This is a genomic window from Pirellulales bacterium (assembly GCA_019636335.1).
Taxonomy (GTDB): domain Bacteria; phylum Planctomycetota; class Planctomycetia; order Pirellulales; family JAEUIK01; genus JAHBXR01.
This window is the reverse complement of record JAHBXR010000006.1, coordinates 1-57,671: the sequence shown is the minus strand read 5'-3', so window position 1 is coordinate 57,671 and position 57,671 is coordinate 1. Positions and strand designations below refer to the sequence as shown.

45 protein-coding genes are annotated in these 57,671 nt (G+C 57.9%); 14 read left to right on the top strand and 31 right to left on the bottom strand.

Features of this window, described 5'->3' with window-relative positions:
• Positions 1-147 precede the first annotated feature (147 nt).
• The 4 genes from KF708_07915 to KF708_07900 all read left to right on the top strand — a co-directional run bounded on the left by KF708_07915 (position 148) and on the right by KF708_07900 (position 6,198).
• Positions 148-567, top strand: a complete 420-nt coding sequence (locus KF708_07915) for a DUF2726 domain-containing protein (protein ID MBX3412598.1) — start codon at positions 148-150, stop codon at positions 565-567.
• A 76-nt stretch (positions 568-643) separates the two neighbouring features.
• Complete coding sequence (locus KF708_07910; protein MBX3412597.1) at positions 644-1,792, top strand: hypothetical protein; 1,149 nt, start codon at positions 644-646, stop codon at positions 1,790-1,792.
• 571 nt (positions 1,793-2,363) lie between these two features.
• Positions 2,364-4,013: a hypothetical protein gene (locus KF708_07905; GenBank protein MBX3412596.1), complete on the top strand. Its 1,650-nt coding sequence runs from the start codon at positions 2,364-2,366 to the stop codon at positions 4,011-4,013.
• A 1,504-nt stretch (positions 4,014-5,517) separates the two neighbouring features.
• Positions 5,518-6,198 (top strand): hypothetical protein, encoded by a 681-nt coding sequence (locus KF708_07900; protein MBX3412595.1) that lies wholly within the window; start codon positions 5,518-5,520, stop codon positions 6,196-6,198.
• An 11-nt stretch (positions 6,199-6,209) separates the two neighbouring features.
• On the opposite strand, the gene KF708_07895 is transcribed toward KF708_07900, so the two are convergent.
• From KF708_07895 to KF708_07825, 15 genes are all read right to left on the bottom strand, one after another.
• Entirely contained in the window at positions 6,210-9,956 is a 3,747-nt protein-coding gene (locus KF708_07895) for a DEAD/DEAH box helicase family protein (protein ID MBX3412594.1), read from the bottom strand.
• 29 nt (positions 9,957-9,985) lie between these two features.
• Complete coding sequence (locus KF708_07890; GenBank protein ID MBX3412593.1) at positions 9,986-10,705, bottom strand: hypothetical protein; 720 nt, start codon at positions 10,703-10,705, stop codon at positions 9,986-9,988.
• A gap of 5 nt (positions 10,706-10,710) precedes the next feature.
• Positions 10,711-13,659, bottom strand: coding sequence for a DUF1156 domain-containing protein (locus tag KF708_07885; protein MBX3412592.1), 2,949 nt, complete (start codon positions 13,657-13,659; stop codon positions 10,711-10,713).
• A gap of 34 nt (positions 13,660-13,693) precedes the next feature.
• Positions 13,694-14,851: a hypothetical protein gene (locus KF708_07880; GenBank protein ID MBX3412591.1), complete on the bottom strand. Its 1,158-nt coding sequence runs from the start codon at positions 14,849-14,851 to the stop codon at positions 13,694-13,696.
• Complete coding sequence (locus KF708_07875; GenBank protein ID MBX3412590.1) at positions 14,848-15,372, bottom strand: DUF4365 domain-containing protein; 525 nt, start codon at positions 15,370-15,372, stop codon at positions 14,848-14,850. Before KF708_07875 ends, KF708_07880 begins: the two co-directional genes overlap by 4 nt.
• A gap of 19 nt (positions 15,373-15,391) precedes the next feature.
• Positions 15,392-15,835, bottom strand: coding sequence for a hypothetical protein (locus KF708_07870; protein MBX3412589.1), 444 nt, complete (start codon positions 15,833-15,835; stop codon positions 15,392-15,394).
• Complete coding sequence (locus KF708_07865; GenBank protein MBX3412588.1) at positions 15,832-18,903, bottom strand: ATP-binding protein; 3,072 nt, start codon at positions 18,901-18,903, stop codon at positions 15,832-15,834. Before KF708_07865 ends, KF708_07870 begins: the two co-directional genes overlap by 4 nt.
• A gap of 15 nt (positions 18,904-18,918) precedes the next feature.
• Positions 18,919-19,131: a helix-turn-helix domain-containing protein gene (locus tag KF708_07860; protein MBX3412587.1), complete on the bottom strand. Its 213-nt coding sequence runs from the start codon at positions 19,129-19,131 to the stop codon at positions 18,919-18,921.
• Positions 19,132-19,218: 87 nt separating this feature from the next.
• Positions 19,219-20,187 carry a tyrosine-type recombinase/integrase gene (locus KF708_07855; GenBank protein ID MBX3412586.1) on the bottom strand — a complete coding sequence of 323 codons (969 nt, stop codon included), beginning with the start codon at positions 20,185-20,187 and terminating at the stop codon, positions 19,219-19,221.
• A 188-nt stretch (positions 20,188-20,375) separates the two neighbouring features.
• Positions 20,376-22,631 carry a DEAD/DEAH box helicase gene (locus KF708_07850; protein MBX3412585.1) on the bottom strand — a complete coding sequence of 752 codons (2,256 nt, stop codon included), beginning with the start codon at positions 22,629-22,631 and terminating at the stop codon, positions 20,376-20,378.
• Between the two features lie 544 nt (positions 22,632-23,175).
• Positions 23,176-23,403, bottom strand: coding sequence for a hypothetical protein (locus KF708_07845; protein MBX3412584.1), 228 nt, complete (start codon positions 23,401-23,403; stop codon positions 23,176-23,178).
• A gap of 11 nt (positions 23,404-23,414) precedes the next feature.
• Positions 23,415-23,702: a hypothetical protein gene (locus tag KF708_07840; protein MBX3412583.1), complete on the bottom strand. Its 288-nt coding sequence runs from the start codon at positions 23,700-23,702 to the stop codon at positions 23,415-23,417.
• 61 nt (positions 23,703-23,763) lie between these two features.
• A complete protein-coding gene (locus KF708_07835; protein ID MBX3412582.1) occupies positions 23,764-24,612 on the bottom strand; it encodes a hypothetical protein in 849 nt (282 codons plus the stop codon).
• A gap of 10 nt (positions 24,613-24,622) precedes the next feature.
• Complete coding sequence (locus KF708_07830; GenBank protein MBX3412581.1) at positions 24,623-24,961, bottom strand: DUF1419 domain-containing protein; 339 nt, start codon at positions 24,959-24,961, stop codon at positions 24,623-24,625.
• 392 nt (positions 24,962-25,353) lie between these two features.
• Entirely contained in the window at positions 25,354-25,620 is a 267-nt protein-coding gene (locus tag KF708_07825; GenBank protein MBX3412580.1) for a hypothetical protein, read from the bottom strand.
• A gap of 186 nt (positions 25,621-25,806) precedes the next feature.
• On the opposite strand from KF708_07825, the gene KF708_07820 reads away from it, so the two are divergent.
• Positions 25,807-26,334: a hypothetical protein gene (locus tag KF708_07820; GenBank protein ID MBX3412579.1), complete on the top strand. Its 528-nt coding sequence runs from the start codon at positions 25,807-25,809 to the stop codon at positions 26,332-26,334.
• On the opposite strand, the gene KF708_07815 is transcribed toward KF708_07820, so the two are convergent.
• The 5 genes from KF708_07815 to KF708_07795 form a co-directional block, all read right to left on the bottom strand.
• On the bottom strand, positions 26,331-26,585 hold the full coding sequence (locus KF708_07815) for a helix-turn-helix transcriptional regulator (GenBank protein ID MBX3412578.1): 255 nt from the start codon (positions 26,583-26,585) through the stop codon (positions 26,331-26,333). The two genes, KF708_07820 and KF708_07815, sit on opposite strands and share 4 nt — an antisense overlap.
• A gap of 459 nt (positions 26,586-27,044) precedes the next feature.
• Positions 27,045-27,782 carry a hypothetical protein gene (locus tag KF708_07810; protein ID MBX3412577.1) on the bottom strand — a complete coding sequence of 246 codons (738 nt, stop codon included), beginning with the start codon at positions 27,780-27,782 and terminating at the stop codon, positions 27,045-27,047.
• 29 nt (positions 27,783-27,811) lie between these two features.
• On the bottom strand, positions 27,812-30,112 hold the full coding sequence (locus KF708_07805; protein MBX3412576.1) for a DUF3466 family protein: 2,301 nt from the start codon (positions 30,110-30,112) through the stop codon (positions 27,812-27,814).
• Positions 30,113-30,421: 309 nt separating this feature from the next.
• The gene (locus tag KF708_07800; GenBank protein MBX3412575.1) at positions 30,422-32,998 is read right to left on the bottom strand and encodes a hypothetical protein; all 2,577 of its coding nucleotides are present in this window, start codon (positions 32,996-32,998) and stop codon (positions 30,422-30,424) included.
• Between the two features lie 7 nt (positions 32,999-33,005).
• Positions 33,006-33,644 (bottom strand): PEP-CTERM sorting domain-containing protein, encoded by a 639-nt coding sequence (locus KF708_07795; GenBank protein MBX3412574.1) that lies wholly within the window; start codon positions 33,642-33,644, stop codon positions 33,006-33,008.
• 244 nt (positions 33,645-33,888) lie between these two features.
• Here KF708_07795 and KF708_07790 point away from each other — a divergent pair, with 244 nt between their 5' ends.
• Positions 33,889-34,542: a sigma-70 family RNA polymerase sigma factor gene (locus KF708_07790; GenBank protein ID MBX3412573.1), complete on the top strand. Its 654-nt coding sequence runs from the start codon at positions 33,889-33,891 to the stop codon at positions 34,540-34,542.
• Positions 34,539-37,175, top strand: a complete 2,637-nt coding sequence (locus KF708_07785) for a serine/threonine protein kinase (protein MBX3412572.1) — start codon at positions 34,539-34,541, stop codon at positions 37,173-37,175. Before KF708_07790 ends, KF708_07785 begins: the two co-directional genes overlap by 4 nt.
• A gap of 980 nt (positions 37,176-38,155) precedes the next feature.
• On the opposite strand, the gene KF708_07780 is transcribed toward KF708_07785, so the two are convergent.
• From KF708_07780 to KF708_07765, 4 genes are all read right to left on the bottom strand, one after another.
• Positions 38,156-39,646, bottom strand: coding sequence for a recombinase family protein (locus KF708_07780; GenBank protein MBX3412571.1), 1,491 nt, complete (start codon positions 39,644-39,646; stop codon positions 38,156-38,158).
• Between the two features lie 789 nt (positions 39,647-40,435).
• Complete coding sequence (locus KF708_07775; GenBank protein ID MBX3412570.1) at positions 40,436-40,867, bottom strand: HEAT repeat domain-containing protein; 432 nt, start codon at positions 40,865-40,867, stop codon at positions 40,436-40,438.
• Between the two features lie 16 nt (positions 40,868-40,883).
• Positions 40,884-41,288 carry a hypothetical protein gene (locus KF708_07770; GenBank protein MBX3412569.1) on the bottom strand — a complete coding sequence of 135 codons (405 nt, stop codon included), beginning with the start codon at positions 41,286-41,288 and terminating at the stop codon, positions 40,884-40,886.
• Positions 41,233-41,814 carry a ParA family protein gene (locus tag KF708_07765; GenBank protein ID MBX3412568.1) on the bottom strand — a complete coding sequence of 194 codons (582 nt, stop codon included), beginning with the start codon at positions 41,812-41,814 and terminating at the stop codon, positions 41,233-41,235. Before KF708_07765 ends, KF708_07770 begins: the two co-directional genes overlap by 56 nt.
• On the opposite strand from KF708_07765, the gene KF708_07760 reads away from it, so the two are divergent.
• Positions 41,780-42,304: a site-specific integrase gene (locus tag KF708_07760; GenBank protein MBX3412567.1), complete on the top strand. Its 525-nt coding sequence runs from the start codon at positions 41,780-41,782 to the stop codon at positions 42,302-42,304. The two genes, KF708_07765 and KF708_07760, sit on opposite strands and share 35 nt — an antisense overlap.
• Positions 42,305-42,373: 69 nt before the next feature.
• On the opposite strand, the gene KF708_07755 is transcribed toward KF708_07760, so the two are convergent.
• Both KF708_07755 and KF708_07750 read right to left on the bottom strand, forming a co-directional pair.
• Positions 42,374-43,708: a toll/interleukin-1 receptor domain-containing protein gene (locus KF708_07755; protein ID MBX3412566.1), complete on the bottom strand. Its 1,335-nt coding sequence runs from the start codon at positions 43,706-43,708 to the stop codon at positions 42,374-42,376.
• Positions 43,709-43,901: 193 nt separating this feature from the next.
• Positions 43,902-44,402: a hypothetical protein gene (locus KF708_07750; protein ID MBX3412565.1), complete on the bottom strand. Its 501-nt coding sequence runs from the start codon at positions 44,400-44,402 to the stop codon at positions 43,902-43,904.
• A gap of 412 nt (positions 44,403-44,814) precedes the next feature.
• Here KF708_07750 and KF708_07745 point away from each other — a divergent pair, with 412 nt between their 5' ends.
• Positions 44,815-45,441, top strand: coding sequence for a hypothetical protein (locus tag KF708_07745; protein MBX3412564.1), 627 nt, complete (start codon positions 44,815-44,817; stop codon positions 45,439-45,441).
• An 8-nt stretch (positions 45,442-45,449) separates the two neighbouring features.
• Here the strand turns inward: KF708_07745 and KF708_07740 are convergent, their stop codons facing one another.
• Complete coding sequence (locus KF708_07740; protein MBX3412563.1) at positions 45,450-45,926, bottom strand: helix-turn-helix domain-containing protein; 477 nt, start codon at positions 45,924-45,926, stop codon at positions 45,450-45,452.
• A gap of 726 nt (positions 45,927-46,652) precedes the next feature.
• Here KF708_07740 and KF708_07735 point away from each other — a divergent pair.
• From KF708_07735 to KF708_07725, 3 genes are all read left to right on the top strand, one after another.
• Positions 46,653-46,850, top strand: coding sequence for a type I restriction endonuclease subunit M (locus KF708_07735; protein ID MBX3412562.1), 198 nt, complete (start codon positions 46,653-46,655; stop codon positions 46,848-46,850).
• Between the two features lie 1,021 nt (positions 46,851-47,871).
• Positions 47,872-48,480 carry a type IV toxin-antitoxin system AbiEi family antitoxin domain-containing protein gene (locus KF708_07730; protein MBX3412561.1) on the top strand — a complete coding sequence of 203 codons (609 nt, stop codon included), beginning with the start codon at positions 47,872-47,874 and terminating at the stop codon, positions 48,478-48,480.
• Positions 48,481-48,489: 9 nt separating this feature from the next.
• The gene (locus tag KF708_07725; GenBank protein ID MBX3412560.1) at positions 48,490-49,359 is read left to right on the top strand and encodes a nucleotidyl transferase AbiEii/AbiGii toxin family protein; all 870 of its coding nucleotides are present in this window, start codon (positions 48,490-48,492) and stop codon (positions 49,357-49,359) included.
• A 254-nt stretch (positions 49,360-49,613) separates the two neighbouring features.
• Here KF708_07725 and KF708_07720 read toward each other — a convergent pair whose 3' ends face one another.
• The 3 genes from KF708_07720 to KF708_07710 all read right to left on the bottom strand — a co-directional run bounded on the left by KF708_07720 (position 49,614) and on the right by KF708_07710 (position 52,122).
• Positions 49,614-50,144: a tryptophan-rich sensory protein gene (locus tag KF708_07720; protein ID MBX3412559.1), complete on the bottom strand. Its 531-nt coding sequence runs from the start codon at positions 50,142-50,144 to the stop codon at positions 49,614-49,616.
• Positions 50,145-50,253: 109 nt separating this feature from the next.
• Positions 50,254-51,201 (bottom strand): UV DNA damage repair endonuclease UvsE, encoded by a 948-nt coding sequence (uvsE, locus tag KF708_07715; GenBank protein ID MBX3412558.1) that lies wholly within the window; start codon positions 51,199-51,201, stop codon positions 50,254-50,256.
• A 27-nt stretch (positions 51,202-51,228) separates the two neighbouring features.
• Complete coding sequence (locus tag KF708_07710; protein ID MBX3412557.1) at positions 51,229-52,122, bottom strand: B12-binding domain-containing protein; 894 nt, start codon at positions 52,120-52,122, stop codon at positions 51,229-51,231.
• 816 nt (positions 52,123-52,938) lie between these two features.
• On the opposite strand from KF708_07710, the gene KF708_07705 reads away from it, so the two are divergent.
• Positions 52,939-53,964 (top strand): hypothetical protein, encoded by a 1,026-nt coding sequence (locus KF708_07705; protein ID MBX3412556.1) that lies wholly within the window; start codon positions 52,939-52,941, stop codon positions 53,962-53,964.
• A 537-nt stretch (positions 53,965-54,501) separates the two neighbouring features.
• On the opposite strand, the gene KF708_07700 is transcribed toward KF708_07705, so the two are convergent.
• A complete protein-coding gene (locus tag KF708_07700; GenBank protein MBX3412555.1) occupies positions 54,502-57,330 on the bottom strand; it encodes a DEAD/DEAH box helicase family protein in 2,829 nt (942 codons plus the stop codon).
• A gap of 30 nt (positions 57,331-57,360) precedes the next feature.
• Between KF708_07700 and KF708_07695 the strand changes: the two genes are divergently transcribed.
• Positions 57,361-57,671: hypothetical protein (locus tag KF708_07695; protein MBX3412554.1), on the top strand; the 311-nt coding region annotated here is incomplete at its 3' end.

Here is a 57,671-nt window from a genome sequence, read left to right as displayed (position 1 = left end):
GGGGAAGGGAGTTGGGGCCTCATCGTCCCTTCCCCCGAATGCGCGGCAGACGAAGCGCGTCACTTGCGTCTACGAATGGCCCATAACCAGTGCATGCGACGCATAGCGATCCAGAAGCGAAGTTCACGACGGGGCGCTAAGCGCGACTTGCCCTACTTCAAGCGGGGGCCGCTCTTGTCGCGCGGGGAGATGGCCTTCTATCGAGTGTTGCGGAAAGCAGTCGGGCGGCGCTTCCACATCGCGTTCAAGGTGCGGCTGGCAGATCTGGTTACCTGTTCAGAGCAGGCCTGGGCCGCAGGGTTCGGCCACATGATCGCCCGGCACCACATTGACTTCGTGCTCTGCGATTACCGCTCGATGGACGTGGTCGCGGCAATTGAGCTTGACGACCGGTCGCACCGTAAACCTTGCCGGCGGCGGCGGGATGCCTTTCTCGCCGAAACTCTTTTCGCTGCTAGCATTCCGCTGATTCGCATTTGTGCCGCTGCTTGGTATGATGCATCTCTGATCTGCGCTCTCGTCCGCGACGCCGTTGAAGAGATGAGAGTTGGTGCGCAGGGGAGATAATTCGTACGCCAAATGCTGCCTCTGTACCTTAGCGCTTCATCTATACGGAGCGAAGGTGCTTCTCCACGAGTTGACAATGCTCCGGATTGTTGGCCCCCAGAGCCCTGCACAAGTCGAAGAAGAGCTACGACTAATTGTCGCTGCGCCGGGAGAACATTTGCAGCTGCCAGTTCGTCCGCGCGAGTGGTGGTTAGGCGGAGAACTCGGACTAACGCAGTTAGCCGTTACCTGGTCACGACTGACTGAAGACAGTGTTCTCGTGACGCACATCGCACCAGAAGAGCAGCCTGCGGATCAGTTGCGCGCCATGGCGAGGCGGGTTTTCGGCTTTACTGCGCTACTCATGGCACACGAGATCGTCGATCGAAGCGAGGACGGTTCTCGGAGCCTGCGAAAAGACGCCTATGAACAATGTCGCCAAGTCGTCGAGATGATGTTTCGGCCAATTCGAGACTTCGCTCTAGGAGCGAAGGTGTTCTTAATCTGCGTGGACCATAGCACGCGATCGGCCATTCCATGGCTATACACGCCAGCCGGTGCCGTTGGTGATCGCATTGCATTCATTACGCTAACGCGCGAGCTAATTACTAAAACTACGACGCCCCCTGACTATTCGATTCCTGCCAGTGCAATCCCAAAGCTCGGCACGATTATTCATGAGCTGTTTAAGAACACTGACGAGTGGGCAAAAAGGGACTTAAATAACGTTCCGTGGCGTCGGTCAGTTCGCGGACTGTCAGTCGAACGTCATTCTTGGGCTCAAGAGCAGTTGGCTGCGATCGAAGCATATAACCCGGCATTGACATCATACTTCGCAGCACGTCGGCGGAGCTCATCGGATTCACGTTTGCGATTTGTCGAGCTCACCGTGTTCGATGCCGGCATTGGTTTGGCACGCCGCTGGCTAGGCACGAAGTGGTCTCGCGAGTTGACGGTTGAGGATGAGTATAGTGCCTGTATCGCTTGCTTGACTAAACACAACACATCGTCGCCGAAACAGGAGAAAGGACTTGGTTTGGCAGAAGTGATGAAATCGCTCAATGACCTAGATGGCTTCCTAAAAATCCGTACTGGAAGAATGTCGCTTTACCGCGATTTCCTGAACGCGCCGTTGCGATCGGACGACGATGTCGTGCTCGGCGACTTTGCAAGCGCGTCGACCGTCCTAACGGAGTTGTCGGATGTGTATGGAACCCATTACCAGATTCTGATTCCTCTACCGTAGTCCACAGGAAAGCATGTACGGGTACTTTACGTTTGAAGTGAGGCCCGAAACTGCACCGAGTCGGTGGTTGGTGATTTTCTGCGCAACTTCTGAACCGGAACTCGAAGCCATTGATGCAGTGATTCGAAGACATGGAGAAACGTCAGTATCTCCTGATCGAATAATCCTTATAGGCTTAGAGTCGGAGCGATCCCAGCTCGAAGCGATCGCACTGAGTACTCAATTGACGGACTTGCTTCCAGTGCATACACGCAATGTAGGTCCACCTGCAATTGCTGTCGCTACGATACCACGCACCGGGCTAGCAGACGACCACGTAATTGCCGGTATCCCATGGAGTCAGATCCGATTTGCTGGCCTAGTGTCGATTTTTAAGTCGCGAAACGCATTGCTCGTCGCCCCTGCTACACACCATTTTGCTAAGCCATCGACTCGTCATTGTGATCGATTTATTCGGGCGGCAAATGCACTGGCGGATGGTGCGGAAATCACATTCATTGCGAGTTGCTCTCTTCCATTTGTCCCGGATACGGTGCGGCATTTCTATTGTGACACCGGTGGAATAAGCGTTGTGGCTTTCGCCATTGATTCCCTCCGACGACGTTTTGACCACGATGCGAGCGCTGCCACGGTCAATTCATTTGAATCGTATGAGGGGCTAAAGAAGTTTGTTTTTCGCGAGAGCGAGCACTCTGTCGTGCTAGTGTCGGCATCTACCTCCGGAGGATTAGAGGAAGAGATCTGTCGGCGCGAACAGCGGTTTCGCCCAGGACAGATTGTTACCCTATTTAGCCTCGGTGTCGGGCAACGCGATTCCAATGTGCTCTTAAATCTTGAGGAGGACAGGACGTTCCGAGACTCCCTTGGCGACTTCGTCTCCTACGAGCACGCTGAATGTCCGCTTTGTTCACAGGGTTCGATTGCAGTGCCGATGATGGGGGACCAGTTCCTGCCAGTACGATCGGATACCAAATCTATATTAATCCTCCGCAGTGACGCACCGACGTGGCTCGCGCGCTTTTTGGCTGCAACGATGGGGAACGGCTGGTTGCGTGCTTACTATCGAAGTGCCAACACCATGCATGCCGCTAGTAACGTGTTTGTTGATTTGGAGAGCGCTCTCACACGAGATGACCGCGAGAACGTACTGATGCAGCGTATTGAGCGACTTATGCTACAAGTTGTGCCTGCTGCAACGCGACTGATTGTTCATCTGGACGATCCAGCATCGTCGATTCTCGCGCGAAGGGTTAGGGCGACACTTTCGGAGGACGCAGATTGTGAAGTGTGTGCGGCCAAGAATGCGGAGCAGGCGACCGCGCATGATCAAGGCTCGACTTTGGTGTTGGCTGCCGCTGTGGCTAGTGGTCAGTCACTACTTGCGGTGTCGCAGTCGCTCAGGAATCTACAAACGAATGGAGCGATCAGTTATGCCGTAGCGTTGAGTCGGATGGCAACTACGGCCGACCAGGAAAAGCTTGAACGGGATTTGCGCATGGGAGAATTGGCCGCAGACTATGGTTTCGGAGTTGCCGAGCGGATTCATCTGCCCTTAGTCGGGCGCAATGCGGGCTGTTCGTGGAGTGACGAATTAAATAGCTTGCAGGAATGGGCGGGTGTTGCCGATGGCAGGTTACGCGTGCTATTGGAGGAGAGAATAGACATTCTCCGTCGATCGCAAAGCGATACAGAACGCGGCTTGTCCGATCGGCTATTTTGGCCGCATGTAGGCGAGCAAGAAATGCGTCTTCGAAATGGATTTGTCTTTTTGCCTCGCGATACCCGTGCGGAGCAAATGTCACAAGGTGACGTATTCTTTGCCATCGTGTGCGTCTTGCACTATCTGCGTTGTGGGAACGGTGCCAAGAGTCCATTGCGGCAGACGGAATACGAACGGCGAGTCCTATCCCCCCTCTGCTTCGACCGATTCAACGACGGAGTGGTTCAGGCTGCGATTCTCCGTGCTGCGATTCCGCCGGAGTTGGATTACTCTGCTTCGCCGGAGGAAAGCCAGCGTATGACGTCGATTATTCGATCGATTCTGGAGGCGGCACAGACTCAAAAAGGGGAGGCGTCTCGCGAGTTCTTGTTAGCCATGGTACTCGGGCGACTTGTACTGTCTAGAGGCGATACACAGTTACTGCATGATGAGTTTGGTCAATCTATCGATCCCGTTTCTGCGGAAATGTGGCGGCATATCCACAGTAGGTACTTGAGTTGAATCGACTGGCGACGCTGTAGTATTGTGGCGTCGCAGGATGCGGATAGGTCCTGCGGTCGTCAGCTTCGCATGGATGTTTGCAAGGCTTACGTTCTCCAGACACGGGGCGCGCCCGGCAAACCTGGTTACCCGCCAGGCTAAGGGATGACGAGACTTACCACCTCGTCGACGTGTGCCCATGCTCGTAGAGCCGGATGCGATGAGAGTCGCTTGTCCGGCTCGATGGAGGCTCGACCAAGTAACCCCATCCGCTTCGCCGCTCCCTTTGTAACGGAGCCGAAGTTCTCGATGGTTCAATCTGGTCGTTCTATCCAATGGTGATCGCCCCGGAAGGCGGGCGACACGGAAAATCCTCGAAGTGAGTTCTCTTCGAGGCTGTCTCAGTTCAAAGCGGGTGATCGTGTGGACTCGCAACTGCCTGCATCGTGCGCGGAATAATCCGCCACGAAGCGAGCAACCTTGCGACTGCGCATGAAAATCCCGTCCAGGGGGATGACGGGCCACGCATGACGTGGTTCCTTCAACCTGGCTGGCGTAGGGAGCTCTCTTGTCGGCAACGACAGGGGACCGGGGTGCGACATACCTCGGCGACCCGGCAAAAAACCGGGCGGCGAATAGCTCAACTACGAAAGGCCCATCAGAAGGGCTTGCCAGTGAGTTTGCGAGGAGACGGGTAGCCGAATCGGGAATCTTGTTCGTCGATGGGTAACCGGTAGCTTCTGTGTTCGAGCCGGAGAAAGTGCGCTGCCTGCGGGCGGCGTAGCGACTTTGGCCGAGGGGGACCTCGGCACATGCGACCAACAAGTGGGTTTTGACCCTGACCGACGTGACCTCGTGAGCGAAGGCTGAGACTAACGTGGGAAGCACTGCGGCTGCCGGTTGGTAGCCGGTGCCTGGCAATGTCAGCCAGGTGCTTGAAAGGCCGTAGTGTGGGAGTGTGCTGCAAGTAGAGAGAGGCCGGGAGGCCGCGAGCAACGCTGCAAGGCAGTGGCGGGCTCGTTCGCGTTCGGGGCTGGGCGCCTCGGATGGGTGCGACGACGAAAGCAGCGACGAGCTTTGTTTGTCTGGTTGGGCGTGCCAGGGGGACACGGGTGTCCCTCTGGCCCTGGGTAAGGTGGCTTCTCGCACCAAAGGAGCGTTCGCGGGGACGCGAGCAGTCCTTTGGCGGCGAAAAGACGACGGACAGTGCGGGTGTATTTGGAACACCGGCAGGTCCGTCAAGAGGTTCGAAGAGCGGTCCACCCATGAATTGGGCGGGCGTTTGCTGAGAATACAGCACCGCGCGCCAGGTAAGCGGTGGACCGCTTTACGAGGGCGAAAGCTCTGCTTCAAGGACCGACAGGTCCAGGTCGGGTTCGCGAGGTTTTTGCCTGGGGTTGTTGCCTAGGGATTTTCCGAAGGATAGGAACCGATCGAAGCAAGGGATTTCGTGTGAAGGTGGGCTTTTTCGGGGAGTTGGCCCAGTCCAAGAAACAACTCCCCCCACCTCGTCCATAACAGGGACGTGGAGATCGAACAACGCATTGTGGCGACAACCGTCGAGGGCTTCGTCCAGCAGTTGGTGAGCTACATCACGCGTGGCTATCGCTACTACGTGACGGGGGAAGTGCCCCTGGGGAAGGATGCCGCAACCATCGACGAAAAGCTGATCGCGCGCTACGGCATCGACGCCAAGAAGTGGACCCGGGCGCGGCGCAAATCCCAGGGCCTCGCAAACCTCCGTTACCTGCGGCATGGCCGGTTCTTTGTCATCCTGGCCACCCCCGGCAACTCAGAGTTCTTCCGTGAAGAGCGCAACGTCATTCGCGACATCCGCGAAATCCCCATCAAGTTCGCCGGCTACTCGGTCAGCCTACGTCCCGGCGGCCGGCGACGCGACGGCAGCGCCGATCCGAAGCTGCGTGCCCATGTGCGAATCGAGACGGCACGCTACCGGGAACTCAAGAGCTACTTCGTCGGCATCGCCACCCATCGGCGCGCCGAAACCCTGGCGGCAGAGTTGTGGCGGGTCCCATTCGAGCCGTATGCCCCAGTCCGCCGGCAACTGCTCAATATCCTGCGCGCCGTCAACCAAACCCGCAAGCTGGCCGGATTTGAGCGTTTGCCCTACAGCGTGCTGCGATACAAGCGTCGGATTGTGCGGCCGTTTGGAGAGCCTCCGCCCACCAAATCGTTGGCGGCCTGACACTGAGCACGCTAATCGCTTCGCGCGGCCGCAAAGCATTGAATCGTAATTTGTTCAATAGGGGTGGAATTGCCACCGGCACCATCGGTGGCTCGTGCCAGCATCAATTCCTTCAATCTGTCGGTGAGCTTGTTGCGAACGGCTTCAAATCGTCGCGTCAGCAGGTCTCTTTTCGAGTCCCTGAGTCGAATGTAAAGCGGGTCGGTTGCTCGTGGGGCTGGCAGGTTCTGGCCGGCAATCTTTAGGGCGCCGGCAAACGGCACTTTATGTCGCTTCAGTCGCTCATAGGCCTGTTCCGAGAAGTCGAGAGGCATTTGCTCATCAAAAAGGTCGCGATTGGATGCCATTGCCAGCTCGGTGTAAGCCGCATCAGCAAGTAGCTGGCGAATCTCCTCGGTTAGGGATGACACGCGTGACTTCTTGCGATCCTCTGTGGCTTTCGCTTCCCGAACCTGGCGTTGGCGAAGTGCGCCAGAGAAGCGCTCCTGCAATAACGCAAGCTCTGAATCAGATGATTTCACCAGCTGCTCGTTCATCGTATCGCTCAGTTTCGCAAGATTGGGCACGGACGCCTGATCGCTCAGGCTGTAGTAACCGTTCGCCTTCCATGCTCCACTTGCCGTACAGCGGGCCAGCATGCCATCGGCTCTACCATCGGTCGGCAACTCCACCACGTCGAGCAAATCAGCCAGCAACTCTTCGCCATATGACAACAATGCGAGCGTGCTCGGATGCTCGTCGAATAGACGCGGATCGAATGTGACTTCCCGCCATTTTCCATGCCAGTCTAGTAAGTGCGCCCCGGCCAACTTCGGATGGGGCTTAAGTCTCCGACCCAACGCTTGTGATTCGCAAATCGCACGTTCAAGCTCGCGCAGTGTAACCGGCGGAGGCTCTTCGATGTCAGGCTCGGCCGCCGCCGCCGCGTATTCATCGAGCTTCAGCGACGAGACCTCGGCCGAACGAACTTGGCGGTTGATTTCCTCGATGGCCTTGGCGATTAGTTCGCCGCGTTGTTTGTCATTGGCCATTGCCGCCGCCTCGATAATCCTAGCGACTTGGCTCAAAATAGGCTGTAACTCCCCGACAACACTTTCAAACGATGCGATACGGTCGTCGAGGCGCTGGTATACGGTGGCCTCGACAGTTCCGTCGTAGAAGTAGTTCCGAATCCAGACCCGATCGTACACCTGGCCGATACGGTCAATGCGGCCAATTCGCTGCTCAACCCGCATCGGGTTCCAGGGCATCTCGTAGTTGATCAGCACGCCGCACGTTTGCAGGTTCAGTCCTTCCGACGCAGATTCCGTACAGAGCAATATCTTGATTTCGCGACTTTCACGGAAGGCGGTTTTGATGTTCTCTTTGCTCGTGCCGACCCATGCCGAGCCATTCCACAATTCGCCGCCGCGGCCGCTGTAGCAGGCGACTTGGTTGCCGTACACCTGCCGCAGATTCTCGCGAAGGTAATCCATCGTATCGGTGTATTGCGTGAAGACAATTACCGAATCACGACGCTTGAGCACTTCGCTCAGGTCCGCAGTAAGCTGCTGGAACTTGCTGTCGGTGCCTAGCGCCCGCAGGTCGCCGAGAAAGTCCTGCAAGTATTCGATTTCGCCAATGAATAACGGGGGGACTTGCTCGGTTTGAGCCTTCTGGTCATCGAATGGGAGCAATTCGCTGACGTCTTCGTCTAGGTCGTCCTGTTCGACGTCTTCATCGGTCAGCCAGGCCTGCTGCGTCGTCCCTTTTAGGTACGCTAGCCGCCGCTCCAAGCTTTGCTCGATTGCGTAGAAGCTGCTGGTCAACCGTCGACGGTACACCGTCATGATGAAGCCCAGTCCCTTCCGCTCAGCTTCGTATTTCTGATAGTGGTCCTGAATGTACTCCTCGATGCGATGATAAAGCTCGGCTTCCTCCGGCTTCATCTCGATCCATTCGGGCTTTGGATCTCGATACGGGATCTTGTCTTTCAGCAAGCCTCGCTTGTGGTATTCCCGTAGTAACGTGCGTGTGTTGCGGAATACGTGTCGTCGCAACGGCGTATGGCGCACGGCGAGATCACGAAGAAATCCCTGGGCGGTGGCGGAGAGTTGCTTGATCACCGACTCCGCATTTGCCGACGTGTGGATCCGGCGAACTTGATCCCAAGTTACCGGGCCGAGCTGCTTCTCAGCGAATCGACTGAACTGCTCATCCCACTGGCCGCCGGTCGCAAAGTAGTCGTCAAGCATCGCGAGCACGAAGGGCCAATCCACATCTTCAAACGGTCGTCGCAATTCCTCGAAGTAGCGGAGGAAATTGCTTTCGACGCCCCAGCGTCCGCCCATGCCGAGCAATTTCAGCAAATCGAAGACTTCACGGGGGTCGATCTGCATCGGTGTTGCGGTGAGCAAGAGCAGGCCGCGTGTTTTGTCGCACAAGCCCGGTCGGTGCTCTGGGCCGCGCAGCAACTCAAGCAAGCGATTTGGACGGAAGAGGTCCGTGTTCTGAAAATCCTTGCGTCGAGCATGGTGGGCTTCGTCCACCACGACCAGATCCCAATCGTCCGCCGCGAGCAGTTGTTGCTGTCGTTCGCGACGCTTAGCCAGATGGCTCGATGCGAGGATAATCGGGCGGCTGTTCCAAGGATTGTCGCTATCGACGCTGGGAAGCTCGCGCTTGAATACATCGTAGAAGGTGCCGCCGTCGTATCGCGGCACATTCAGCACGAATTTCTCGTACAGTTCCTCTTGCCACTGAACCAACACGCTTTTGGGCACGAGGATCAGCACGCGTTTGGCGACGCCAGATAACACAAGCTGCCGGATTGCCAGGCCCGCCTCAATCGTCTTCCCAAGCCCCACTTCATCGCAGAGCATAAATCGCTCTGGAAACCGCTTGACGATCGTATCCGAGACTCGCGATTGATGCGGCCAAGGTTGCACCGTGCAAGTTTCCAGGCCCAGCCGGTTTGCATTCAGTAGATACGGCACGTCGCGGAGGAATTGAAAGATAATTCGCTCACGCTGTTCAGCGTCAACCTTCGGATCTTCCGGTGGCGGCGTCTGCTCTTCGGGCTCATTGACGCCAAACTCCTCCTTTGGCGGTCTATCCGGTCGATACTTCAGCAGCTTCTGCTTTGCGGCGTCCGGAATAGGGATCGCGATCCATCCCTGTTCGCGAGCCTCCCATAACTTGTCGAACTTCACACGCACGTTGCCGACATAGGCTGGAGTATCCCAGGTATTGAAGACCGAGAACGACTCATAGTTGTCTTCTAAAGCCGTGGCCGATTCATTGACGCTACCAGAGAAGGCGACCTGGTTTCCGTCGGAATCGGTGAACACACCCTCCTTGGGATGGTAGTAGCAGTCAGTCTTCGTCGCCGGCAGCGGACGGCCACGCGCATCGGTGGGAAGTACGACCTTAATCTCTAACTGCCCAGTACCGACGAGCCAAGCCAAGGATTTCAGCCGATTCTCGACGAAATCCGACTCGGGCAACACCAATCGCGTGATGAGTCGCTTTTCGACCTGTCCGGCCAGCGTCTCATGACCTTGGCGGATTGCTTCAACATCGGCCTCTGAGAGATCGGCTCCGCACAGGAGCCGCATCTTGCCGCCGTTCAGAATCAGCCGCGTCACTCCAGCCGCGGCGACGGCGAGCATCGTGCTGGAGAAGTAGCCTGCGGCCCGGTCGTAGCGGATGCTGGCCGCCATCGCGGGAATGAAGAACTCCCGGAGCCGATCGTTGCTCGGCCCGTAGGAGATATTCAAGTTGAGGTCGCGAAGGTTTGCCATTGAGTTCACACGGCTGACGCAATGGAGACTCCAAAACAGTCCTCGAATTTGGCGTTGAAGTGCCTTCTGATTGCATCCGTCGGCGATGCCGTTTTCAACTTGCCAAGATACCTTTTGAAGAATGTCTCCACGTCGTCGAACAGCTTCCAAGGTTCGATGACGATGACGGGACAGTCTCCGCCTGCTGTGCCGATCGAGCCGTATTTCGCAAGGCTCTTCTTTCTTATGCTGAATCGTCGCGTCGAAAGCCCAGAGATTACGCCACACAATGGGGCGTGTGCGGAATGGAGTAGGCCACAGCGATAGATGTAATACAGGGCGTCAGCGACACTGCTGAGCCTGCGGGTCTTGATAGCTCCTGCGGCATCCAATTCGTATGTGCAGTTGTGGGAGTCAACCTTCGGGAATTCAATCGGCGGTGAAATTGGCCGCTTGTAGTTCGGAAGTTGTTTTTCGACAAACTTGGTAAATAGGGTCCGATTCGAAGTGACCTTCCCGGCGTGGAACTGGCAAAGGCAGTCTACAAGAAGGCAACTTATCGACATCGCCGCAAACGCTCCGTGCTGACCTGGCTGCTGACGCAAAAGTCGCACTGGAGCGAGATACCATTGGTCGATTCGCTTCTCGAAAGCATTGAGAATATCTGCAATCGATGTCCAAGTGATGTCGGAGTATTTCAATCCGGCAGCGAAGAGTCGATTTTTTTGGACTGGCTCGTACAGCATGGGAGCTATTCCTCGACTTCTTCCTCTTCCGAATCCTCGTCCGTTTCTTCCTCCTCGTCCTCTTCGTCGGCTGCGAAGCCCATTTGTAGTTGGGGGTCGAGCTTGGGCGGCTCTTCTTCTTTGGGGGCCGGTAGGTCGTCCCAGAAAAGAACTCGCATCGCGTCGAGCGTGGTCATTTCGGGGCGAAGGAACTTGCCGTCCTTGCCGCGTGTGGTGGGGATGGCTTCCAACATCGCTTGAGCCAGTGCCTTGATGCGGCTGTCGTTTCGCAGGCCCTGGCGGTCGACGAAGACCTGGCAGGCTTTGGAGCCTTCTTCGTCGTAGATCATCATCGCCGTGTGCAGGGCGTCGATGAGATGCGGAAACGACTCCGCGTCCTCGTCGACCATGTTTTTCTTGCGGCGGTCGGCCGGCTTGCAAAGCACGACGGTTCCCGACTTCTTGGAGACTAGCTTCTTGTCCTTGATGACGTTCTTCTCCAGGTCGAGCCCCAAGGCGAGGGCCAGCTTGCGGGCTTCGTCGGCGGGGAATTCCTGAGCACGGAAGGCGTCCCACGCCATGAGATACCAGTCGGTGACGGGGTCGAACTCAACTGACCGGCCGAGCAGCAGGCCTTGCTTTCGCAAGTTGATGACTTCTTCACGGGCAAGGTCGAGTGCCTCGCCTGGCTTGAGTGGCAGTGGATCGCCAGTCTTCGCGTCCGTTTCACTGGTGAGGACCGGCCAGTTCTCGGAAATGATAGACAACACGGGACCAAAAGTGCTGATGTAAAGGTCGACGCCTCGAATGCCTTGCTTCTCGAATTCCTCGGCCTTTTGACGGGCCACCTTGCGGACTTTGCCCTTGAGGTCGTCCCACCAAACGGGCTCTGACGACTTTTCTCGCTTACGGCACACAAGCATGATCGTACTGGCAGCCGAATTCTTCTTCGCCTGATGAAGGCTGACTTCACTCTCCGTGTGAATCGGCCATGACGAGTCGATTTGAAATCCTGCCCTAACCAATCCGCTTCCGAGCGTGTCCCAAGCCTCGATTTGCTTATGCGTAAACATGACAGTCAAGACGCCATCGTCAGCCAACACTCGATGCATTTCTGCAAAGCATGCCGCCATCTTGTTTTCGTAATCGCGAATGGCAAGTTCTTTGGCCTTGCGCCCCATGTCCTTGAAACGAGCGACGTTCATGATCGCTTCGTCATCTTCGTTGGCGAGTTCCGTTTCAAACAGTGATGGAAACGTCCCTCCCATTGTGCGTTTCATCCAAACGTAAAAATAATTCGAGCACTCTGCATAGTTCACGTTGTCGTAGTATGGAGGGTCAACAGTGATACAACGGACGCTCTTTGCTTCAAGCTCCGGAATGTCTTGAGCGACTCCGGTGCGGAAGACTAGACGCTCAAGCGGGGGCGTCCCTTTTTCGCCAAAAAGGGATGCTGGAGGAGGCAGCATCAGGCGAGTTATCTTCTGGTAAGCATCTTCGATTTGAAACACGACCCACGGGACTAAATTGGAACTGCCGTCGATCTCACCAAAACTCCATCGCATGCTAAGGTCATGTCGTGCAAATGCACTTGCGATCTTTTGTCGCGATGTATCCCAGCACGCTTGCTTCGAGTTGTATGACGCGGCAATATCGAGCGCGAGCGAGAAATACAGGCGCAATGCCGTGGCTCGCTCGCTTCCAAGAGTTTTCGATGCCGACTCGATAACCTCGTCGAGGGCCTCTTTCATCGCGATAAGCGTCAAAAGCTGTCGCGGAAGATATGTATCACTCCAGCGATGCATCCCATAAATCTCACATGCCCAATCTGCTCGCCCTTCTTTGCGAGGCTCATTGGGAATCAGGTTGGCCCGTTCCCAGTCCGGTCGACGCCGCTTCACTTCATCAACGCTCAATTGGAAGCACTTTGCATCTTCGGTGGTCGGTGAGCGGAATAAGAACTCGCCGGAAGTCTTCAAGCCGACTGCAATGAGTTGTTCGCCCATCCGTCCAGCTTGGGCTTCTGCTTTGATGTAGTCGCCGTCGATTGTATCGCCAGTCCAGGGGCTTCTTCCTGTTCCGCGTTTTATAGTCCCAACGTCTGGCTTGAGCTTTGCACACTGTGCCTTGCCCTTTGCGATTTCAAATCGACACGTAGCGTCATCCTCATCGGCGATTACCTTGATAGCCACGGGCTCACCAGTTTTTCTCAGCCACCAATGAGGCGATAGTGGCACGACCTTTCCTGTTGTGGGGCAAGCAACTGTACGAGCCCACATGAAGCACGCGCCCACCGAAGTTTCCGGCACTGTCGGAAAGAATGGCCGCAATCGTTCTTGAACCAGCTCGCCCCATGCTTTTCCGTAGGTGCGAATGTCGGATACCAAGGAGGAACCAAACCTTGCCGGGTAATCCAAAGTTCCTCTAAGGATTACCGAGGCGACGGGGTTCAACTCATTCGCGAAAACGGAAAGCCCGTATCGCAATGCTTCAAAGGGGATGCTGCCGCCGCCAGACATTGGATCGCAGAATGTGATCTGACGAGTGCCCCATACCCATTCCAACATGTCATACAATTCTTCCAATTGCTCTGCATTGCAATTGACGGTGTAAGCACGAGGTCCAGGATAGGGATTCGGAATTGGCTTCCCTTGTAACTTTGCCCACTCAAGCAACTTTCTAGCCGATGCCACGTCGCCTTGAATCCCGATCAGCCTTAGAAACCATTCCTTGTAGCTCTCGAAGGTTGGAAACCGTTTCAGAAACTTCTCAGGCCACGGCTGCTCGCTCTCGTCTTCTCCTGTCGGGTAGGCCGGAAGCAGACTTGCCAGAATCGCCGCCCGGCTCACGGTCAGCGGCCGGCGTGCCCACCACACGTGCAGAAAATACAGCGGCGGCAACGCCGACGAAGCTCCCCGCTCACGCATGCACTCCGCCCCGATTTGATCGATCGGCAGCCACTGTTTAATGAGCACGCGGGGTCTGGACATAATGTGTTGGCCGATGAGGTCACGGAGTTGGTACGACAGAAAAGTTTTGGGGCTGCAAGAGGTGGTAGAGCTTGGCTTCTCTTTGAAGCAACCCCGTGACAGCCACGGTCAATCCATCGCGATGAGCGTCGCACGCCTTCTTGTAATCGGCGGCGGTCAAGAGGACTTGTACTCGCGTCGCACTTCCGCCAATGTCAGCCCGCAGTACGACTGTTCCCTCGAAATCATCAAGCAACGAGGGGTCGGCTTTCAAATTGATGACACGACCTTCGATCCGCTTTCGCGAGACGGACGTGTCTTCCCGAAGTTTTCGTCCAGCCTCCTTCACAATTTCGAAGGCTGTCTGAGAGAAGCCAACAGTGCTTTCAATCGCGACAGGCAGAGTTGGGCGGCTGGGAGACCAGCTCATGCGGATTTTGAGCTGTGACTGGTCTCCCTCGGGCTGGATCGACGCAATGGCTTCGCAGAGATTCGCACTCACGCCGACGTCGACACCGCTAAGGATTTGATCGTAGTTCCCACTGTCGATTGCGCCGCGAATGTGACGCAGGCCGGTCATCAGCCGAACGGTCGATTGACGGGCGAAGGGTTCCGATGCGATAAACGCGGCGTCGTCCGGCTCCAGGAAGCTGCTCTGGCGATTGATTTGAGGCGGAACCGGAGCGACGATCTTAGCCACGAAACTTCCGCGTTCGGTCTGGCCAAGTTGACAGCTTTGCAAAAACTCAACGGCTTCTCGATACGCCTGGCGAGGGAAAAATGCGGCCGGCTGGCGGGCACTGCATGCGGACGCGAGCAGCAGCGAGCGTGCACCTTCGATTAGCCGAATACCCTCGTCGAGTGGCAACGTTCCGAGCGTCGCATCAGGTGCCGAGACTTGCAGTCGCAGCACGTCCGCAGGCGGCGACGATAAATCCGCCAAAATCTGCCACACATTACGCTGTTCGACGGCCGACAGCATCTGGACGATGTCGGCCATCCGCTCCAGATAATCGGCCAAGTCACGACGGCCAGGAATCCAGGCCTCCGCATCATGCTGTGAGGGAAACCGATAGACGTTGCCCTGGGCAGTCGAAGCGGAATCGTCGCGTTTCCAACCGTGACTCGACAAATAAAGCTGCACGTCTTCCGGACGGAGAGCGGCGAGTTGATCGGAAGGCAGTTGCACAGTGCTCATAGCGACTCCCTCCTGGAAACTTTCTCCATGAGTTTACGGAGTCCATCCACGGTAAATGGCTGTACTCGCGGTAAATGAACAGTGACTGACGTTTGGTTGCTGCTCGCTGGTTCTCCTAGGAGGGTTCTCCAGTAGGCACAGCGACGGGAAATCATCTGATCTTCCGTTTGCTCCAGCCACAAACCCTCGTCGTCCGGTAGATGCAGGACGACTAGGATACGTGGTACGAGCGTTTCTTCGCGGAGGTCGTTATAGTTCTTCAGCGGCAGAGCAAACGAAAGATGGTCTTCCTTCAACAAGGGCTGAGCAGTTGCCTTTAGCTGCACGTCAATCTTGGGCGAGCGAAGGACGGCCTTTTGATGCACGAGTCCCCGTGCTGCGATTTGCACGTCGATGCTGTCGTCATCAATCGAAATCAATTGACAAGCGTAGCCTGCTCGTGCCGAAACGGCATGAACATAAGCAATGCTGAGTTGCTGCTTCTGTTCATTGTCAGTCATTCCAGCCGTCGCCGTGCTCATCGTTTGGCCCTTGGAGCATCTATTCCTTCGCCAATAAAATCCGCATAGCTTTTTGCGACCGCCGGCCAAGATTGTGGTCGGTGGTCTTGCTGAACCAGTAGTAGGCTTCCTCGGAAGCCATTGCCTGCACACGTTCCGAAATGTCGGTCATGCGGGAAGACTTACGGAGCGGCTTCACGGCGAGCAGCAGCAGTCCAAGCCGGACTCCCGTTTCCTCATTGAATTGAAACGGCGTCTTGCGACTGCGAGACAGGTCCGAAGCCCGATAGCCTGATCGCTTGAGTGCCAAAAGCACCTGGTCCATGACGGCCCGCATGGGCGTGCCGTGAACACGGGCCACAAGTTGCCAGCCGTCGCCGGAGCCGTTGCGATGTTCGCCGCGAGCCGGTAAGCGAAATAAAGCCAGTCCGTAGTCGCCCGAGCGTTCGGGCTCGACGCGAAGCTCAAAGGGTTTACTGCTCATGCGGGTGCTCCTTCGCCAGCTTTTTCGGCGGCCGGCTGAGCATCGACGTAAACCTTGCCCATGCTCAGACTCTCCAGCACGTCGCGGATCGTCTGGAACTGGTCGCTCACGACGGCCAAGTTGCCCTCGAATTCGGCCCGGACAGTCATCTTCACGCTGGCGTTCGACGCTTCCTGGCTAAGCTGGTCCGTGATGCTCTTGATCCGCTTGTAGCGGTCCCAAGAGCCGATGAATTCGGCTTGGAACTTCTCGCCGCCCTCGAATTCGAGAATCAAACGCTGATCGAGTTGGAAGCCTGCTTTGCCCATCTGTGGAATGGCCAGGCCAAGCGAGCGCAAGTCGCGAGCGGCGTCTTTGCCCATTCCTTCGACGCGGATGAAGAGTCGCTTGAGCGATTGAATGCCGTGGTCGTGGCACTGATCGGACACGGCTTGGAATGCCTGGCTGGGAGTGCCCTCGCCTGACAGCCGCGTGGGTTTGCCGTTCTCCTTGCCGGAGTCGTCATCCTGGTCGCACGTGCAAGGCACATTGTTGCAAACGGGACAGACTTGGACTTCCTGCTCCGCTCCTTTGATCTTGATGCCGACTCGCTGGGATTCCTCAAGCGTGTACAGCGTAGCGTCTTCGCTGATCTCAACCATCGGCGAAGGGGATGGTTCGCCGTAGCCGTAGCCTTCGCTGGCCACGTAGTAAACCCATGCCCCTTTCTGCACGCCTTCGCGGATGGTTTTCTTGAGTTGGTTGATATCGAGGAGCATCTTCAGGCCGAGCCGCTTACAGAATTCGCGACGCAAGTCCTCGGTGCTCATGGACGCCGTGTTCGCTGGCCACGCCTTGGCCTTCACGTACTGGGCGTTGAGCGGCTTGTCGTCGGCCGTCAAAACCTTTTCCAGGTTCTTGAGTGCCTTGAGGATGACTTCGGCCTGGTCGTGTTGGACCTTGCCTTGTTCCTCGGCTTGAAGTGCTTGGTGAGCGAGGTTGCCATTCTTGCGGGGAGCGTCGGCGGACGGGTAATACAAGTGGCGGTAGCACTTGGTAATTGCGACTCGTAAATCAAGCTCGGCGGCCTCGCCCATCTGCTTCAGCTTCTCGGCCTGGGCTTTGTTGAATTCCTGCATTCGCTCCGGGTCGCCGGTGATGCGGCGGGTTGCCAGATACTGCTGAGCAACATCGACCATCCGGTCGACTTGATCCGCGTCGGCGACGAGAAACACAAGATTGTTCTTGTAGGTGCGATACTCTTCCATGCTTCCCTTGTGCTCGAAGAGCTTCAGCACAAGGTCGGGCGGCGTGCCGGCTTCGGTGGCCTTCACGGCGGCGGCATCGTAATGCAAGACGACAAGCTTTGGAGCCTGGGCGTCATCATCCACGTCGGCGGCTTCGGCCGGAAAATACTCCGGATGCAGCACGCCCTTCTTCCAGACTTTCTGGATTCGGTCGTCGAGTTCGCTCTTGGCTTTGATCTTGCCGACGAGGCCCATTTCGTCGTCGACGATCTTGCGAAGCGAAGGTTCCGTCTTGAAACGGTAGCGAAGCCCGTCGTAATCGAAGAACCAACAGCGGTCGATTAGCCGCTGAATCGCTTTATCGATAAGAGCAGGGTCGTCATCGGGCTGGAGGACTGCCAGCCGCAGATCGGCGGGGTCGGTGCCGCTTTGACCAGTCTGCACAAGACTGTGGAGAAACGTGGTTGCGGCAACACGCTGGGCATAGGGCGGCCGGCCGGCCTCGGTCCATTCCAAGTCGATTTCTTGAGCGTGCGACAGCGTGCCTTTCTTGGGACTGGCAATATCGGCTTCGATCACTTGCTTGAATTGGGGACGGTCAAGCCGACTCGTCAGGTCATTCGCGAGTTGTTCCTGCCCAAGATCCAAATGGTGTGGACAAATCAAGTAACAATCTCGCGGCTTTGTTCTCCAGAGTTCACGAACAGTTTGCGCGAGCAAGCGCAGAACGCCTCGCGTCTTTTGGAAATTCGGAATCGTCGAGGTCTTGCGATTGAGCGTGGTGAGCAGCTCAGGATGAAATGGATGGTCCTGTACGATTTCGGTTTGATACTCGGCTCGAACGGCACGCTGTGGAAGATCGACGCCTTGCTCAATGACTCGCGAGTAGTACGTGGTCCAAGCCTTCGCCGTTTCTTCGGCGGCTTTGCGATCCACGTTCTGGAATAGACGGTGGGTGACGATCGCGCTAATTTCATCCTCGGCCGTGGGCGTGAGGACGTGCTCTTGGCGGGCCGAAATGCTACGCGCCTCGGCAAGCTCCTCGCGCAGCTCATCTGATTCTGTGCCGAAAGCATCCGACGAATCAGCAAGCGTGTATACGAGGACGGTGCGTTTGCTCTCAGAAGCGAATTTGATGAGAGACATCAGGAACGCGACCGTCTGTTCGGCAACGCTTGTCTTACCGGCCTGAAACTGTGCACCTCGCGCGACCCGCAAGTAGTAGGCGATCTCATCAATCATCAGTAGAGCCGGATCATCGCCGATGAGCTTTTCCCAAGCCTGCGTGCCGGGAGCTGTGCGTTGTTCATCGCTCTTCCGGACCACTTCATAAGCGTCGCGAGCGCCCTTTGCTCCACCTGAGTGAAAGCCCAATTGCCACGCGAGTTCGCCCCACATGGTGTAGGTGCGTAGTCCGTCGTGGTCTACTCCGTCCGCGACTTCCATGTCAGGCCCCACGATGCCTGCAATCTTCTTGATTGGCGTCGCGGGTACTAACTCTGGCGAGACGAAGCGTTTGGCGATGCTAGCGTCGACAGTACCTCGACAGAGGTGGTAAAGCGCAATGAGGTTGTGCGTCTTACCACCGCCAAAGCTTGTCTCCAAGCGGATGACGGATGGACTGCTTGCGTTCGCGCCGGTCAGTCTGCCGAGCCCTTCGCGAAGCAGGGACTTGAGCCCGCCGGTCGGGAAGGTGTTCGAAAAGAAAGTGGCCGCGTCGCCGTAGACTTCGTCGGCGCCACCTCGCAACACTCTGGTCAACGATGCTGCGAACTGTTGGTCGCGCAATTCACCGCTGAGCACCTCATCGCGCGGCACGCACGTGTCGAAGATTGTCCTCATATTTGCTGCCCGATCTTATCGCTGGGGGGTGGTTGGCTTCGAGCGCGAGGCCTCAAGGCGCTTTAGGAATTCTTCGAGGTCCTCTCGCTTGTAGAGTCGATAGCTATTTGCCGGGTGGCGGTACTCAGGGATTTTGCCTGCCGCTCCCCATTTTCGAATCGTGTTGGGTGCGACCCCCAGAACCAACGCTGCCTCATGGACCTTGATGAATCTGTCGCGGATGCTCATGGCGAGCCCTTCGTGTGGCCTGAAGCCCAGGTGCTAGCAGGATGCAAACTTTACCACACCTTCCACGGGTGGTTCAACCATCGGCTGTTAAATTGCGATCCGCTCGATTTCGTCGAGAGTCAGTTCATCTCTGGTCCGGTCGTAGAGCTTGGTCGTCCTGGGGGATTCGTGGGCGGCGATGGCCTGGGCGTTTTCGATGGTGCCGCCGTTTTCCAGGTAGGCCGTGATACCCGTCGCTCGGAACGAGTGGTTGCAAATCGAGGTGGGGAGCCCAATGGCCCGGCAGCGCCGCTTGACCATTCGCAGGGCATCATTGCGGGACATGGGACGGTTCGTGAGCCGGCCGTGACGATTAATTGTGCGGAAGAGGGGAGACCGCTTCTCACCAGCGATCTTGGCGGCGTGGATGTAGGCGTCGAGGTAGGCCTCGGCGTTGTGGTGCGTCGGGACTTCGTGGCGCTTGCCACCTTTTTCGTGAAGTCGCAGCCACCAACGCTTGCCTTCGGAGAAGTAGTCCTCGACACGCATCGAAATGGCGGCGGAGACTCGGGCGAAGCTGTAGACCATGACGCCAATCAATGCTCGGTCGCGAAGTCCTACAATCGTCGATAGGTCGATCGAGTCGAGAAGTTGGCGGGCTTGGTCGGCAGTGAGAACGGGCGTCTTGCCTCTCTTGACGACGTGCTTTGGACCACGTACCGAACTTGCCGGATTGGCAGGCACAATTTGTCCGACAACTAGCCAGTCGAAAAGCATCCGAACCGCCGCGAGGTGCTGCTTGACGGTGGGTGCCTCGTAGGCGGTGCCGAGGTCTTCGACATAACTGGCCACGACGACCGGCTGAATATCAGCGAGCTTTCGAACGCCACGTGACTCGGCCCAATCGAGGAAGTTCGCAACCGCCCGAGCATAGGCCTCGCGGGTGTTGCCATTTCGAATGTTGGCCACGAAGAACTCGACGAAGCGGCGAACACCATCGGGACCGGCTGCGGCAATTAACCTTGGAACAGTGATCGCGTCGGCGGTACTTTGACTTGGGAGAGTCGTCTTGGTCACCCGAAAACCATGCCCCGATCGACACCAGTCTGACAAGCCCAACAATGCCGCATAACGTCCTTTATGATGCGCAATTTCCAGAGTAGTGCGCAAGCCCTTTCAGCAAGCTAAATCACGATTTAGCGCGTAGTCACACGGTCTTTCGATCGCCAGTCAGTGCCGATGGGCCTGGCTACGCGTCAATCAACTTAGCCGGCTTTGACCGTGGAGCGACGAGCAAGTTCGATTTCCAGCAGTTGCCGAGTCAGTGCGGCATCAGTGGTATCGGTAGCTGCTGGGCTGGCATCTTTGATCGCGCTTTCGCGCGCATAGTCATTGAACAGCGCGGTTTTGCGGCCAACAAGTGCTCGCAAGCTCTCGTCAACCGTATCGCGAGCCAAGAATCGGTGCACGACGACTGGATTGCTTTGCCCCATGCGATGGACTCGCTTAATGGCTTGCCATTCAGAGGTTGGCTTGTACTGCGGTTCGAGCAATACGACGACCGACGCGCATTGGAGATTAATGCCGACGCCGCCTGCCGTGATCTGGCAGATGAGCGGAGCAAAGCCTTCGGATTGGAAGAAGCCATCAATGACCTGGTTGCGTTGGTGTGCCGGAACGCTGCCGTCGATACGGAAATGGGTTCCGAGCAGTTCGCCGACCAAGTCGAGACTACGCAAGAAGAATGAGAAGATTACGATCTTTCGGCCGTCGTCTCGATACTGGCTGATCAGCTCGTCCAGACGGGCGAGTTTGGCGCTGTTTACGACGTGACCGTTAGCTGCCTGCCGCATCGCCATGACATTGCGAGACTCGACAGCTCGCAAGTAATGCGAGCGATCGTGATCCTCCAATTCGACCCATTCATCAACTTCGATTGCTTCGGGTAATTCATGGAGTACGTCTTCTTGGTTGCGTCGCAGGTAGGCCGCGCTAACCATCTTTTCAAACCGCTTGGCTCCGAGCGCGGTACCAAATGAGTTTCCAGTTTCCGCAGCGAGTGTCCGCCCCAAGGTGTCATTGCACACGCCAATCAAGTTGACGAATTCACGCGGATGATTCTCAAGCGCGGTCCCTGTCATCAGGGCGAGACGGTCGCTGATCGATGTAAGCCGTTTGACATTGATGCTCCGTTGTGCCTGGGGATTCTTAATGTAGTGGGCTTCGTCGGCGACGAGGAAGTGTATGGGGGTGCGTGTCAGATCGTCGAGCGAACGTAGCGTCTCGTACGAGGTAAGTGCAATTCCGCCATCGCGTTGCCATTGCCGGAACGTGTTATCGCGTCCGTCGCCATGCACGAGCCGCAAAGGAATGTCTGTGCGATTGTTGATCTCTCGGGTCCAGTTGCCGACGATGCTGGCCGGACAGACGATGAGGAAATGACTAGCTTCTTCTGTATTTCTAAGGTGGGTGATGACGGCCAGTGCCTGGATGGTCTTGCCCAGTCCCATTTCGTCCCCCAGCACTGTGCGCTGCTGGTGGATCATGTATTTGGCGCCGAACTCTTGGTACCCGCGCAGATCGACCCTTAGTGAATCTAAGGAGAGGACCATTGCCTCAACTGCCTCGGCAATCTGGTCGGGCACCCCGCCATGTGGACCTCGGTGTGACATTTCGCCGTTCGTACCTATCTGTGGCTTTGCATCTAGGTAGCGGTCGAGGATGGCAAAATAGTCGGCATAACGGCTGCGGTAGTCGTCGACTACTGCCGAAATACTCGCCGGGGGATCAAGGCTTTCCAGTAGGGCTTGCGCGCGGATGCTGAGATCTTGGTATTGAGATGATTCGACTAGGCAGGACAGTCCATCGAAATCGGAATTCACTTGGCGTTGGGTGTTATCCCGATTCAGGATCCGGTTCCACCAGCCCCCGGCACGCTTGGTCTTGCGTAGTGGCTCGTTAAAGTCAGACACGGCCGATTGCAGTTCGGCCAGGATCCCAGGAGTTACATCGCGGCAGCGAATGCGCCGATAAGTGGCTCGCAAGACGGCGGCATGCTCCGGGCCAATTTCAGACGGCGGTGGAAGCTCTAGTCGCTGATTTTGAAGAATCGCTTGCAGTTGGCTGACCGCCTGCACGATCTGAACGGCCGAGGCCGGGCCGATGCCATGAATCTGCTGTAGTCGAGCGGAAGACACGCCACGCAGGTCAGCGATGGTGCAGAAGCCATGAGACTCCAAGAGTCGGACTCGGACAGATTTTGTGAGATCCTTGAGGCGTTCGACGGGCATCTCTTGCAGCGCAGAGGCAATCACCTGTTCTCGGAGGTCGGCAACCGCTTCCTGAATCGCCTGCTCTGACGAGGCGCGCACGTCGGCCAATTGGCTGCGCAAATGTTTCAAATTCCAGGCAATATCGACTGCTTGGGTTTGCAATTCGCGTTGTTTCGGCGTCGCGCCAAACCACACCCAACTGAGCCACGATTGCCGGGCTGTTTCAGAAGTGCTGGTTGCTGATTGCATCCAAGTGAGACCCTTGGGGGCAGCGGCCTTCGTGAAGCGCTAGGAATCGGATTGTGAAATTGACGCCGTGTCCACACAGTGCGCTGTTACCGTTGAAAAGTGTAGCGTACGAACAGCGCGGATTGCGATGGGACAGGGAACGTGAAGTAATCGTGCGGCATTTGCCGGCCAGGCCCGTCCGTGGCGGAAAGCGGGTTCACCTGCCTTCGTCGGCCTGTCATCCGTCGGGGCTCGCCCCGCTGAGGGCCGCCAGGCCCCTTGGCCCCGGCGCGTGACGGGCCAGAGAAGGCTCAATGCCACCTGCCTTTGTTGGTCCGATTCCCGAGGGGCAAGCAAATGCCATCAGCGTGATGCTAGCGAGATTGACGGACTCAAGCTGAGATCAGTACAACTCTTGCGCCCGCTCCTTACGACTGAGCGAGCATGTATCCTCCATGTGGCACCCTGGCGCAGATGGACCTGCTCCAGGGGCCTTTATTGCGCGGAGGATGGTGAGGCCCAGCGGCGTGCATGGAATGGGCCTCGTAGAAAACCTCCTTTCCGTTCACCAAAGTTCGATTTGACGGACTGGGCCTGTCGCAGGTGGATCGGCTGATTCGTCCGAAGCTTCAGACGGTGCGCACGTTGTTTCGGTGCGCACGAAAAGCAGCCGCTCATTGCGGATCGCCCAAATCAGCTCGTCACGAATCTCATCCAGAACGTCCCGAAGCACTCGGACTTCTTCGCGAAGTCGTTGTACTTCGGGCACGATGTTGTCGTGCTGAGTCGGCATGGGGGCTCTCCTCAGGCGCATAGATGACAACGTCCGTGCTGCTCAGGCGTCTGGAGCCTGGGCTGCACTTCGCGCCGATAATCAGCCTGGTCGAACTCGCCAGCGAGCACTCGCTGAATGAGTTCAAGTCCGGACTGCGGACTGCACCACGAGAACGTGATGCTTTCGATCTGCTCGTAGCGGCCGTCGGCAAGTTGCCGAACGACCGCATACTCCTGAGCGCCATCCGCGCAAGTGGCGTCATTCAAAAAGAAGTAACCACCAACGCTGAAGGCGGAGCAACCAGTCCAGGTGCTCATGACAAGCATTTCCGCCAATTCGTCGGCGGAATTAACGGGAGTCAGTACCCACACTCTTCGACTATGCAGCATCTGGCACCTCGTCCGCTTCTGAAGCGGGTTTGGCGAGCAAGGTCGAGAGGATCTCGGTTGCGACCCGCTGGATGTAGTCCAACGATTCGGCCAAGGTCTCGGTCGTGCCCTGGTACAATTGGATGTAGTCGCTGGCAGCGCTGCTCGTATTGAGCCCGATCCCTTTGGCGACTACGTAAGCGACAGCCTCGGCCTCGGTTTCCCGAATGGTCTTAGTCGTCTGTTGGCGACGATCCCCTTTGTGGAGTTGTTCGTGTGCGAGTTCGTGAACCAGCACGGCAAACTCCTTGGCGTGACTGAGGCCAGTCCGTAACGTGATCCGGCCCCCTTCCGAGCGACCCTCGGCGCCCATGAGCGTGTCTTCGTAGACCAGCTCAATCCCCTGTCGGGCGATCAGCGCCTTGAGCTTCTCGGTGTACTCTCCGGGGTCACCGTTGACGGAAGCGAATTCCGGCAACGGCTGGCCGTCGGTTTGCGACACATCGAAGACGTGGACCGCCTTGAATCCGCGAAGCACAGTGACCTTCTCGGATTCGTCGGCGGAACGTTGGCCTTCTTCGTCGGACTTGCGCTTGTAGATCAGGGGGGCGAGGATCGTGATCCCCTTCTCCCCTTTCTTGACGAAGCGCCCCAGCTTTTTCCAAGCGTTGAACCCGGCCACATGCGTGGCATCGGGCCTTTGGATGGCAATCAGGAGGACGTTTCCAAAGCTGTAGTGATGGAAGCGTCCCATAACAGCCAGGTAATCGAGAAGTTTTTGGCTGCGACCAGCGGCCAATTCCTCGGCCAGACTGGCTAGGGCCTCGTCTGCGACTTGTTTGGCTTCTTCGTGTTTCATGGCGGCCTCCCTAATTCGCTTGAGAAGCGCCGGTGACACGGCAGAAGCTCTTGGTCTCGTCGTCAGAGAGCTGCCGCGCGAGGTACTTACCACCCGCTTTCCAGAAGAGCAGGAAGCGGTCATACCCTTCGCAGAACGCGAACAGGCTTCCCCGCATGTAGCGAGGCGGCAGCACATCGAGAAAGTAATCGTAGGTCTCGGCAGAGACTTCAACGATGCGTCCCTCGACATGCAGCCAGTCGATCGTCTCCGACCAAGAGAGTTCTTGGTCAGGCAGCGGTTCGACGTGGCCAGCCAGCAAATCGGCCAGCAAGAGTTTCGAATCAGGTCTACGTTCGGTGTTGGACATAACAATCTCCCTAGGAAGGTGAACTCTCTTCGGCATCGAGAGTCCGGTTGAAAGTGAGTGGGCCTGCCGACAGCCCGACCAGCGGTCCAACACACCGCAGGCAAGGTGGAGTCTTTCCGCGCAGCGGAAAGCAGCAGCCGCGCTTGCGCGGCGGACCTTGCCCGGTGTGTTACGCTGAGAGAGGGCGGCGGCGGGCTTTTCCCCAGGGAGGAAAAACCTTCATGGCATGCACGCCACCGGTCTCGTGAGACGACCGTCCACTGACGGCCATCCGGCGAGCGGTGGCTGCGTTCGTCTACCCGAGAACAGGGCTGAGAAAGAGCGAGGAAGAGGCGTCACCTGGTGCGGCGAAAAACGCTCGTGCCTCTTCGTCCGAAACGCTCGAACTGGATTTACGCGGCGGATTCCTGTTGGACCGCCTTGCGCTCCTCCATCGTTTCGTGGATGTAGAGGTAGGCCATATGGCACACCTTTTCCACGATTGGCAAATCGTCACGGCCGAAGCTTTCCGACGACTGCCACTTGCCAGAGTCATCCTTGTACAACCGCTGCAACGTGACGCTGTAGCGGGTTCCACTGCTGGTCTCGTTCTGCCACACGGCTGCCTTGACACTGCCCAGGCGCACCTCGTGGATCGGACGCGGTTTGGAACTTGCCATTTCACACCTCCGGAAAAAAGAGAAAGCCGCACCAGGCTTGCCTCTGGGAGGTGATATGGGGCGGTGGCGAATCGAGGTGACTTAAGAAGCGGGCAGCTCGTTGCAACGGGCACGAATGTTTTCCGATTGTCGGATGCCGCTATGTCGTGCTACTGCTCAAGTTGCCGTAGAGCTTGAGGATTCTGCATGCACGATTCGTTGGAACGCAATTTTGGACTGGTGGTGGCCTATGTGGTGCCAGGCTTCGTGTGCCTAGCTGGAGCGAGTCGATATTCGGAGCCAGTCGCGACCTGGATGTCGGTCGATCCCACTAGCAGCCCGACCGTGGGTGGGTTTCTCTATGTGGTGGTCGCATCGCTGGCGGCGGGCTTGGTGGTGAACGCCTTCCGCTGGGTGATGCTCGATTCGCTTCTGCATTTGACGGGACTCGTTCCCCCGAGACTGAACTTCGCTCATCTCCAGCGACACCTGGAAGCGTTTCAACTTGCCGTCGACCACAACTACCGCTATTACCAGTTTTACGGTTGCATGGTGCTGGCCAGTGCGTTCTACAGTCTGGCCGATCAATGGAGCCACGGCATGTGGTCGCCGTGTACGCTTTGCGGCTGGACCGTCGTCGAACTGATTCTCCTGGCAACGTCTCGTGATTGCCTTCGCCGCTACTATGAGCGGACAGGGCAGATGCTGGGCCAGGTGGGGGGTGTCCCCGACTAGCGACGCGGTCGGGATGCGAGTCGTTCGAACTCTTGGACGAATTCCACCAGAGGGACTTTGATGGCGCGGCAGAACCGCCGCAGTTGCACCAGATCGACACGGCGGTCGGCCCGCTCGCATTTGCTGACGTACGACTGGGTCTCGCCGAGCCGCTCGGCCATATCGACCTGCGTGAGCCCCGCGGCCTCGCGGTGCCTTCGCAGCAACATCGCCAACAGTTGGAATTCGTCGGTCGAGCGTGATTTTGTCATAGGATCTGCTTGCTTCGGGCTTCCACAGTCGTTAGATTCCAAATAGGACTAGTCCATTCTAGATTACAGCCGACGGTAGCTTCTGCATTCTCTTTTTTTGAAGGAGCCGTGTCATGTCCAATGGCAGTCACCCACCGAAGACGCCAGTAAAAGCGACGGAATCTGTCCGCGCCGCAAACGACAAGCGAACCAATCGCCGAAAGTCTACCGCGAAGCGATAGCGGATTCAGGGCGCGGCTTTGACGCTGGCCGTTAGGGCCTGGGGAGGATCCTGTCTTGGGGGGCGGCATGCCTTTGCCAAGCCGACAGGGATTTGCTGCCGCAGCTTGAAAAGAGTAGGTCAGCTGCTGATCGTACTTCGGATTTCGCGTTGTTTAATCGAAATCACATAGACAGCGCGGATGGGTGTGGACGAATCGCGGGTGACTCGTGACGACGCGTACTGCAAGTGCGGCGATCTTAGGTCACAGCACTTTCGTAATGCGATTCTGCTGCTTTACATAGGCGTCGAGATCGCGCGATTCTGGCTAAGGCCAGGCAGCTGGTCGCGAAGCCGGCGAGCAGCGCCGTGGATGGCTCCGAGACCAGCAGCGTCGTGGCGACGAGTTGTCCACTCCAGCCTTCGGAATCCATAGGCAACGGAATGGTGATTGTGGCGACATTGCCAACAAGATCGTATCGCCAGCTAATTTGCTCAGTTGTCCAGGCAAGGGTTCCTGAGCCGAAGGCTGAAAAGCCTAACTCGTTCGTCTTGTAGCCGCGCAGGTCAACCGTTTCGCCCGCCAGGTTGAACACAAAGTCGGTATTCGGTTCTACGTCGATAAGGTCGTAGGTGGCGTAAGTTCTATAAGAATGGAGTTCGACTTGCGTGACATCGAAAGCAAACGGGCCCCAGTTCGCCCCACCAACAAAGGATGCTTGGTATTGTTGCCATGGCTCAATGGGAATCGGCTTGGGATCGTCGACTTGAAGCGTCGCCCAGCGAGTCAAGTGACTGTCGAAATAGGCGATTACGCTGGTGCTTTCGCGCTGGTGGAATCCATACAGTTGTCCTGATACGTTAGCGGTCAGGCTCCCCGGGTATAATGTGGTGACCTGCTCGAATGCGTAGCCCGAGTATGTCAGGTACGATCGCTCGGGATCGATCTCGAACACGAGTTCGCGTAACTCGGTGGCCGTGGCTTGATTTGCCATCATGCACATTACCAGGCAGGACAGGCACCATCTCAGGAATTGCATTGGTTCGTTGCTCCACGTAACGTAAATGGATTTCGCCTCCAATGATGTTGCGTCGCGGGTCGGCCGACGACGAGTGCCATGAGGCACGCGACGCCTAGACAAGCGAGCAACCGCGAGCCGGGCTCGGGCACGGGAACCATCAGAAACTCAGAGCGGCTGCCGGGCGGCAGGCCGGCGGCCAAGCCGTAGCCGCTGATATAGCCCAGGCCGTTGGCGCGCATTCCACGGGCCAGGTGCTCCCAACCGTTGGCCGACAAGCCTCCGTCCACCAGTGCCCCCAGGTCCCACAGCCCATCGCTGGCGCTCCAGTAGAAGGCACGTGTTCCGACCGTGGTCATTCCGTCGTAAAGCGAGTAAAGGCCTAGCGTCACGCCATCCGCGCCCAGAAACTGGGCGCTGCTGTATGCATAGCCGTCGTCGCGTACCGAAAGTTGCAGGGGAATCGTGCCCAGGACCGGATCGTAGACCCAGGCATCTTGCCCGAGGTATGCGTCGCCGTAGAAACGTACCGAGTAGCCGATGACCTGCCCGGCCTCGTTAAGCTGTTGCGCTGTGCTGCCCTTGGTCCCGTCGTCCCTGGAATGTTCAGCGCTCACGAGTCCGATGTTCAGCGTGGTCGAGCCGTCGTATAGCCAGGCGGACTGGCCAAGAGCGGTGCTGCCGCCGTTGTAGCGGTTTGAGGAACCAATGACCTGCCCGGCTTCGTTGAGCTGCCACGCACCGCTGTACTGGTACCCATCGTTGCGCGTATGTTCGGCGCCAGTGAGTCCGATATTCAGCGTGGTCGAGCCGTCGTACAGCCAGGCGGAGTTGCCAAGAGTAACGCTGCCGCCGTTGTAGCGGATTGAGGAACCAATGACCTGCCCGGCTTCGTTGAGCTGCCACGCACCGCTGGACTGGTACCCATCGTTGCGCGTATGTTCGGCGCCAGAGAGTCCGATATTCAGCGTGGTCGAGCCGTCGTACAGCCAGGCGGACAGGCCAAGAGTGGTGCTGCCGCCGTTGTAGCGCTCAGAGTAGCCGATCACCTGCCCGGCATTGTTGAGCTGCACGGGATCGCTGTACTTGCGCCCGTCGTTGCGGGTGTGTTCGGCGTCCAGCAGTCCGATATTCAGCGTGGTCGAGCCGTTGTACAGCCAGGCGGATTGGCCAAAAGTGAAGTTCGCGTCGTAGCGCTGTGATGTGCCGATCACGTGCCCGGCTTCGTTGAGCTGCTGGGGTTCGCTGTACTTGTCCTCATACACACTGGTGTGTTCGGCGTCAACGAGCCCGATGATCAGTGTCGTCGAGCCGTTGTACAGCCAGGCAGATTGGCCATATCCACCAATTCCGCTGTAGCGCTGTGATGTGCCGATCACCTGCCCGGCATTGGTGAGCTGCTTCGATTCGCTGTACCTGGACCCGCCGCCGCTGGAATGCTCGGCATCTACCAGGCCGATGTTCAGCGTCGTCGCGCCGTCGTACAGCCAGGCAGATTGGCCAATACCATAATAATAGCTGCCACCGTCGTAGATAATTGAACTGCCGATCACCTGCCCGGCCTCGTTGAGCTGCTGCGGTTCGCTGTATTTGTACCCGTCGTCGCGGGTGTGTTCGGCGCCTACCAGACCGATGTTCCATGTGGTCGATCCATCAAACAGCCAGGCCGATCGGCCATATCCGACAATGCCAATGTAGCGCTCTGACCTGCCGATCACCTGCCCGGCCTCGTTGAGGCTATCGGCCCAAGTTAACCTGTACCCGTCGCTGCGGGTATGTTCGGTGTCCAAGAGTCCGATAATCAACGTCGTCGAACCGTCGTACAGCCAGGCGGATCGGCCAAGAGTGGTGCTGCCGCCGTTGTAGCGGTCTGTGAAGCCCATCACCTGCCCGGCCTCATTGAGTTGCTGCGGTTCGCTGAACTGGAACCCGTCGTCACGAGTGTGCTCGGCGCCCGAGAATCCGACATTTTGGGTGGTCGATCCGTCGAATAGCCACGCCGAGCGGCCGAGCTGGGTGCTGCCGCCGTTGTAGCGCATGGAATAACCAATCACCTGCCCCGCCTCGTTGAGATGCTGCGATAGGCTGTCCTTGTAACCGTCGTCGCGGGTGTGCTCGGCTCCCGTCAATCCAATGTCAATAATTTGGTAAGTTGGCGGCGCAGCGCTTGCCGGGGTAACTGTCGCCAGGCAGACAACAAGGCCGATGCCCCCGATCCACCGGATCAGCCGGCGACCTTCCCCGCGCGCGGCCAGGGTGATTCTGACGGACGCGCGCGCGGTCACGGCGGCGATTTTCGAACGATGCATGGTGTGAACCTTGTGGCCAGTGGATGCGAATATGACGTGCCCAATGAGTCGTTAGAAAAAAATGACGAAGTTCGGCCCGCGCGCCGCGGCAAGACGTGACCTGCTGTTCACTGTGCTTACGGAGTGCGAGCGCCATGCCCAGGCAGACCAAATGCAATGTTTCGCGCAGGCGCGAAAGTAAAGACACCTAGGGCCGAGAGAGACGGCGCGAGTTGTGGCAGGGCGTCAGTAGCGTCTCGATTGCATTGGGAAAAATTCGTCCGCGGCTCAGACAGCCGGCACCGCCGCTGGGGAACGTTGCACCCTGGCCTAGGCTGGTTTCCGGATGCCAGAGACTCGCAACACACTTTGATTTGTCTTCAGCAACAACTGGCTGGCATTGTCCTCTGACAACCAATCCTCAAGGGAAGAATAAACAGCGTCGCGTGATGCGTTTGATATTCGCACGCTGGCAGCGATGCGATGCATGTGTTCAAGTAAGGAGCGAACTGGTTGCGCCAGCCTACCTTGAGCTTCATGGAGGGTTTGAACGGTCTGGAGATTGCCGATGGGAACCTGCTGTTCCTCTTTACCCGCAGGCAAGGCGCTGGCCGTGAGTGGCGCCGCAGAAAATGAGTCGTTCTGAGCGGCGGCGCCGCCGGAGAAATGGGTCGTTCCGGGTTGGCCAGAGCCTGGAAAACCATTAGCGGCGGTCACAACGCCCGTGAAGTTCGAAATGCCGTAGTAGATGGCGATGCGTCCGCCTCCACCGGCGCCTCCCGGATAGGGGCCACTATCTCGTGACCCTCCGTTCGCACTGATCAAGCCTGCTCCGCTCCAGGCGCCGGTGATGATGTAGATGCTGCCACCTGATCCTCCGGACCTGCCTTGTAGTCCGTTGGCGCGTATGGTTCCGTCCAATTGTAGGTATTGACTGATAGTGAGCTTGATCGCGCCGCCTCCGCGTCCCCCATCAGCGCCGCCACTTCCGAAGTCGAGCGGTGCGACTGATGATCCGTAAGTTGAGCCACCTAGCGATCCCCCCCCACCCGCACCGCCGTACCCACCTCCACCGCGACCCACGACCCCATCGCTCCAACCGCGGCCTGGGCCGGCATTCGCGCCATACCCGCGTCCATCGGCGTCAATACTTCCGTTGGTGTCGATTTGCAGGTATCCGAGGATGGTGAGGTCTAGCGGTTGCAGTGTGACCGGAACGAGTCGGGCCATGCCGGTAATCACGACATTGGCGGCCCAAGTTTGCGCGCCGACGATTTCAGTTCCGCCAGCGGTGGCCCCGCCGTTGTCAATGCGTATCGTGGCCAGAGTATCGCTCGAACGCTTTTCGTAGATCGTTCCCGCACCGCCCACGACCCCGCTGCCGCCACGGGCCAAAACCGTTCCTAAGAAGTCTTTCTGCTCATAGTAAACAGCAATGCGGCCACCGCCTCCACCACCGTTCCCGTAGGCTCCAGACACGAAGCTGCCGCCATTGGCGGTGATCGAACCGGCGCCGCTCCAGCTATCCGTAGTGATGAAAATGCTTCCTCCTGCTCCAGCGCCACTGCCACTGACGCCATTGGCGGCAATGCTTCCATCGACGATCAGCTCGCCTCCAACATTCAGGCGGATTGCGCCACCGCCACGCTGAGAACCCCCGCCGCTGCCTAAGGCAATCGGTTCGGAGAGCGATCCATAAGTCGGGCCAGCGATGCCACCACCGCCACTGCCAGAGTAACCGTTGCCGCCACGTCCACCATGGCTGGCGCCCGCCGATCCAACACCTCCGGCCGTTCCCGCGCCCGGACCAGTTTGTGCCGCATACCCACGTCCATTTACATCGATGCGGGACAGGGCGTCGACGATAATTCTCTCTGACACCGTAACTTGTAGTCCGCTTAACACTCCAACGCCATGAGTCAAAAGCGCGCCGTCCCTTAAGGACATTTCTTGAGCACTCGTCAGGCCATTGAGCGTTGCGGAAGCCGAGACGCCGGCAATATCAAGCGGCGCCGCGATGTGCGTTGACTTTGAGACCGTGAGCGATGTGTTGCTGACCGCGATGGCCGCCATGCTCGATACTGAAAATGCCGACGCCCCTGCGCCGGCTAACACAATTGGGGATGGCGTCGTGAATGGTACGATGACATGGTCATTCGCCGTCGGTCGGACGTCGAGCGACCAGTTGAGCGGGTCATTCCAATTCAGTGTTCCAGCTCCACCATCCCAGTAAACGACGTTCGGTCGTTCGATCCGCAATGACGTAGCATCGCCGTTATTCTGAACTGCGTAAGATAGATCCAGCGAATTGATCACGCCATCCTGGTTTGCGTCAGCTTCTGCCTTATACGACGAGGAACCTCTTCTCGCTCCAAACGACTGGCGAATCTGATTGATATCTGCTGGGTCGACGACAAAATCGCCGTTGGTGTCGCCTACGAGGAAGGTATCGACGACGAAGACTCCTGTGGTGCCGCGTTCCGCGCGGACTTCGATTCTGTAGTCGCCGGGCGTGAGCGTGGCGATCGTCAGGCTCTCGGTCCCACCGGATAGATCGGCAATCGCTAGTTTCGGAATCACAACTTGGCCGCCGGCAGTCCGAATGGATACCACCCCAGGATCGAGGATTTCGTCACCTAAGGCCTTCACTCGAAACCCGACCTGCGTGTCGCCGCCTGCCAGCGTGAACGACGAGGCATCGACGGCGAGGTTGAATGCGGTGGCTTCGAATGGCCCGCCGACGACGCCATAGTGTTGACCGAAGACATTGCTCGCCGTTAACAGCTCTCGTTTTTCCAGGGCCTCGATCCGCAGTCGTTCCCGCTGGTGTCGCCTTTGCCGTTCAGTCGACCTTGATCGTTTCATGTTCAACCTAGTGAGTGTGGTGGTTGCAATTTCGGCGCGCACGGCGATGCTAATTCTTGATTGGTTGTTGTGCGCGGCGGCGGGCAAACGGCATGAGTAACAGTGCTGCAATACCTGTGGCAAGCATGGCGAGCGACGTTGGTTCCGGGACAACAATTACGAATGGCAGCTGTTCGCCGATAATCAGATCGGCCGGTATGGGCATGCCCGGATTCTCCGGATCGAACAGGCCGGCATCAGCAAACACCAATGAAAAGCTCCCGGTGCCTTCAGCAATTGCCTGTACGGAGAATGAATAGAAAAGGCCATCGTTCTCAATCTGTTCGTTGGGAGCGGAGCTGAATGAAAAGAAGATCGCGTCGGCTATGCCGGCATCTGCGAACGTTAAAAAGTCCAATGGGTCGGCCAGCGGATTTGGGAGAATGTCGCCATTTGAAATTAGGGGCACATCAAACAAGCCAGCGTCGTAGGCGACAGTTGCAGCGAATAGTGAAAGTCTCTCGGTTTCGGTCACGCCTGTGAGATGCAACTGAATGGTAACGATCTGACCAGGAAGAACTTGCTGTAGGTCGTCTGGCGAGCTCAGGCTCAACGACACTGGCGATGCCATCACCCGCAGAGGCGTCGAATTGCAGGTACTCACTACAGCAAGCAAGCCGATAATATGCCGTGTAACCGTTCGATTCATGGTGACTCCGAATGCTAGTCGTAGTTGTGCAACTTGCCGTTGATGCCTCCCCACTGCGCGCAGCGGTCCCGCGATGCAAGCACACGGCCTAGGGTCTAATGGGCCGGTTTTTCTCAGACCGGACGATTTTTTTCGAGATTTTTTTGTTAGAGTCCCAAGCCCGAGGGCGCTTGCATTGCCCCCCTCGCAATAAGTACTATTGCTGGAACTAGTTGCGATCGTTCCCCAATCGAACGGTGGGCAGATGCACGAGATTGCCTCCGACGGGTCCGACGACTCGAAGCCGGTCCCGCGCCGAAAAAAGCGGCAGTTGCTGGCCGAGATCCGGGACGGCTCAGAGACGGCGCTCGGCGAACTCTTGCAGCTCTACCGGCCCTTTCTGCGGATTTGGGCTCGCAGGCAACCGAACGATCCCTTGCGTAACAAATTCGACACGTCGGACCTGATCCAGGAAACACATCATGCGGCGTTGAAACGCCTGGCTGAGTTCCAGCAGATCGCCGACAACGAGGTCACGGGAAAACTTAGGGAACTGCTCAACGAACGGATCTCGGCCAGCCGGAAGCACTATTGGCGAGCGAAAAAACGTCGCCTCAGCCACGAACGACCCCTCGACGGCCTCGACTCCTGGAACAGGCTAGATAGCCTCCTCACCGCGCGCAGCGCAGCACAGCGGGACGCTACGACGCTTCAGGAAGATCGACAACGAGTCGAGTTGCTTCTGACGCAATTGCCGGAGAAGCACCAAGTGATTATCCGGCAAAGGCTGTGGGATGGTTTGGAATGGGAGGCAATCGCCGAACGCCTCGACTGTACGCCCGAGGCGGCTCGCAAGCGATTCAAGCGAGCTATTGCGCGCTTCACCAAGCTCTATCGACGCGAGTATCCAGACTCATGAGCAACCACGAAAACGACGACGATACTCCGTCGCCAGAATCTATTTATGAGTACCTCACGAATGGCTCGGGGGGCTGGCAGTCGTCATGTCCATCGATCGATGGTGTGCGTTCGGCAATTGGCTGGTTGGAATCCGCCAGTGCGCCCGTATTTGACGCAGCAGAGCGAAAGCCTGCCTCGACGGCGCATTTCGGCCGCTTTCAAATCGAGCGAGAGCTAGGGCAAGGCGGCTTCGGTTGGGTGTTCTTGGCGATCGACCGCACGCTGAATCGGCCCGTAGCTTTGAAGATACCACGGCCGAGATTCCAGGGATCGGACGGATTGAAACGGGCATGGCTGAACGAAGCCGAAGCCGCAGCGCGGCTCGACCACCCGCAGATCGTGCCTGTTCACGAAGCCGGCGAGATCGACAACCTAGTGTATATTGCCAGTGCCTACTGCTCTGGTCCGACATTAGCCGAGTGGCTGAGACTTCAAGGTGGAACGGTCGGGCCCGTGTGCGCGGCCCAGTTAGTCGCCCGCCTGGCCGATGCCGTAGCGCACGCTCACCAGCGCGGTATCTTGCACCGCGACATCAAACCATCGAACGTTCTATCGCAGCAGGTAGAAGCGACGGACGGCGACAGCGAGGAATTCATCCCGCGCCTGACCGACTTCGGACTGGCCCGTTCGCTAGCCAAAGGGTCGGATGGCGCCGATCGCGCGGATCCCATTGGCACGCCGCGATATATGGCGCCCGAGCAAGCAGCGGGCAACGAACGTGAAGTGGGAGTCGGCACGGATGTCTACGCGCTGGGCTCAGTGCTCTATGAGATACTGGTTGGTGAGCCGCCGTTTGTCGATAGTGACTTTCGCGTGACGCTGCGACGCATCCAAGAGGAAGACGTCACACCTGCTCGGCTCCTTGAGCGGCGCGTGCCGCTTGATCTTCAGGCCATCTGCCTGAAGTGCCTGGCGAAGACTCCGGTCGACCGTTACGCGTCGGCGGCGGAGTTGCGCGACGATCTGGCTCGTTTTGTGAAGGGAATTCCAGTCAGAGCGCGGCCTCTGGGATACTTGGAGTCGTCCATTCGTTGGTGCCGGCGGCGTCCGGCACTCGCCGGTCTTTCGGCCGCGGTGATTTCCGCGGTGATGCTTGGGGCAGGCGGCATATTGTGGCAGACAACCGAAGTCCGCCGCCACGCCGAGGTAGCCCAACAGCAGGGACACTCGGCGACTCAACAGGCGATCAATGCCTGGAATCAGCGGCTGGCGGCCTATCAGTCGTTGATGGACATGAGCTGGTATTTGTCGATGTCTGCCACTTCGGAAAACGATGAATCGCTCGGCCATCTGCTTGCGCGTCAATTTCTGCAACCACACTATCATCACAGCATTGAAAACGGCGCGGGCTCGGTCGATCTGGTCGTACGTGCCGCGGCGCAGGCGCTGCGGGGGGTGCGCGCGTCGTTGGCCGGCGATGATGAGCTTGCGCACGAATCGCTCGAAACTAGTTTGAAGCTCTGGTGCGATATCCTTCGCCGTTACCCCGACGACAACCTATCCCGACAGTCGCTGGCGGTGACATTATTCACGTATCGGCGATGCCTCGACCGGCAAGTCGCGGCTGGCAGGTCCGTCGACACCGTTGCCGATGGCCGACGCACAATCGATGAAATCCTGGCATCGGACGTTGCCAATCCCTGGTTGCGAGGAACGTACGCCGGTTTTTTGTATGAGCTTGGGTGTCGCTACTTGATTGCTGGACAACGCCCAGAAGCAATCAGCACATTTCAAGCGAGCCTCGCCGAGTGTGAGAGCCTACTAAGTGCGAATGGGGACGCCCCGCATCAACTAACAACGGTTGGGCAAATCAACCTCTTCCTGGGAGATATCGCTTGGCGAAACCACAAGCACGATGATGCCGCCGGCTTTTTCCAGGCCTCGGTGACAAGCTTACAGCGAGCGTCCGAACTTGCGCCGCAGGATAATTGGGTTCGGTTGCATTTGGCTAATGCTTACCGTCAATTTGGCCTATTGGGATTGAAAGACCGATCCCACATTGCAACCGAGTATCTTGAGCGTGCGGCGGAGAACCTGGAGATGTTGATGGCCAGCCCAGATCATCATGCCAGTGTGCCGGGTTCACTGGCCGGTACGTTGGCCGACCTCGCGCCAATATTTGAGCGCAGTGGTGATGTTGATCGTGCAATGGCGGCTTACGCGCGATGCACCGAAGTCTGGTGCGAGGCAGACCAACAACGGCCACTTGATGCGAATTCGTTGCGGACGTTGGCGTTCGCCTGCGCTAGTCATGCCGAGCTCGCGGTCAAAAAGCACCAACCCGACATTGCCCGGAACCAATATGTAAAGGCAAGTGAACTATTCGCGCGGCTCGACGCCATCCGCAAGTTGCCGGCTACTGGGTATGCCGCCTGGGCTGAATGCTTCGTGTTTGCCGGCGACGAAGCGTCAAGTGCAGGGAACTCGATCGATGCCGAGAAGAATTATCGATTCGCCATCGACCGGATTGACCGGATCACCAAGACGTTGCAGCGACATCCTGAAAACAAAGCGCTCCTTCAGCGTCGCAAGCCAATCGAGGATCGTCTGGCAAAGCTCGCAGATCTTCAAGGGATGGCTGTCGACCCGTGACACCGGAGTGTTGTTAGTCAAGGCCACCCTTAATTGCAAATTGGTTCCAGCGCCTCATGAGTTTATGGGCGACCGGAATGCTGTAGAGTCTCGGTTGGCCTCCCAGCGGAGCCCTAATCGCATCACGGTCGGACATGTGGAACGAGCTGTGCGGGCAATTGCTGCAGTATGGCAGCAATCGCCTCAGTTCCCGGTGCCGTCATGGTCGCTCCCAGTATCGTCCACGTCCGGACGTCAACGCCCGTGAGGAGCGACCGAAGCAGTCCAAACGGGATCGATTCTCCCGTTGTCGTCTCCCAAACCTCCGAGAGGGCCGCGCGAACTGGGCCGAGGTCGAAGCTCTCTTCCAGCGACTGGCACGGTAAAGCGGCAAGGCAGGCCGTGAGCACGGCAGGTCGCCTGGCTGGGGGAATTCGCCCCAGTAGGTCCGCAGCGCGATAAGCGGCACTCCGAGCCTCAGTATTGGCGGGAGGTCCAAGCGGCTGGGTCATTGGATTACCCTTTCGTCTCGGTTCGCAACAATCGCCAGAATGATGGTCCCTAGAGTGTCACGCACGTGGGGCGGCAATTCTGGCCAGACGGCCTTAAGTTCTTCCCAGATCAGGGACGCGACCACCGTGCCCGACGACGGGTCCGCGTCGTCAGATGGAGTCTCGCGGGAATCGCTTACGACGAGTGAATCGACCGCCGTGGTTACGGCTTCGCGAACATGCGGCGAAAGGCCGGGCCACGCAATCGCAAGATGCTCTGCGGGGACACAGAGTCCGCGAGGCGTCTTCGAATTCAAAGAGGCAATCGCGTCACGTAGACCAAGCAGCAATTGATTGCACGTTTGGACGAAGCGATGACCAGCAGCGTCGCTCGATGCCACCGAGGGACAGGAAATGCCCCTGAAATGCAGCGCATTTGCAGCGCCGGGGTGTGGAGCGTTGACGCAATCGCAAGCGGCTTCTGTGGTTACGTCGGAATTGAGTGAAGGTTCAAATCCTGTCGCCCCGACTTTTTGCTAAATCGAGCCCTTCGGCGAGCACGTCGAAGGGCTTTCTTATTTCGTAGCAAAGCTTTCCGTCGAGCAAGCTGTAGTTCAAACAGACGATTTCGAGAATCTTGCGACGAACGTCAGGTTCGGCGGTAAGCCATTTGTCCCGAAGGGTTTGAGAAAGTTCAAACACTTTGAGGGCCAAGTCGGTCATTTCTTCCTGGCCTCGGTCGATGGCGTCGAGGTTGAGCTTCAAGTCGGCGATGCGGTCCGCCAGTTCAAGCCGCTTGTCGGCGAAGGTCTCTTCGTCGATCTCATCATTCATTCGCAGGTCAACGAGTCGGCTGCGTTGGTTTACGGCGAGCGTGACTTGACGCTGTAGCTCTTGGCGACGTTCGATTGATGCCTGGCCGTCGTCATGCGTCTTGGCTTTGAGCACGTCGACGAACCAGTCTCGCACGGCCGGATCTTGGATCTTGATCCGGTCGAACAGTTCCAGAATCTGGCGGTCAAGTTCCTGCTCGGTCGTTCGCGTGCGTGGATGGCCGGGCGAGGTGTAGCGGGTGCAGCGGTAATAGATGTATTGCCGCTCCCCAGTCTTGGTCTGCTTGGTCTTGATTTCGCCGGTGACGGGGTGGTTGCAGTGACCACAGCGGACAAGCTCGCTGCCAAAGGTCAATTGATGCCGTTGGTAGGTCTTGCCGCCAAGTAGGATCTGCACGCGCCGCCAGGTGCCGAAATCGACGATCGGCTCGTGGCGGCCGGTGAACCACTTGCCCCGGTGCTCGATCTCGCCGATGTAGGCCCGATCCTTGAGGATCTCGTAGAGCTTGCCTCGGACAAAGCCGGGCATCGACGGCTTGTAAACAATGCCGTCCTTCGCCAGCCGGGCCTTGAGCGAGTCGAGAGTCAGATTGTGGAAGGCGTATAGCTCGAATATCCGTTTGACCTTGGGAGCGTTCTCGGGATCTACCTCGACAATGCCCCGGCCCTCCCGGCGAACGTTCTTGTAACCGAAGGGGGCCTTGCCGATGAACCAGCCTTCTTCGACACGGCGGGCGAGGCCTTCTCGCACATCAAGCGATTGCTGCTCGGTATAGAAGCTGGCCATGTTCGCCAGCGTCCGCCGCATCATCCGACCGGCGGGCGTGTTCTCGGTCGGCTGCGAAACCGAGAAGAACACCAAACCATAATCCGATTCGAGCCGTTCCAGTTCGACATAATCGAACAGGTTTCGGGCGGCTCGATCGATCTTGTAGAAGAGTAGGCCGTCGAGTTCTCGGGCGTGCTTCTTGGCGTAGGCGATCATCTCGCGGAAGGTTTTTCGCTCGTCCCGCTTGCTGGCGGTTTCCGCGATTCGGTAGAGCTTTGCAATTTCGCCACCGGCCGAAATAGCGAACCGTTTCAGGGCATCCTCTTGAACCGCAAGCGAAAATCCCTCGCGTTCCTGTTCCCGGCTACTGACGCGAGCAAGTGCTACGAACCGCTTCATCAGTCCTTCCCCCGAATGAGCACGTCCACCAGGCGACCAACACCTGTGATCATTGCGACGGCGTCATCGGGGGTCAATGGTTCGTCGTAATAGGGTTGCCAAGTGCGGATAGTCTTGGCGATCAGCTCCGCAGAAATCCAGCGTGGCGTTCCAGGCGGCACGGCCCCAGCGGGTGGCACCGTCTCGCTTCGACGCTCCGTGGCTCGCCGCTTCATCGTTCCCGGCCTCGGTCAGAAAAATAGAACGGCTGGGTTCGTCCCCTCGCCTGCTCTATTCTTCTGAAAACCTGCCAGGCATATCAGGATCGCTTTGGGGTGCTTCTGCGACCAGCAACATTGGGCAACGAAACGAAGTCGAAACTGCGGATTAGAATTCTTCGACGTGCTGGAAATAGTTTCTTCGAGGTAGTCCGTAAAACCCCCACGAAATAATTTCTTGGGACAAAGGTGGCGCACTTCCGTGTCGGGAAAAAATTCCGGGCGATTTCCCCAAAGGCTGTCGAGGACCCGACTTAAAAATCACGAAATAGGGCGACAACTCGCGGGCAAGGGGCACACCCAAACTACGGCGTCAATCAGTGACAGAATCATTGCAATTCTGCCCACAGAACTCCTCGATGCTGCGACGTGCGGATGGTTTGCCGGCGTCGTTTTATGGCGGCCCGGTGGATAATTTTGTGGCACTTTTTGTCATATCGCCCGGCAGCGAATTTCAACGATGCGAATCAATCCTGTGCATAACGGCACTTGGGCCGGCTATCGATTGACAGAGTCAATCGGTGCAGGAATTTCAGAAACTCTGAAGCAAGAACGAGTTCGGAAATATTCGCGAGGGTGCATGGCGTGCATCTGGGGGGAAGGCATCCTTAAGCGCGGCAATGACCGCCGGCATGGCGCGGCTCGCGTCCGGACCAACTTCGTCCAGTGCCTCAACGGCAGCCAGTCGCACCCCTGAATCCCTATCCTTAAGGGCGGCAACGAGCGCCGGCACGGCGGGTCCCGCGTTCCAACCAAATTTGCTGATCTCCATGGCGGCATAGATACGGACATACCTATCCGAATTTTTTAGTTCCTGAGCGAGCGATTGAAGGTTTGGCTGCCCGCTCGAACACGGCAATGATGCGGCCATATCTTGCTTTGTCGAGCAGAACACTGCGCAGAATATGACGCAAATACCGAGCAATACAACAAGGGCCAAAAGTGGTCTGACGAGTTTGTCCATGTTTAGCGATTCCTGTTTATCCGCGGTATTTGGCTATCAGCGTTTCGAGGTTGCCGGTCTCGCGCAAATGCTCCAACGCAACGCGGGTTAGCTCCTCCACGGTGATGCGCGGAGCGCGGGGATTTTGCTCTCGGTAGCGGCTGACTTCGAGTTTCAGCCATTCGAGCTGTTCGGGATAAACCCGGGTGGTGAGCTTCGACAAACGGGCCAACGGCTTGGTCTGCTTTTTGGTCCGATTCCCCTCGCCGCTTTTGGCCGAAGTGTTCATCGGTGCGGCCGCAAGCTTGGGTGTCGTTGCCGGCGGCGGTGTCACGGCGGGCCGTTCGGTGACAAGCTGCCGGGCTTTTTCGGCCGCGTCAATTCGTCTAGCGGGAATTGGCGAGAGCGAGACGCTCGCCCCGATGGCTTCGCGTGTGTTCATGCTCGATGACCTCTTGCGTGAGTGAATCAAAGTCGGTGATGGCCCGGCGGGCGGCAAGTTTCTGCAATCGTGAGCGCTGGGCGTAATCAAAGATCGTGATGCCGTTTGCTCGGGCCTTCTTGAGTGCTGTCGTGCGGTGAATCCGCGAGCGGAACATGGTCGGACCAAGCGGGCCGACTTGCGTGGCGAGCCAGTCGTTCATCACCTGGTCGCGAGGATCGTAGATGGTGATCAGCACGCGGTAGAATGTTTCGGGATCGACTTCGGGGCGATATTGCACGTATTCGCTCATCACTTCGAGCGTTCGCTTCAGGCTTTGCAGCGATTCGCGATCCACGTCGCAAGGCAGAATCAGCCAATCGGCGGCCATGATGGCGTTCAGTGTCACCAGATCAAGATTCGGCGGCGTATCCAGCAGCACGAAATCAAAATCCCCTGCCACGGGCTGCAAGGCCCGCTGCAAAAGCGTGTCGCGCAGCGGTTCGTTGGCGATGAGCGAAGCGCTTCGCTCACAGGTTGAAGACATCGACTTCAAGGCGGGCCGCATCCTGATCCGTGAGAAGAAACGCAGCCGCATCCGCGCCACGACCTACCGCCAAGTCGAAATGACGACGATGCTAAAGCAGGTGCTCAAAGAATGGCTCACCATTCACCCGGGAACACTCTTCACGTTCGCCAAGGGTGAAGACCTCAACCGTGGTCGCGAGAACTACGAGACGATCGTCCCCATCGACAAGCACGTTGCCCGAAAACACTTCAAGCTGACCTTCCGGGGGAGCAAGTGGGCCAAGCTCCGCGGCTACCACATCTTCCGCCACTCGTTCGCCTCGAACCTGGCCTCGGTCGGCGTCGATCAACGCATCATCGACGAATGGATGGGCCACCAAACCGACGAGATGCGCCGCCGCTATCGCCATCTGTTGCCTGAAGTCCGGCAGCAGGCGATTCAGAAACTCCTACCGGATGGGGACTGGAAGGCGGCCGAGGCCCCGGTAATCATCGCGGGGAGCTTCTGATTCGTCGAGCAATCGGCTACTCGTGTCTGCGATTGCGGCGACGGTTTCGGGGGGTGTTAAGGGCATACGCTAGAACGGAATGTCGTCGTCAGGGAGTTCTTCGGTAGTCGTCTTAATCTGGACTGGCTCAACCCCATGTTTGGCAAGCAATGCGTTGATACGGCGGCGGCTATTCACGTCGTCAAAGAGTTTGGGGTTTGTCGCAGCGTTGTCCCGAATCCTTATCAACTGATCGTCGGCAAGGTCGTCGGCTTGTTCTAGTGCCTCCAATTTGGACGCTGCTTGCGTAGCGTCGGTGGAAGCTAATAACTGCTCCACTAGACACTGAACCAAGCGGTTCCGAGTTTTCGGATTCTTTAGCAACGTGGCCACAACCAAGTTGGCAACATCGCCCACTGAACGACCTACCGACGCGATACCCTGAAACTTTCCCATGAGGCCATAGGGGTCTATCTCCGCTCGAATTGGCAGCACGGCAATTCCGCGGCCAAGAGCTACGCCAACTTCCTGATCGGTCCATTTGCTCTGATGGAATTTCTCAGTGAGCACGGCGGTAAGGGCATCCATTGAAAATAACGCCTTCTCAATCTCAACCTGCCATTCTTTCGTTGGCTCAATATCCTCATGGGCAACAAAGCATGAAATCGCGAACGATTTTAGCACGCCACGTAGGTTTGTTGCCCGTAATTTGTCGATGCTCAAGTGACTGACGAACAACTTGAAATGGCCCGGGAGCCAAAATGGCGTCTCGCTCGCGGGCACGACTCGTTGGGAGGCCGCCATGCCCGGCTGAACAACCACCATGTCTATGAAATCGTGGGTTTCGGCTCGCGTAAGACTTTTGACCCGCTCAAGAATCTTTTTTTCAACCGCGTCTAGCCGATCTTCGATTTGGACAAAGACGTGCGGAGGGACACTTACAGTCAAAGTGAAGTACGTCGTTCCACCGTTCCAATTGTCGTAGTTGTTCTCCGTTATTTCTGGCGTTCCCTCATTCAATACATCGCGTAGTACGGTGTCGCTGCCGTGAGCCGCTAGTTCGCGGAGTGGGTCAAAAAGCAAATTGACATTGTTCTTCCAGTCCATTCCGTCGCCTTTCGGACTTGCGTCTGGCACTAGCTCACCGTGCAACTCGTCTCGAATATCGCCTGCCACGGCGTCAATGATAGCATTGGCATCGTACACTCCGTAAATATCATCGGGCATCGGGATTTCTTGCACGTCTGCCCGCGTTTGATCATCCGTGATAATGCGTGCGGATCGCTTCAGGCGCGTCAGCAAATTGCGGAAACCATAGACCACGGCGGTTTGCTCGTCGGGGTCGTCACTGGGACCGCAAAGCCGATACTTTTTGATTTCGTCCAAAACCTCTCCGAGCCTTGACCGTGCCGATTCGCTGTTCATTGCGATTCCTGCCATTCTGGGTGGCAATTATTATCGGGCAGCGGGGAACGAATGCAAAGACTCCGATAGGTCGCCCTACCGGGCTCGCGTTTGAAGTGCGCATCTGGTCGCTTGCCGTAGCGTGGAGAGATCCACAAAGAAAAACGTGATCATCGCCATGATAATCATCGACCGCCCGGCTCGACGATGTACCCTAAAACGGGATTTCCTGAAAGTGTGGCGCGTTGATCTCCTCCAAATCATCGGTCAAGTCCACAGCCACACCTTGAATCACTTCGGCGGTGAGTGCCGTGTCACACAGCACCCGCCAGCGGAATAAAAACAGCCGATTCTCGCCGGCTGCTGTCACCAATCCCCAAACGTTCGCGCGCTCCATGCGAACAAGAGGAGTTCCCAATGTGCAAGGGACCTCCGAGCATCGCTTCAACTCGAATCCGATGTTGCCCCGATCGGCCCGAAACACGAACGACCACCAGTCGTATGGATCGGCTGGCAGCGAACCTCCGCCGGTAAGGTGTTTTTGGAGATTCTCCGACACGTAAATGTAGTTTTCCTTGGGACGCCATTCAAAGATCCCCACTAAGCCTTCTTCGCATGCCGACTTATAGAGTCCGTGCTCGATCTCGACTCGTTCAAGTCGAGTTTGCAGCCGTTCAATCCGCCTTTCTAATTCTGCGATGCTAGGCGCGATCATCGTCGAATTCCTCCAAAGACTCGAATCCATCACAGCCTGGAACTGGTGCCCCATTGCCTCATTTCTTGTTTCGATCGAGGCAGTTGTAGCCCTCTCTAACGCCTCACGCAGCTTGAGCGAACGGACATCCACATTGACCTTGGATGCAGCTTGCGTCGCTGGTTTGATACCGCGATCCCTCCCTACGATGCAGTGTAAGAGGGGAGCACGATCATGTCTTGTCTGCGATGGTATTTTGTGTGCCGCTGTTGCAGTGCTAAATGGTTTCAGCGAACCAAGAGCGGCCATTGTCCTCGGTGCGGACGACGGTCTCGCTCTCGCGAACAATTGCCGGTCCCTTGGCTCAAGTCTGAGTCGCCGTGCAATACGAACGACGCGGCCGCACAGCAACGGCCATCTTGAGATCTTCTGCATGTCCCTCCATTCGCCCGATTCCGAGAACCATTGCGTGCCTGGCCAGACGATTGGAGAACGTCGGCACGGTTACCTGGGTGAAGTGGTGAGCGATCTGCACGAATTGGTTCGTGCCGGCCGACGGTTCGCAACGATCTATGCCGATCCGCCCTGGCCCTACGACAACGAAGCCTCGCGAGCGGCGGCTGTTCGGCACTATCCGGTCATGTCTTTGGACGCTCTTCAAAACGAGCCGGTCGAGAAGCTTGCCGAGCCAAACGCTCACCTGCATCTCTGGACCACCAACGGCTTCTTGCGTGAGGCGCTCGACCTAATCGATGCTTGGGGATTCCGCTATCGTTCAACCTTCGTGTGGGTCAAGGACCGTCTGGGAATGGGGAATTACTGGCGCGTGTCTCATGAATTCTTATTGCTCGGCGTGCGCGGTCGGCTTCGATTTGCGGACCGAACGCAGCCAAGTTGGCTGCTCGCCAGGTGGGGACGGCACAGCCGCAAGCCGGACCGTGTACGGCAACTGATCGAGCAAGTCAGCCCTGGGCCGTATATCGAGCTCTACGGCCGCGAGGAGCTTCCCCATTCACGCTGGACGGTCTACGGCAACCATGTCGAGCAACGGCTCTTCTGATCCGGCCGCTACCGAGGCAGGCGAACGGCTGGCCGAATCGAGCAATCATCCTTGACCGGCAGCAACCCCTCGTTCTGGATGCGCACGAGCTCGTCGTGCGAGATCCGCCATTCCTCGTCGATGCCGCGCCCCGAAAGAGCCTTCTCGGCATGTACCCTCTCTAAGCGACACCATTCCCGCACGGTATAGGGACGCTTGCCCAGGATCTTCGCGGCCTCGATGGTCGTGTAGTATTCCTTCGACGTGTGCTGAACGTGGACCGCCTCATGGACTTGATCGAGACGCTGCTCCAGCGTCGTCAAGCGCTGGTCGATCTGTCCCAGGAGCCGCACCAATGCGTCAAGCTGAGGGGCTAGGTCCACGCCGCCAGACCCGTTCCGCTTGTGCCTGGTATTGGCTTGTGACACCACTTCCAGAAACTCATCCCCCAACGCGAGAAGCTGCTGCCGCGTCGCTCCCGCACACACGCTCTCAGCCGCGCACATGATCAATCTCCCCAGTGCAAGACCTTGATTACATCCGCATCAGGAAGGCTACCGGGAAAGAGGGAGATTTCTGGCCAGCCGATCAAGAAAAGTTCCGCTCCTGATTTCGACGGAAAGCACTTCGGAAACTCCGTGATTCAAGCAACCGCCAAACATTCGTCGGCTGAAACCGCCGGACGACCAAATCGGACACTTGGTCGCGCGTGACACGACCGGAAGCGGGATGATGCAGACGCTTCAAAGCTCTCTCATTTTGCGAGTCGCATGATCGGCAACCGCCTCATCACGAAGGCAAAGGAATCAAGACCAGCAGCCAGCGTCCTCACACGCCGGCCACGAAGAGCAAGGGGCACGCCGGCAGAGCCGTCAGGCCCCTTGCACGCTTCTTCGGCCGGATTCGGCAATTTCACGCAATGACCTTTAAGCCGTCTCCGGCTGCGCCGGAGTAGGACTGTCCGGCTTTCTGTCGGGGGGCCGCGTTTGTTCTTCAGTCGGGTTGAAAGAACAAACCGCGGCCCCCTCTCCGAAAGCGGCCTGTCAAAGTTGGCGTGCGAAGGGGAGGCGGTAAACCGGGACGGCTGGGCGGGGCTCTTGGCGTCCCATTTATCGGGAGAATGAACCATGATCGAACAAACAGCAAACCGGCCAGCGCGCTCGACGGACCGCTTCCCCTTGGGGAGCGTCTATGCCACGCGCCAGGCAATCGAGGAAGTAACCGCCGGTGAGATGCTCGACGCCATCGAGTGCCACGCGCGCGGTGACTGGGGACTCGTATGCAGCGAAGACTGGCAAGCCAATGAAGATGCACTTCGTGACGACCTGCGGTTGCTCTCTGCCTATCGCACCAGCAACGGCGCCAAGTTCTGGATCATCACCGAGGCGGACCGATCCAGCACGACCGTCTTGATGCCCGACGACTACTAACGGGCTGGGCACGTTGGACTCTTCCAGCGTGCCCACTTTCTACGGCCTTCATCGAACCGCTTGGACCAGTCGAACCAGCAGTTGAACCCCCGGCAGCCACGCGGCCGGCTCGACCCTGCCAGCCGAATCGTAAGCGACAGCGCCGCAATAGCTTGGAACTCCATCACTGCTCGACTGCTTTGTCGCCTAAGGTCCGGTCCGACTGCTGAAGTCGAACCCGCCGAACGCTACCATGACCGTATGGCCGGACGACTCGAACTAACCAACCGCGACCGCGATCTCCTCTTCACGCTGACACACCGTGTCCGCTGCTTGAGCCTCTCTCAAGCGGGCCGTGTTTGGTGGCCCGACTCTCCCCAGCCTGCCCGAGAGGCAGGCAGGCGACTGACCGCTTTGGCTGCACGCGAGTTGGTCCTGGTCTATGACGCGCTAGCCCGCCCCGAGATTGACCTGTCCGAGCCCGTCGCCGTTTGGCGTCCGGGCAACTCCATCCCCGACTTCGGCGCCCTGGCTTATCGCTTCAAAGTTCGCTGGCAGGGGCTGGCCGCTCGGCGAGTCCGTCTCGTGGTGGCCACGAAACAGGCAACCAAATTGATGGGAGGGCATGGGGGACGACGCCCCAGGGCGACCGAGGTCACGCACGACATACACCTCGCCACTGTCTACTGTCACCATCTCGTGGCTGGCGATCGCCGAATCAAAAAATGGGTAAGCGAGGCGGAGCTTTACCGGCGTGGTTGGGGAAGGGGAGAAAAACTCCCTGACGCACTGATCATGGGGAACCGAGGCAAACACACCGTGATTGAGCTTGCGGGGGAGTACTCGGCTGCCAAACTGGAGGGGATACATACCGAATACGAACGCAGGAGGCTCGCCTATTTGACTTGAAGGAAGCTGTATATTTGCGGTTTTTGAGGCGCAAATCGCGTGCTCCAGCGGCTCTTCCGGTAATAAGTCGAACAGGGATTTGCTTTTTGAGAAGGAATGCACAATACTTAAAATAATTTGAAGAATTATGCGGATGCCTTACCGTCCTACCAAAGCCACGCTTCGGAAGCTTCATGCGATCGCGCTGAATCAGGGCGGCTACTTCACCGCCAAGCAGGCTGCGGAAATCGGCTACCAATATCCGCACCTGGACTACCATCTGCGGGTTGGCAATTTCAAACGGGTTGGCCACGGCGTTTATCGGCTGCCGGAGATTCCGCCAAGCGAGCAGGACGATCTAGTGCGGCTTGCATTCTGGAGCCGCGATCGGAACGACAGTCCGCAAGCCGTCGCTTCCCATCAGACGGCTCTGGCCGTTCATGGTCTCTCGGATCTGCTTTCCCCGAAGATCCATCTGACCGTACCGACAACGTTTCGCAAGCTCGCCCCGAAGGGAACCGTCCTCCATCGCGGCAAGCTGGAGGCAGTCGATCTCGACGAGCGCGAGGGGTTTTCAGTCACCACGCCGCTTCGGACCATTCTTGATGTCTCGGCCGATGACTCCATTTCGGAAGAGCATCTACAAAGGGCAATCGCCGAGGCCCTGGAGCGGGGGCTTGTGCGAAAGTCGAAGCTGACCGGCATCGCCAAGCGGCTCTCCGCTCCAAACCGGCTTTCTCGATCGCTGGCCGACCTGTCATAATTCCCCGGCATGGGGAAATCATTCAAGACCGCCGCGGCGTTTCGGACTTCGCTCGAAGAGCGGCTCAAGCAGGTCGCTACCCAACGTGACGTCCAGATCAATTCGCTGCGCCTGAAGGTGGTGATCGAGAGGCTCCTGGCAAGGCTCTTTGCCATCAAAGATCCGCCGTGGCTGCTCAAGGGAGGCTACGCGATGGAACTTCGCTACCGGCCACGGGCACGAACGACCAAGGACATTGACCTCTCCGTGAGAACCGGACACGGAGAGCTTGCCGCACGGCTGGAGGAAATCCGCGACGAGCTTCAGGAAGCCGCCGAACTCGACCTCGGCGATTACTTCGTGTTTCAGATCGCGCAGCCAAGCAGCGAACTTCAAGGAGCGCCCGATGGTGGGGCACGATTTCCCGTGACCGCACTTCTCGCAGGCAGGACATTTGCAAAGTTCCATCTCGACATCGGCTTCGGCGATCCCATCTCAGCCACGCCGGAAGAGTTGGTGGGGCAGGATTTTCTGGGCTTCGCGGGAGTCGCACCGGCAAAGGTGCTGGCCGTTCCAAAAGCTCAGCAGTTTGCCGAAAAACTCCACGCCTACACATTGCCCTGGACGGATCGGCCGAATACCCGCACCAAGGATCTGGTCGATCTCGTACTCTTCGTGACGATCGACCCGCCCGCGAAGCAGGCGATCCGAGCCGCGATAGAAGCGACCTTTCGGCTGAGAAACACACATCCCGTCCCGAGCGAGTTGCCGCCACCTCCCGAGGCTTGGCGGACAACGCTTTCTGCAATGGCGAACGACGCGTCGCTAGCCACCACCGATTTAGACGAAGGCTTTCGCTTGGTCGCAGAGTTTTATCAGGATGTCTTGAACGCTCAGTAATTCAACAGTGACTTGTTGGCGTTACGCAGCCATAGGCGTCGCTTTCTCGGACTCAGCCTGCCACAAGTCCAGAATGTTTCGTTCGTGGGGCCCATACGCGACATCGCTCATCGTCGGAGGAGGGGCCTTGGGCTCCGCCGCCAAGCTTCATGCCGCGTCGATCCCCATTGCCCAGGCACACGCGAGCGCAGCCGACAGGGTGTTCCAACGGTCAAAGGAGGACCGATTTATGGCTTGAATTTCATCGAGTTAATTCAACCGTTCATCCGCCAAATGGCGAAGTTCAACAACGCCGCGAAAGTCGTCCAAGCAAGGTAGGGCGCCATCAACAACGCAGCCACGGAGGAATGACGCAGGAAGCTGATCAAGGTCGCCACGATCGCCACCCATAGCACCAAGATTTCCGCGAATGCCAATCCGGGGTTGCGCAAGCCGAAGAACAATGGCGACCAGGCGAAGTTGAGCGCGAGCTGCAGGCAAAACAGGGTGAGCGCTCCCCACGCCGCAGGCCAACCTGCACCTCGCCAAACCAGCCATGCGGCAACGGCCATCATACCGTACAGCACAGTCCACGCCGGGCCGAACAGCCAGCTGGGCGGTGTCCAGCCTGGTTTGTCGAGTGTTGGATACCAATTGCGGACAGAGTCGGAAGTGACCGCCGCGCCGAAAAGACCGCTGCCGATGCACAGAGCGACCAGGCCAAGCAAACACAGAAGCTGCCAGCCGACGGGGGGTCGCGACGCGGTCGGCAAACGTTCAGCAAACTCAGCGGCACCTTGAGACATGATCGATTTCTCCTAATAGCCTATCCGAGAACCGAAACGCGGGAGAGGACAGTCCCCTTCTACACGAATATCGATGGCCCCATCTCGTTCGTCGGGCCGATGTGCCGGGTCAGCATTCATGCTTCAATCTTTTCATTTTTGGGCGTCGTCCCAGACGGTTCCGTGTCTCGCGGAGCTGATCGCGAAGCCGAAGCACGGCCAGTTCCTTGGCCTTGGCTTCGACTTCAACCGTGAGCGAGAGCCGCTGCCAACAACCTGGAAAGTCGTCGAAGTCGATATAGTCGTGGTGGCGCCGCGGCAGAGAACCGCCCCAGCCGGCAAGCGGGCTCGAAATGTGGAATAGCGGCTCGCGATTCCAGGTGTCAATTGCCTCGCTGGTAGCTTGCTCAATGGATAACTCGTCACCATGACAACGGTGGTGATGCACATCGTAGACCAGCGGCAGACCGGCCTTGCGGCACAGCGGCAACAGGTCCGCCGGCGTGTAGATCGTATCGTCGTTTTCAACGGTCAAGCGAGTGCGGGCCGCCCCGGAAAGCCGGTCAAGGTTTCGCTCAAAAGCCTCGAGTGCCGAGCGTTTGTCGCCATAGGCTCCGCCGGCATGAATGTTGATGACGTCTGCTCCGATCCACTGGGCGACTTCGGCCTGGTACTCCAGCTCGCGAAGAGATGCTTCGACAACGGCATCGCGGTGCGAGTTAAGCACGACGAACTGGTCTGGGTGAAAGCAGATTCGCAAACTGTTCCGGGCCGCAAACTCAGCACATGTTCGGAAACCGTCTACGACCGCAGTACACTCTGGCAGTTCGTCGATGCCGTACCCTGCGACCGGATGCGTCTTGAGGGGGAGAATCCGGCTATTGACTCGAAAGCAGCCGATGTCGTGCTCGGCGCAGAATTGCAAGGCGAGCAGCAAGCTTCGCGCATTCTCAAGGCACAATCTACTCAGCTTCGCGAGCGCGTCGACGCGCGACATACGGCCGACCGCGGCTGCCGTCGTGCTCGCGAACTTGATGGGCTGATCACGAAAAATGCAACAGAGTCCGAGACGAATCATGGCAGGAGATTGGGGGTATGCTTCAGGTCAGCCACTCTCTTTAGTCTCGGGTTGACCAAGGCGATGGGTTAGCGTCGCCACAAAGGTGACGAGATGCCGCAGCGTGTCGCAGTAGGCCGAGTACGTCATTTGCCGGCGGATTTTCTCAGTCAAGGCACGTCCACCGACGACAACCGCCGTTCCCAGGGCCGTGGCCGTTTCGCAAAGCCGGGCATATTCGTCGAGGAACCGAGGAACGGAAGCAATCGTCGAGACGCTCACCCACAATAGAGCCGGTTGATTCTCGCGCACAGCTTCAGACAGCGTGGCGGTGGGCAGCATCGTGCCCAGCGAGGTTGCCCGCCAGCCAGTCTCGCGCAGTGCGATCTCAACCATGGTGGTGGGGAGCCTGTAGGGATCGTCTTCCAAGGCGCCGCCAATCGCCATCGGAGCGTCAACCTGCGGGCTGCGCAGAGCCAACCGCAAATCATGCAACGCTTTGAGGGCGATTTCGCAGCTGCGCCGCTCGCGATACACAACCACTTTGCCGCACTCCCAGCCGTGGCCGATTTCATGGAAGGCGGCGGCCAGGACGCGGTCGCAGAGGTCGCAGGCGGTTTGCCCCGATAGGTACAAGTCGGAGACGATTCGTCGACACTGTTCCTCGTCGCCGGCCAAAAGTGCTTCTCGCATTTGATCGCGAGCCCGACTCACTACGAACGTTCCCTGGCCTGCGTTGACAGGCAATCCCAATAGTTCAGGCTGCAACAGCTTGTGGCCCGACTTGCGGAGAAATTGCACAACCTCGTCTATCGCCAGTCGCCTGTGCCCGCCAGCGGTGCGCACCGTATTGAGCAAGCCACGGTCGCACCAGCGCTTGACTGAAGACTCGCTCATGCCGATGGCCTGGGCAACCTGCTTGGGAGTGACAAGTCGTTTCAATGACTTCCTCGTGTGAACGATTTGATCGAATATATCAACGGATCCGGATGGCGCCCAGTATCCGTGCCTATCAGCATATACGGTTTATAATTAGCTATTTTATCTCCATTTTGTTGACGATGCGACCACCGGTCGCTATAAATCTCAATGAATGTTTTGATTGAATTCTATAGGAAGCCTCTAGGTCAGGCCGCCACTTTGCTATGCGGCGTGCCTGGGCGTGGTTCGACAAGAACAAGCCTGGGAGTTGGTTTTACGTTCAAAACCTTGCCCGACTGCTCGCTGTGAGCGATTCCATCGACCAAGAGGCCGAAGATGGCAAGATATCTGACGCTTGGATTGGTGCTTACGTTGGCGGCTGGGACTGTGCCAGACCTGTCCTCGGCCGACTCACCGTCCCAAGAGGCTTCCGCAACCGCTTCGGAGAGCAAGCCCGCGCGCGTGGGGATCACGCGCGCCGATCTGGCGGCGGCGTATCTGCGGCTTGAGCGGGAGTTTATGTTGAACCCGCCCGCGGCTGACGAGATCGCCCGCATCAATCAAGAGTTTGACGGTGCCACGCGGGTGTTTTTCCTGGGAAACCACTCCGAGGCTATTCGCATCATCGACGGGCTCTGGGAATCGCTCGTCGCGGAGCAACAAACTCCCCTCGAGCGCGCGCTGGTTTCGCTGAAAGTAAGCGTCGAGCCTCCCGTGTGGATCGCGGGACGAAAGCAGCGGGCCGATTGCCGCGTGACCTCGTTGTACGCGTCGCCATCGCCCGAGCCGCTCGACGAGACGTTTTGGCTCCGACTGGTCAGTCCACGGGGCGAGACGGTGATCGAACATCCCTGCGCCGTGAAGTTGGGAGGCGGACAGGTGGTCGATACCCAGGTGACGCTGGAAGTTGCCGAAGAGCAGCTTGCGCCGGGCTTGTATCGGGTCGAGCTGGCACCAAAAGACAGGCGCCCGCTGGCGATTGGCCGCGTGCAAGTGGTCGCGGGATCGTCACTCGATGAGCAACGCGCTGCAAACGAGGCGCGACTGGCCCGTATAGAATCCACCGCGCCGGAAATGATTCAAGCGCTGGCCAGTTGCCGCGCACGCAACCAACTGCTAAGTGATCGCCCGTCGGAGGAGAATTCTGCGCAATTCCTGGCCGACCTGAACGCCCTGGCATCCGACGTGGCGTCTGAGATTGAAGCTCTTGAGTCGGGCCAGGACCCGTATTTCCGGCGAGCGGGTGATTCTTGGCGCGTGCTGCAAGCTGGCAGGCGCGAGATTCCGCTGCGCGTGTATGCGCCCCAAGCTGCCGAGCAAGGAGCCGCCGTGCCCCTGCTGGTTGTATTGCACGGCATGGGGGGCGACGAAAATATGTTCCTGGAGGCCTATGGAGCGGGCATCGTCAAGAAGCTGGCCGACGAAAAGGGTTTTCTCGTCGCTTCGCCGCTGACCTACGGTTTTGGCAGCGACATCAAAAACCTGCACGCGCTGATCGAGGCCTTGGGGTACAACTACTCGCTTGATCGAGACCGCGTCTACGTGTTGGGCCACTCCATGGGAGCAGGTTCCGCGGCAGGACTGGCCCGCGGGCACGGCGACACGATTGCCGCGGCCTGCTGTATCGCCGGCGGCCGGTTCCAGGTGGCGCCCGATTCTCCGCCGATCTTGGTTGTATCGCCGGAATTGGACGGTGTCGTGCCGCCCAAGCCGCTCCAAGCATCTGCTAGAAACGCTTTCGACGGAGGCATGCCGGGCGAACTGCGCGCTTTGCCTGGCTATGGTCACACGCTGGCCGTGGGGGCCATCCTTCCCGAGGCGGTTGAATGGCTCCTGCGCCACCAGCGAACCCGTATGCCCTAGAAAGGGGGCGATGATTCAAACGCCATGATTCCTTTCACCGTTGCAAGGTATAGAAACTCGGGCGCCACTCAGCAGCACGATATAATCAAGTCAATCGTTGCTGCGCGACACCCCAAAAACGCCGTGCAAAAAATCTGACACAAATCTGGCACAGCATGGGCGATGTGAGAGCCACTTCGTCGCCTTGCAATCGCCATGCGCATGACGAGTTCAATGCGACAAAAGTCGATGTGAAAACTCACACTGCCCTACGTGTCCACTGCGTTTCCCACGCAAGAGCAACAAGATTTTCTGGGCCTTCAAATCCTGTCGCCCCGATTTTCAAGTCCAGAAGACGAATCTCCAACTCCTTGTCCGACTATGAGATGCGTCGCGATCGGTTTGCCATTGCGATCGGGGCTACAGGTTTCTTGACACAGGATGGCACTTGTATGGGCCTGCGCTGGTCACGCTCCAATTCTGCCATCGAACGAGCTCACAATACCGGTGCATACATGGATCGTCGCAATGACAAGCGGCTCGGTGGATAATAGATCGTCATGGCTCGCGATCATCCTGCCGGTCCATCCGCTGGCGGGAGAGAGCACGCAGGATCGTGTCGAGTACCAGATCCAGGCGTTTGCCCAAGTCGTCGGTAAGGAAACGGAGCACCAGATAGCCGTTTTCTTGCAGCAGCAAGTCCTTGCGACGGTCGCGGCGATAGGCATCAGCGCTTTCCAGATGCTGTAATCCATCGAGCTCGACGGCAATACGTGCATCGGCACACAGAAAGTCGACCTCCATGCAGCCGCCTCCGTCAAACGGAATCGGCAACTCAGCATTCAAGCGAAACCGGCCAGCCGTCTCCGGAAGAGTTTGCAGGCGGCGGTACAAGAAGGCCTCGCTGGCGCTGCGTGCGCGCTCCGTTCCCTCGGCGTCCACCGTCATGGATTTTGCCACGTGAACAAACAAAGTCGCCAGCGGTTTGTCAACGCCGTCGCGGACAAGCCGCTGAACGCTGGCGGCATAATCGCGTTTCCACTGAGGATCGACGGGCAGCGGAACATCGGTTGGCCAACCAGGAACCGCGCTGGCCGGCAGCAGAATCCTATAGCCTACCGCCTCGTAACCGCGGCAACGCCGATCGAACATGCGGGCGAGCATGGGTTCGTTCAGGTCCGCGTAATCATAGATTCGCACTTCGCGCTTTCGATGGTGAAGGCGGTGCAACCGGCCTGCGTATTGGGCGATCGTTCCGTGCCAGGAAACGGGCAACGTAAGAAACAGTGTGTCCAGCCGCGAATCGTCAAACCCTTCGCCGATGTATCGTCCCGTCGCCAGGATAGCTCTTTGCTCACCTTCGGGGATGGCAGCAAGCCGGGTGCTGATGGCGCCTAATTCCTTCTTGCCCATTCCTCCACGGAGGACGATCAGGTGCTGGATTCCAGCGGAAAGTCGGTCGGCCAATGTGTCAAGGTGCTCATTGCGCTCGGTCAACACTAAGGGCGATCGTCCTTCACGAACGGCTTGCAGCACCTCATCGCAGATTAGCCGATTGCGAGTTTCATCGGAGATCAATTCCGAATACAGTTCCTGGAAACGAACTCTCGCGTCCTCCGTGCTGCTCGTCGAGTAAAAATCCGTAGGTCGAACGTAGACCGTATGCTCAAAGGGGCGTATAGCCGCCTGCGCCTTGGCATCGACTCGATAACGGATGGGTCCGCACTGCATGAAGATGATTGGATGATGTCCATCTTTTCGCGTTGTTGTGGCGGACAACCCCGTGACAAACCTGGCCTTCGAAGCACGGGCGACCTGCTCGAAGCTGTAAGCAGATAAATGATGGCATTCGTCCACAACGAGGTGGCCGTAGTCGCCGACTAGGTCTTGAACGATGCCCTTTCTCGACAGGCTCTGGATCAGTGCCACATCAAGCGCACCAGTTGCATTCTTACGACCTCCACCGATTTGGCCGATAAACTTGGGCGGCCGATTTAGAAAGGTGGCCAGCCGCTCGACCCACTGTTCGACCAACTGGCGGCGATGGACCAGCACCAGCGTATTGACGCCTCGTTGGGCCATTAGCCATGCGGCGATGACCGTTTTTCCAAAGGCGGTCGTGGCGGACAACACGCCGATATCGTGGACCAGCATGGCCTTCGCCGCAGCCTCCTGCTCGGCTTGCAGTTGCCCATGAAAAGTGACCTCCAGCGGGCTGCCTGGACAACGTTCGTCGCGATACGCAACATTGATTCCCAAATCGGAGAGCAGTTGTCGCACTTCGTCCAGGCAACCGCGCGGCAGGCCGATGTGTTGTTGGTGATCCTTAGCACAGGCGATGATGCGCGGCTTGCCGTAGGTAGGCAGACGGATGGCCTGCGCCTTGTAGAACTCGGGATTCTGAAAGGCTGCCAAACGAATCAGGCGATTTTGTAGTCCGGGAGGAAGTTCATTCTTCGCGATATAGATCTGGTTGCCGAGGATTAGATCGAGCCGCTCCGGAAGTGGCCCTTCAATTCGAGGCTCTTTTCGACGCCTGGAGGGAGGATCTGCCCATGGCGTATGGTCGTTTTCGTCCATCGCGGCCAAGCGAATGCCGACAATCCGGCCGTTCCGTTCGGCCTTGGATACGATGTCCTCGACGGCCACACGGTCGATTCTGCGTATCGTCGACAGAAAAGCCCATTGGTCGGGATATGGCTCGAAGGCGTCATCGAGGAATACGCTGTTGCCCAGCTCCCGCGGAATTTTTTGTAGCGGCAGAGCAATCAGGTTCCCGAAGCCGCCTTGGGGAAGCGTATCCTGGTTGGGGAAGAATCGGTCATAGGAATCGAGCTCCATACAGGCGCGACGCTCCATCGTCTCCGTCAGAAGGTGCGATCCAAGCTTGCGTGCGAGCGTGGCCGGAATTGCCTCTGCGAAAAATAGCCAAAGGTGGCCTCCGTTGCCGCTGCGCGACCGCTCCAGCGCCGCAGGAATTCCCAGGCGATGACAGGTGTCGAGTATGGCTCGCGCGTCGTCTTGCCATTCACCTTTGTCCAGGTCGGCCGCCAAGAAGAAACACGTCTCGTCGCGCAGCATCGGGTAAATACCCATGACGAAGCCGTGCCCAGTGTCGTCCTGCCCGGAAAGATGCCAACGGATCACTTCGTCGGTAACAGGTAGAAAACGCTGATGCGCACAGGCACCGCACTTGATCCTCGGTTTTTCGCAAACGCCCGGCACCCATTCGTTGCCACAAGCAGGCGAATACCCGGCCTTGCCGGTTCGGCGATTCTCGAAGCGGCGTGGATAGACGTCTTCGCGTCCGCGAAACAGCGAGCGGAACAAGGCAATTTTCGCACGCGCGGGAGAAAGCCGATCGACGGAGAGTGCCTGCTGACTCATTGCAACTGATTGCCCTGAGAAGGCCCTGTCGTGTCCATTCCCATCTTTGTGCGCCGGTCGCTTGCGAATCAAGCACTGCGCCAGGGGCTAAAGGAACTTCCCCAGAACGCCGGGCTCAATTTGCAGTTCCTGATTGACGGCGCCTTCGAAGAGGCAGTTATGGCAAATAGCCTACCCCTAGACGTTGTTCCTTTCCACGCCCAAAGCTCTCCCATTACAATGCATGCGCGTTCGGCGGCTTGCAACCGTTCGGTAAACCAGTTGACGAAAAACACGGCCATGGTGAGCGCTACCTCAGCAAGTCGTAGCGGCCCAAAACCCGACACAAATCTGACTCAAAA

Excerpts from the sequence above, each read along its gene's own strand:
- KF708_07910 (MBX3412597.1), top strand. The coding sequence starts at position 644 with ATGCTCCGGATTGTTGGCCCCCAGAGCCCTGCACAAGTCGAAGAAGAG.
- KF708_07890 (MBX3412593.1), bottom strand. The coding sequence starts at position 10,705 with ATGCTGTACGAGCCAGTCCAAAAAAATCGACTCTTCGCTGCCGGATTG.
- KF708_07880 (MBX3412591.1), bottom strand. The coding sequence starts at position 14,851 with ATGAGCACTGTGCAACTGCCTTCCGATCAACTCGCCGCTCTCCGTCCG.
- KF708_07875 (MBX3412590.1), bottom strand. The coding sequence starts at position 15,372 with ATGAGCACGGCGACGGCTGGAATGACTGACAATGAACAGAAGCAGCAA.
- KF708_07870 (MBX3412589.1), bottom strand. The coding sequence starts at position 15,835 with ATGAGCAGTAAACCCTTTGAGCTTCGCGTCGAGCCCGAACGCTCGGGC.
- KF708_07865 (MBX3412588.1), bottom strand. The coding sequence starts at position 18,903 with ATGAGGACAATCTTCGACACGTGCGTGCCGCGCGATGAGGTGCTCAGC.
- KF708_07860 (MBX3412587.1), bottom strand. The coding sequence starts at position 19,131 with ATGAGCATCCGCGACAGATTCATCAAGGTCCATGAGGCAGCGTTGGTT.
- KF708_07850 (MBX3412585.1), bottom strand. The coding sequence starts at position 22,631 with ATGCAATCAGCAACCAGCACTTCTGAAACAGCCCGGCAATCGTGGCTC.
- KF708_07845 (MBX3412584.1), bottom strand. The coding sequence starts at position 23,403 with ATGCCGACTCAGCACGACAACATCGTGCCCGAAGTACAACGACTTCGC.
- KF708_07840 (MBX3412583.1), bottom strand. The coding sequence starts at position 23,702 with ATGAGCACCTGGACTGGTTGCTCCGCCTTCAGCGTTGGTGGTTACTTC.
- KF708_07835 (MBX3412582.1), bottom strand. The coding sequence starts at position 24,612 with ATGAAACACGAAGAAGCCAAACAAGTCGCAGACGAGGCCCTAGCCAGT.
- KF708_07830 (MBX3412581.1), bottom strand. The coding sequence starts at position 24,961 with ATGTCCAACACCGAACGTAGACCTGATTCGAAACTCTTGCTGGCCGAT.
- KF708_07825 (MBX3412580.1), bottom strand. The coding sequence starts at position 25,620 with ATGGCAAGTTCCAAACCGCGTCCGATCCACGAGGTGCGCCTGGGCAGT.
- KF708_07820 (MBX3412579.1), top strand. The coding sequence starts at position 25,807 with ATGCACGATTCGTTGGAACGCAATTTTGGACTGGTGGTGGCCTATGTG.
- KF708_07815 (MBX3412578.1), bottom strand. The coding sequence starts at position 26,585 with ATGACAAAATCACGCTCGACCGACGAATTCCAACTGTTGGCGATGTTG.
- KF708_07810 (MBX3412577.1), bottom strand. The coding sequence starts at position 27,782 with ATGATGGCAAATCAAGCCACGGCCACCGAGTTACGCGAACTCGTGTTC.
- KF708_07805 (MBX3412576.1), bottom strand. The coding sequence starts at position 30,112 with ATGCATCGTTCGAAAATCGCCGCCGTGACCGCGCGCGCGTCCGTCAGA.
- KF708_07795 (MBX3412574.1), bottom strand. The coding sequence starts at position 33,644 with ATGAATCGAACGGTTACACGGCATATTATCGGCTTGCTTGCTGTAGTG.
- KF708_07790 (MBX3412573.1), top strand. The coding sequence starts at position 33,889 with ATGCACGAGATTGCCTCCGACGGGTCCGACGACTCGAAGCCGGTCCCG.
- KF708_07785 (MBX3412572.1), top strand. The coding sequence starts at position 34,539 with ATGAGCAACCACGAAAACGACGACGATACTCCGTCGCCAGAATCTATT.
- KF708_07780 (MBX3412571.1), bottom strand. The coding sequence starts at position 39,646 with ATGAAGCGGTTCGTAGCACTTGCTCGCGTCAGTAGCCGGGAACAGGAA.
- KF708_07775 (MBX3412570.1), bottom strand. The coding sequence starts at position 40,867 with ATGGACAAACTCGTCAGACCACTTTTGGCCCTTGTTGTATTGCTCGGT.
- KF708_07770 (MBX3412569.1), bottom strand. The coding sequence starts at position 41,288 with ATGAACACACGCGAAGCCATCGGGGCGAGCGTCTCGCTCTCGCCAATT.
- KF708_07760 (MBX3412567.1), top strand. The coding sequence starts at position 41,780 with ATGAGCGAAGCGCTTCGCTCACAGGTTGAAGACATCGACTTCAAGGCG.
- KF708_07765 (MBX3412568.1), bottom strand. The coding sequence starts at position 41,814 with ATGTCTTCAACCTGTGAGCGAAGCGCTTCGCTCATCGCCAACGAACCG.
- KF708_07755 (MBX3412566.1), bottom strand. The coding sequence starts at position 43,708 with ATGAACAGCGAATCGGCACGGTCAAGGCTCGGAGAGGTTTTGGACGAA.
- KF708_07750 (MBX3412565.1), bottom strand. The coding sequence starts at position 44,402 with ATGATCGCGCCTAGCATCGCAGAATTAGAAAGGCGGATTGAACGGCTG.
- KF708_07745 (MBX3412564.1), top strand. The coding sequence starts at position 44,815 with ATGTCCCTCCATTCGCCCGATTCCGAGAACCATTGCGTGCCTGGCCAG.
- KF708_07740 (MBX3412563.1), bottom strand. The coding sequence starts at position 45,926 with ATGTGCGCGGCTGAGAGCGTGTGTGCGGGAGCGACGCGGCAGCAGCTT.
- KF708_07735 (MBX3412562.1), top strand. The coding sequence starts at position 46,653 with ATGCTCGACGCCATCGAGTGCCACGCGCGCGGTGACTGGGGACTCGTA.
- KF708_07730 (MBX3412561.1), top strand. The coding sequence starts at position 47,872 with ATGCCTTACCGTCCTACCAAAGCCACGCTTCGGAAGCTTCATGCGATC.
- KF708_07725 (MBX3412560.1), top strand. The coding sequence starts at position 48,490 with ATGGGGAAATCATTCAAGACCGCCGCGGCGTTTCGGACTTCGCTCGAA.
- KF708_07720 (MBX3412559.1), bottom strand. The coding sequence starts at position 50,144 with ATGTCTCAAGGTGCCGCTGAGTTTGCTGAACGTTTGCCGACCGCGTCG.
- uvsE (MBX3412558.1), bottom strand. The coding sequence starts at position 51,201 with ATGATTCGTCTCGGACTCTGTTGCATTTTTCGTGATCAGCCCATCAAG.
- KF708_07700 (MBX3412555.1), bottom strand. The coding sequence starts at position 57,330 with ATGAGTCAGCAGGCACTCTCCGTCGATCGGCTTTCTCCCGCGCGTGCG.